Source organism: Gordonia hydrophobica NBRC 16057 (assembly GCF_001592365.1).
Lineage (GTDB): Bacteria > Actinomycetota > Actinomycetes > Mycobacteriales > Mycobacteriaceae > Gordonia > Gordonia hydrophobica.
Genome location: NZ_BCWU01000004.1, coordinates 284,221 through 340,880, shown reverse-complemented (window position 1 = coordinate 340,880; position 56,660 = coordinate 284,221). Strand labels below are relative to the sequence as shown.

Genomic DNA, 56,660 nt, shown 5'->3' with positions numbered 1-56,660 from the left:
GGTTCTTCGGCCACCCCGAGGTCTACGTCATCGCCATCCCGTTCTTCGGCATCGTGTCCGAGGTCTTCCCGGTCTTCTCGCGGAAGCCCACATTCGGTTACTCGGGCCTGGTGTACGCCACCCTCGCCATCGCCGCTCTGTCGGTGGCCGTGTGGGCGCACCACATGTACGTCACCGGTTCGGTCCTGCTGCCGTTCTTCTCGTTCATGACGTTCCTCATCGCCGTTCCGACCGGCGTGAAGTTCTTCAACTGGATCGGCACCATGTGGAAGGGCCGAATAACGTTCGAGACCCCGATGCTGTTCGCCATCGGCTTCATCGTGACCTTCCTGTTCGGTGGTCTGACCGGTGTTCTGCTCGCCAGCCCGCCGCTCGACTTCCACGTGTCGGACACCTACTTCGTCGTGGCACACTTCCACTACGTCCTGTTCGGCACCATCGTGTTCGCGACCTTCTCGGGCATCTACTTCTGGTTCCCGAAGATGACCGGCCGCATGCTCGACGAGACCCTCGGCAAGTGGCACTTCTGGCTCACGTTCATCGGTTTCCACTTGACCTTCCTGGTTCAGCACTGGCTGGGTAACGAGGGCATGCCGCGTCGCTACGCCGACTACCTCCCGTCGGACGGCTTCACGGAACTGAACGTGATCTCGACCATCGGCGCCTTCACCCTCGGCCTCTCGCTCCTGCCGTTCACCTGGAACGTCTTCAAGAGCTACCGCTACGGCGAGGTGGTGACCGTGGACGATCCGTGGGGCTTCGGCAACGCACTCGAGTGGGCCACCAGTTGCCCGCCGCCGCGCCACAACTTCACCGAGCTGCCGCGCATCCGCTCGGAGCGCCCGGCGTTCGAGTTGCACTACCCGCACATGGTGGAACGCATGCGTTCGGAAGCCCATGTCGGCTGGGGCAGCGAAAAGCACCACGAGACTGCCGACGTGTAGTCGTCCCCCTCTGTTGATCAGGCCCGCCCGAGGTTCTTCCTCGGGCGGGCCTGATCTTTCGTACTGCCAGATGGGGCCGCAGCCCGACCGGGCGGCGGGATTCGACGTAGACCATAATTCAGGTGTGGAGAAACGCACCATTCTGATCACGGTCAGCGGCTCGGACCGGCCCGGCGTCACCTCGTCGCTGATGGGCGCACTCGCGGCCGCCGACGTCGATCTGCTCGACGTCGAACAAGTCGTCATTCACAACCACCTCACGCTGGGTGTCCTGGTCTCGACGACCGGTTCGGCTGCCGCGGTCCTCGACGCCGTCGATATGCCGATGCGGTCGCGCGGGATGGCGGTGGAACTGGTCGTCGACGCGGTCGGCAACGGTCGCACGCTGTCGACTCACGCGATCGTGATCCTGGGGTCGCCGGTGTCGGCGGCGTCGTTCCAGGCCGTCGCAGCGGAGGTCGCGGGCTGCGGCGGCAACATCGACACCATTCGCGGTGTGGCGGACTACCCGCTCACCGGGCTGGAACTGATGGTGACCGTCGACGACACCGAGGCCGCCGACAACGCCTTGCGGGCCGGCCTGGTCACCGTGGCCTCCCGATTCCCGATCGACATCGCCGTGGAACGCGGCGGACTGGGCCGTCGTGCCAAGCGCGTCATCGTCTTCGACGTCGACTCCACCCTCATCCAGGGGGAAGTGATCGAGATGCTCGCCGCCGAGGCCGGTCGCGAAGCCGAGGTGGCGGCGGTGACCGAGGCGGCCATGCGCGGCGAACTGGACTTCGCCGAGTCGCTGCACGAGCGGGTGAAAGCGCTCGCAGGCCTCGAGTCATCGGTGATCGACCGCGTCGCGCAGACGATCCAACTGACGCCGGGCGCACGCACCACCATTCGGACGTTGAACCGGCTCGGCTACCACTGCGGTCTGGTGTCCGGCGGCTTCCTTCAGGTCATCGAGCCGCTGGCGCGTGAACTCGACATCAAGTTCGTCCGCGCCAACACCCTCGAGGTGGTCGACGGCGTGCTCACCGGCAAGGTCATCGACGCCGTGATCGACCGGCCGGGGAAGGCGGAGGCGCTCCGGTCGTTCGCCGCCGAGGTCGGGGTCCCGATGGAGCACACCGTCGCGGTGGGCGACGGCGCCAACGACATCGACATGCTGGCCGCCGCGGGGATGGGGATCGCGTTCAACGCCAAGCCCGCGCTCCGCGAGGTGGCCGACACCACGTTGGATCATCCGTTCCTGGATGCGGTCCTGTTCATGCTCGGCGTGACGCGCGACGAGATCGAGGCGGCGGACATCGAGGACGGCAGCCTGCGTCGCGTGCCGCTGGACTCCTGACGTGTTCGACGACGTGTACCGACGACTCGTCGGTTACGTCGGCGGCGGCGAGGATCCCGTCGACCGTGACGATGTTCTCGCCATGCAGATGGTGCTGCGCATCGAAAAGGCCGATCCGCCGGATCGTCGCGCACTGCTGATCGCGGCCGCGCAGGCGGCCGTCTTGGTCTGCTTGGACGAGCGCGCCGAGAACGACGGCCCGTGGGCGCCTCGCCTCGACGCCTGGTGCGATGCGCGCATTCGGAAGATCGCCCGCCGAGCCCGCGGAAAACAGTGGGACGACGTCCAGGGGCTGTGGGGCGTGACGGTGGATCACGAGGGGGCACAGGCGCGGGCTTTCGTGCCGAGCCGCGTCGGCGACGTGGACCGGCGGATCACCAAACTGCAGATCGGCGGGACCGACGTCGACGGCGAGCCGATCCCCGCGGCGCCTGACGGCCGCGACGGACTGGGCCTGTGGCTCAATCCGACGTTGGACATGTCGCTGGGGAAGACCGCGGCGCAGGTCGGCCATGCGTCGATGCTCGGCGCGGCGCTCTTCTCGCTCGACGAAGCACGTGTCTGGGCGGCGGCGGGCTGCCCGCTCGACGTCGGTCAGGCCGACGTGGAGCGCTGGTCGCAGCTGACCGCCGCGGCCGACGCCGGGACCGCCGCAGCGGTGCGCGACGCCGGCTTCACCGAGATCGCGCCGGGCTCGGTGACGGTCATCGCGACGCGCTTCCCGCGCTGACGTCGGTCGAGTAGTGCCGGGACCGCGGGTCGGGACGACAGCCGCCCGGCCCGCGACTCGCGATCAGCGAACCGGGGCGGGCGCCAGCTTCTCCACCGTCCCGAACCAGACCTCCCGGTCGTTCGCGAGCGGAGCCAGGATGAGTTCGTCGGCGCGGGTGCGCTGGGCGAAGTCGTCGAGCTGCGCGAGCACCTGATCGGGGGCGCCGACGGCGGCGCAGCGCAGCATCTCGTCCACCTGGGCGCCCTGGGGGCCGTCGAGCAGCATCTCCGCCTCCGCGGTGGTGAGGTTGCGGCCGCGGTTGAACAGGAACTTGATCCGCTGGATCTTGGCGACCCGCAGTTGCTCGTAGGCGCGCTCGGCGTCGTCGTCGGCGATCACCGTCGCAGCGACCATCAGATACGGTTCGGACTCGCCGCCGTCCGGGAGCGCTGCGGGGCGGAACTCCCGCAGGTACAGCGAGGTGGCCTGGTCCAGGGCCTGCGGCGCGAAGTGGGAGGCGAACGCATAGGGCAACCCCAGTGCGGCGGCCAACTGCGCGCCGAACAGTGAGGAGCCGAGGATGTACAGCGGCACGTGCGTTCCGGCGCCGGGCACGGCGCGGACACCGTGCACCGTGGTGCCTGCGAAGTAGCGCTGCAGTTCGACGACGTCGGCCGGGAAGTGCTCGGAGGCGGCCGGTGTGCGACGCAGCGCGCTGAAGGTGGCGGGGTCACCGCCCGGAGCTCGGCCCAGACCGAGGTCGATGCGGTCGGGGTACAACTCGGCCAGAGTGCCGTACTGTTCGGCGATCGCCAGCGGCGAGTGATTGGGGAGCATCACGCCGCCGGCGCCGAGGCGGATCCGGGAGGTGTGCGCGGCCATGTGCGCCACCAGGACGGCGGGCGCCGCGGAGGCGATGGTCGGCATGTTGTGGTGTTCGGCGTACCAGATGCGCTCATAGCCGGTGGTGTCGGCGAACTCTGCCATCCGGCGGGAGTGGGTGAGGGCGTCGCGGACGGTTTCGCCCGACCCGACCTGTGCGAGGTCGAGAAGCGAGAAGGGGACGCGCGGAGTGGTCCCGGAATCGGGCACGACGAGATCAGGGGAAGAATCGGTCACGCCTAGTGCAGCGGTGTGCGCCCCGTTTGTATTCCGCACCGGGGTATTCCCCACATTTGCGTTCCCATGCCCGAAAGCGGATCGGCATCCGGCACCATGGAGGCGTGACCGAATTGATTGCTGACCCCGACCTGCTCATCGACTTCCGCGGAGTCTCGCTCATCCGCGACGGCAAGACACTCGTGGGACCGGTGGACTGGCAGGTGGAACTCGACGAGCGGTGGGTGATCATCGGCCCCAACGGGGCGGGCAAGACGTCGTTGCTGCGCATGGCTGCGGCGATGGACTTCCCGAGCCGCGGCGACGCGTTCGTGGTCGGTGAGCAACTGGGTCGCGTCGAGGTCCGCGAGCTCTCCACCCGGATCGGCATGGTCAGTTCGGCGATGGCGGCGCGGGTGCCTGCCGGCGAGCTGGTGTCCGACCTGGTGATCTCCGCCGGCTACTCGGTGCTCGGACGGTGGCGGGAGCAGTACGACGAGATGGATCGCGCGCAGGCTGCGGACATCTTGGAGTCGATGGGCGCCGAGCATCTGGCGGATCGCACGTACGGCACCCTGTCGGAGGGGGAGCGCAAACGCGTGCTGATCGCTCGCGGTCTGATGACCGATCCCGAACTCCTCCTGCTCGACGAGCCCGCCGCCGGACTGGACCTGGGCGGCCGGGAGGAACTCGTCAACCGATTGAGCGTCCTCGCCGCCGATCCGGATTCGCCTGCGATGGTGCTCATCACGCACCACGTGGAGGAGATCCCGCCGGGCTTCACCAACGTCCTGATCCTGTCGGAGGGCGGCGTCGTGGCGCAGGGTTCGCTCGAGGAGACGCTCACCGAGGAGAACCTCACGGCGGCGTTCCGCCAGAACATCGTGTTGTCCGAGGACGACGGCCGATACTTCGCGCGACGCGGTCGTACTGCGGGCGGGCACCGGCGCGCGGAGTGAGGATGTGCGCCCGCTGACGTCGGGAGGCGCTGAGCGCGATTCTCGCGTGTGCGAGTATGAGGAAAGACCGACCGAACGCAAGCTCGGTTGATCTCGATCAGAATGAGGGTGCACATGTTCACAGACGGCAAATCGGCGCCGGTCCCGCTGCGCGACGCGTCCACGGTGGTCCTTGTCCGCGACGCGGACCAGGGGATCGAAGTGTTTCTGCAGCGGCGCGTCAAGCAGATGGCGTTCGCGGGCGGCATGACGGTGTTCCCCGGCGGCGGCGTGGACGACCGCGACCGCGACGCAAAGATCAGCTGGGTCGGCCCCGACGTGGGCTGGTGGGCGCAGCAGTACGGCACCGACGTCGAGACCGCGCGGGCGCTCGTGTGCGCCGCAGTCCGCGAGACGTTCGAGGAGTGCGGAGTGCTGCTCGCTGGTTCCGCCGACGACGTGCACCCGAACCCGTCTGCACTCTCCGGGGAGCGGGAGCGCCTGGTGAACAAGGATATTTCGTTCGCGCAGTTCCTGAATGAGCACGATCTGGTGCTGCGGACCGACCTGTTGGCGCCGCTCTCGCACTGGATCACCCCGAAGAACGAGACTCGCCGCTACGACACCCGGTTCTTCCTCGCCGAGTTGCCCGCCGGGCAGTCGGCCGACGGCGAGACGTCCGAGGCGTCGGAGACCGTGTGGCTCACCGCGACGGGGGCGCTCGCCGCCTGGAACAACGGCAACCACTTTCTGCTTCCGCCGACCTGGTCGCAACTGCGGGTGATCGCCGGATATTCGACTGTCGCCGACCTGATGGCCGCCGACCACCAGATCACGCCGATCGAGCCGTCGATCGCCGATCGGTCTGGGATCGAGGGACTGCGCTTCGCCGACTCCGACGAGTACCTCGCCTCACTCGGCGACGGTCGAATGGATCAACTCAAAAACACGAACGCGTAGTCAGCCCCACGTCGACTCCTCTACCGGTCAACTCTTCTCGTCCCGCTCGGCCCACTCCAGCAGCGCGTCGAGTCCGAACGCCTCGCTGTCGATGTCGGCGTGCAGGTCGCCCAGATCGGCGTAGCGCGTGGGCATCGTGGCGACGGTGAAATCGTCGGGCTCGGCATCGTCGATCTCGTCCCACCGCAGCGGCGCCGACACCGTCGCGCGAGCGTTGGCCCGGATCGAGTAGGCGGCGGCCATCGTGTGGTCGCGCGCATTCTGATTGAAGTCGATGAAGACGGCGGAGGGATCGCGATCCTTACGCCACCAGGTGACCGTCGCGTCGTCGGGGAGGCGCCGCACCACTTCTGTGCCGAATGCGAGTGCGGCGCGCCGCACGTCGCCGAACTCCCACTCGGGTCGAATCCGGACGTAGATGTGCAATCCGTGACCGCCGGAGGTCTTCGGATAACCGACGATTCCCAGCTCGTCGAGGATCTCGTGCACCGCGTGTGCGACGCGCCGCACCCGGGCGAAGTCGGCCTGGGGCATCGGGTCGAGGTCGATACGCCATTCGTCCGGCTGTTCCACGCGGCCGCGGCGGGAGTTCCAGGGGTGGAACTCGACGGTCGCCATCTGCACCGCCCACACGACGGCCGCGGGCTCGGTGACACAGAGTTCCTGCACGGTGCGGGAGTAGCGGGGAAAGAAGATGTCGACGGTCTGAATCCAGTCGGGGGCGCCCGCGGGCAGCTTCTTCTGGTGCACCTTCTTCTCGGCCGTGCCCTTCGGGAAACGGTGCAGCATGCAGGGACGCTCGGCGAGGGCGCGGGTGATGCCTGCGGAGACCGCGAGGTAATAGTGTGCGATGTCGAGCTTGGTCAGACCGGCATCGGCGAAGTAGATGCGATCGGGGCTGCTGATGCGCACGTCGCGCATCGCCCCGTCGGGACCGGGAACATGCAGTACGACGGCGTCGTCAGCCATGCTGTCACCCTACGTGCCACCGGGCGTATGCACGTGTCAGTTGCGTGCTGCCCGGTTGGTTTGCAGACCTGACTTACCGGTAGCCTGCCCTCATGGCTGAGTTTGTCACGCTGGAGACGTCGGAGGAACACCCCGGCGTCGGAACCATTCTGCTCAATCGCCCGCCGATGAACGCATTGAACCGCCAGGTTCAGAACGAGCTCGCGGCGGCTGCCGACGAGGCGAGCCTGCGCGACGACATCAAGGCCGTCGTCGTCTACGGCGGACCCAAGGTGCTCGCCGCAGGCGCCGACATCAAAGAGATGCTCGACATGTCGCATGCCGACATCCGCAAGATCGCCAGCCGTCTGCAGCGGGCGATCGGCGCCATCTCAGAGATCCCGAAGCCGACCGTCGCCGCGATCACCGGGTACGCGCTCGGCGGCGGCCTCGAGGTGGCGCTCGGCGCCGATCGTCGTATCGCGGGCGACAATGCCAAGCTCGGCGTCCCCGAGGTGCTGCTGGGCGTGATCCCCGGTGGCGGCGGAACGCAGCGCCTGGCCCGGTTGATCGGCCCGTCCCGCGCCAAGGATCTGGTCTTCACCGGCCGCTTCGTCGGCGCCGAGGAAGCACTGAGGATCGGCCTCGTCGACCAGGTGGTCGCGCCCGACGACGTCTACAACGAGGCGCTCAAGTGGGCGGGACAGTTCGCGGGTGCGGCCTCGGCGGCACTCGCGGCAGCCAAGACCGCGATCGACTCCGGCCTGGAGGTCGATCTCGCGACCGGCCTGAAGATCGAGGAGCAGGTGTTCGCCGGCCTGTTCGCCACCCAAGACCGAACGATCGGCATGGAGTCGTTCGTCGCCAACGGCCCCGGCAAGGCCGAGTTCACCGGAAAGTAGGACGCGAACACATGACCGCCATCGACGATCAGAACACCCCCGACTCGGGCGCGACCACCAACGATCCGGTCGACCCGGCGCCGAACCCGCATGCCACGCAGGAGCAGGTCGAGGCGGCGCTGAAGGACACCAAGCTCGCGCAGGTGCTCTACCACGACTGGGAGGCCGAGACCTACGACGAGAAGTGGTCGATCTCCTTCGACGAGCGCTGCATCGACTACGCGCGCGGTCGTCTCGACAAGATTCTGCCCGACGCCCCGCTGCCGTACGGTCGCGCCATGGAACTGGGCTGCGGCACCGGCTTCTTCCTGCTCAACCTGATGCAGTCGGGTGTCGCGGAGAAGGGGTCGGTCACCGACCTCTCGCCGGGCATGGTGAAGGTCGCGCTGCGCAATGCGGAGAACCTCGGCCTGGACGTCGACGGTCGCGTCGCCGACGCCGAGTCGATCCCGTACGAGGACAACACGTTCGATCTCGTAGTCGGACACGCTGTGCTGCACCACATTCCGGACGTCGAGAAGTCGTTGCGCGAAGTGCTGCGCGTCTTGAAGCCGGGTGGCCGGTTCGTGTTCGCCGGTGAGCCGTCGACCCACGGCGACTTCTATGCCCGCTGGCTCAGCCGCGCCACCTGGTGGGCCACCACCAACATCACCAAACTGGGCCCGCTGAAGGGCTGGCGCCGTCCGCAGGAAGAACTCGACGAGAGTTCGCGCGCCGCTGCGCTCGAGGCCGTCGTCGACATCCACACCTTCTCGCCGGAGGATCTGGAGCGTCTGGCCACCAGCGCCGGTGCGGTGCAGGTGGAGTCGGCCGCCGAGGAGCTCGCCGCCGCGATGCTGGGCTGGCCGGTCCGCACCTTCGAGGCCGCGGTGCCCGCGGAGAAGCTCGGCTGGGGCTGGGCGGGCTTCGCGTTCGGCGGCTGGAAGCGCATGACCTGGCTCGACGAGAACGTGCTGCGCAAGATCGTGCCGCCGAAGTTCTTCTACAACGTGCTGATCACTGGTGTGAAACCGGAGAAGTAGACGCCGATACCCGGATGAAGTTCCCCGCTCAGCGCAGGCAGTCGTCGTACCGTCGATGCCGCCGCTGAGCGGGGAATTCTATTCGGTCGCGCAGACCCGTCAACGCGAACCCGCGCCGGACCTTCGATAGGGTGAGATCGCGTTCCGTGGGTGGACGTCAGATCAGGAGTCGGCCGCGAGTGGGACAACAGTTCAGTGGGATATGAGTTCAGTGCCGACGACGTCGACTTCCTCCGCTCGCGTTACGGCGCCAAGGCGCTCCAGGTGGTCAGCGACTTCGCGCTGACCCCGGACGCGTTGCTCAAGGAGATGCCAGATCTGCGGGCCCGGTACGGGGACCGCGCCGCAGCGCTCGTCGAGACGGTCCGTACGCGCCGCAAGGCGGTCGGCAAGCTCGCCGACCCGGATCGGCTGCTGGCCAGCGACATGGCACTTCAGCAGGCCACCGCGTCCGTGGTGGCGGCACACCGCGCCGCCGACATCGCAGCTCGCCTGCCGGGTGCCGTCGTGCACGACGTCACCTGCTCCATCGGCTCCGAGCTCATGGCCTTGGCTTCCACGCCGGGAATCGGCGGAGTGATCGGCAGCGACATCGATCCGGTGCGGTTGGCGATGGCCGATCACAACCTGCACTTCACCGACACGGCGGCACCGTGGTTGCTGGCGCGGGCCGACGCGCTCGCTCCGATGTCGACGGCCGACGTGGTGATCGCCGACCCGGCCCGGCGGAATGCGCGCGGTCGTACGTTCAAGCTCGACGAACTGGATCCGCCGCTGCTGGAATTGCTGTCGGTGTACGCGGGCCGCGAGCTGGTGGTGAAGTGCGCGCCCGGACTGGACTACCGTCTGCTGCGCGACCGCTTCGGCTTCGAAGGGCAGGTTCAGGTGGTCTCCCTCGACGGCGGTGTGCGTGAAGCCTGCCTGTGGAGCGAAGTGACGCGGCCGTCGCGCCGTGCGACCGTCCTGCGGTCCGACGGCGACGATTACGAGATCACGAGCGACGATCCCGATGAGATCGACGGGCCCGAGGTCGGGGAGTGGATCGTCGACCCGGACGGTGCGGTGGTGCGTGCCGGGCTGGTGCGGCACTACGCCCACCGGCACTCGCTCCGACAGCTGGATCCGCAGATCGCGTACCTCACCGGTGATCGAGTCCCCGTGGGAAAACGCGGGTTCCGCGTGATCGACCGACTCGGCGTCTCGGAGCGGATTCTCCGCAGTGCACTGGCGGCGCATGACTGCGGCAGCCTCGAGATCCTCGTCCGGGGGCTCGACGTGGATCCCGACCGGCTCCGAAAGCGACTGAAGCTCAAGGGTTCCAGACCGCTGGCCCTGATCATGACGCGGATCGGGCGCACCGGGACCGCGTTCCTCTGCGAGCCCGGCGTGCGTGCATAAAGCTAGCGCTTCGCCGCGTAGTAGTAGACGGTGCCCGCGTAGGTCGCGACGCCGATCTGTCCGCTCGGTGACACGGCGATGCCCGTGACGAAACCCTTCGCGTCGGGCATCGGCAGCGTCCGCTTGGTCGTGCCGGACGCAGTGTCTATCTCAAGCAGTTCCAGATGTTGATCGGTACCGCTGCGCACCACGGTCCACGCGGTGCCCGAGGTGGTCATCGTCGACAGGCCTGCGGTCTGCAGATCGTCGCGGCGGGCGATCTCGGCGACCTTGTCGCCCTCGTCCTTGAGGATGGTCAGCGGAGCGCCCAGTTTGCCCGCCGGGATGATCACGCCGTCGGGGGAGACGCTCATGGTCGCGAAGCCCGCGTCCCCGACGTCGTGGCTCCACCGGGTCTTCCCGGTCGCGGCGTCGAGTGCGTAGAGCTTGTGGTCGCGGGCGAAGGCGTACACGGTCGCGCCGTCGCTCGAGACGACCGGTGGGCCCACCACACCCTGCGGCAGGTCGGCGGTCCACTGCTCGGTGAGCGCGCGGTGCTCGCCGTCGAAGCCGTACGTCAGAGCTTTCAGCTGCGCCGTCTCAGCGCCCTGCGGGAAGAAGTTGAGGATGATGCGCTCGTGGCCCCAGTCAACGGCGGGCGGCGCGGAGATGGCGCACCCGGGACCGCCGGTCACGCACTCGTTCAGGCCCGCGGACGGATCCTCGGCGGTGGTGCGCCACAGGTTCAGCTCCGGCATGGCGAGGTCGCCGTTCTGCGAGTCCAGGATCATCACCCGCCCCTGCGTGGTGGTGACGAGCACCCGGCCGGGACCGGCGAACTTCGCCGACGTGGCGGTGCCGGGGACCTGGTGCCGCCACCGAGTGGCTCCGCCGCCGGTCAGCGCCAGGAACAGCCCCGGCTCGCCGATGTACGGCTGGCTGAACTGGTCCACCAGAGCCGCGTTGCCCCAGAACCCGTCGGTCAGTCGCTGGCAGAAGTTCTTGCGCCCTGCGCGATTGTCGAGGACCGTCATGTTGCAGCCGCGTGCGGTGCGGGAGTTCACGATGACGTCGCCGCCGCCGTTCATCGTGATCGGGGCAGTGATCGGGCCGCCCATCGACCGAGACCACGACAGCGTCAGATCCGCGGACGGCTGCGCGTAGGTGAGATTGGTGTTGGCGCTGTTGCCGCCGTACGACGACCAGCCCGCAGCAGGCACCGACCGCACATCGAGGTGACCGTCGGAACAGGAGGTGACGACCAGGGCAGTGAGCGCTCCGAGGACGGCGGCGCGGAGGAATGCGCGCATGCGGCGTCGTGCTGCCTGGGTCATCGTGCTCCGATCCGGTCGTCGTCCGCGACGGCTGTCGCGTCCGCGCACGACTCTATCTGGTCTGAGTGCCACGGCTTTCGCCTGCTGCAGGCCGACGGCGCCGAGTGGTCGTTTAGTGTTTGTCTTCATGACCACCATGTGGAACGCGTCGTATCGCTCTCGTTGGCGCGCCGGACGACGCCGCGACCCGCAGCAAGTCCGGTTTCTCACCCTGGACTCGCTGCGGTGGGTGAAGCGGAATCGAGCGTGGACACCGTGGTACCTGGTCCGTTACTACCGCCTCGCTCGCTTCCGCCTGGCGAACCCGCACATCGTGCTCCGCGGCATGCTCTTTCTCGGTCGGAACGTGGAGATCCACGCGACCCCGGAGCTGGCGCGGATGGAGATCGGTCGCTGGGTCCACATCGGCGACGGCAACTCGATCCGCTGCCACGAAGGCAGTCTCCGAATCGGAGACAAGGCCGTCTTCGGCGCCAACAACGTCGTGAACGCGTACCTGGACATGGAGATCGGCGGCTCGACGCTGGTCGCGGACTGGTGCTACATCTGCGATTTCGATCACGTCACTGACAGCCTGGAACTGCCGATCAAAGACCAGGGCATCGCGAAGGGACCGGTTCGCATCGGTCCCGACACGTGGGTCGCCGCCAAAGTGACGGTCCTGCGCAACACGACTGTCGGGCGCGGCTGCGTGCTGGGCGCGCATGCGGTGGTCCGCGGTGTCATCCCGGACTACTCGATCGCGGTCGGTGCTCCCGCCCGCGTGGTCAAGGATCGCAAAGCGGCCTGGGAGGCGGGTGCCGAGCAGCGCGCCGAGTACGAGCGCGCTCTCGCCGACATCGAACGCAAAAAGGCTGCGGCGGAGAAGAAGACCGGCGAGACGGGGTAGTACGTCGGGCCCCGCTTGCAGTGGGCCGAGCGCGGACCTGCGTTGTCGGCGGTCTTTCGTCTCGTGCGGGTGGTTCCCGCCCGCGTGGGGAGCGGCGTGAAGGGTTGTGCCCGCGCGGGGAGGGGCGGAGTGGTCACGCCACCTCGGCAGTCCTCGCTCCTCGGCTAGCGCCTCGTCCCTGCGGAGGGCTCGGCGGTCGTGACCACTCCGCCCCTCCCCGCGCTGCTTCCTGCGTCGTACGGCTTCCGCTGTGGTTACGCTGCCGCCGTTGGCGCTGAGGTCATCGTCCTTCTCGCGTTGGAGCGAATCGGTTCGCGGCGGCGGTCCGGGTGTTGCGGGTCGAGAGGCGGGCGGAACCACGGGTGCCGATCGTGGCCGATGAACACTTCCCAGCCGGTTTGATGGATCAGGGTGTGGTGCATGCGGCAGAGCAGGACGCAGTTGTCGATCGCGGTGTCGCCGCCCTCTGACCAGGGGGTGCAGTGGTGGGCGTCAGTCCAGGAGATCGGGCGTCCGCAGCCCGGGAACGCGCAACCTCGGTCGCGGGCTTCCAGCGCCCGCCGGAGGCCCGCGGTCACCAGACGATGCTCGCGGCCGACGTCCAGCGGTGCGGAATTCTGGTCGAGGATCACGCGGCGCATCGCTGCCTCGCAGAGGACCAGTCCGACAGTCGCCGGGGAGACCGGGCCGGTGAAACCGAGCGAGGCGACCTGCGACGAACCCTCGGGCACCGAACCCGGTGCGCTCGTGCCGTCACCGCACTGCGTCGGAACGATCATCGTGACGTGCGGAATAACCCCTCCCGACACGGTCGGCCGCTCCTTCCCGTTCAGGTAGGTGCGGATGACGTGCGCGAGCGCATCAGCGCGACGTTGCTGAGCGTTGCGTGGATCGCGTGAGCCGTCCGGCTGCGGAATCGGCTTACACAATGGATCGAGCGCCTGATTGAGCTCTTCGCCGGTCAGCGCATCCAGATCGAACGTCCCGGTCGTGCGGCCGTCGTCCCCGGTCACCAACGTCATCTCATTGAGATCGGAGTTTTCGGCGATCGGTACCGCATCGGGATCGGTCTCGTCGATCTCGGGTGCCCATTCCAGGGCGAGTTCCCGAGCCCGCTGGGACACATCCGCCGGCGTGACCTGGCAGGAGAGTCGCCGAGCCAGATCCGCGCGCCGATCCTCATCCAGCGGAACCCGCTTGCCGACGAAGGAGATGCCTTTCCCGATGGCATCGAGCTGTTCGATCGGAACGCCGCCGGTTCGTGCGTGAACCATCACGCCCGGCATCGTGTGAGCTGCGTGCCCGGTCCGCGCGTATCGATGGGCGGCTGCCGGCGTGATCCCCAACTGCTTGAGCAGGTCGGTGCTGGTTTTGACTCGTTTCCGAGCCGGCAGTCCGGCCCGTCCGGCGGCGTCGGTCAACCCCGACATCGCCGTCCCAGCGAGATTGACCACCCGAGTCAACTGCACCATCGTCTGCCCGATGACAGCGTCATCGAAACCGACCGTCGAAGGAGACGCACACAAGGATGCGAGTTCTCCCCCGGGTGCAGCGAGAGTGGGTGGGCTGAGCGCTTCGATGAGCGCATCAGCGAATTCAGTGATGACGTCGACAATAGCCACGGCAATCCCCCTTGCCTTCCTTAGCGAACACGACCCGATACGGGCCGCAATCCTGGCTGAGCACGCCCCGATGGGGAACGCACCCTGAAATGTGTAGCGGAGCATCGCCTCCGGCCCGGGATCACCGAGCAGGAGAACAGACGCACCGCAGACGGTGGACAACACGCACGACACCGAACCCGACGCAAGCAGTCACCCCGCCGCCAGACACACCCGAAACCCAGAGGGACCGGGTGGTCTGGCGACGTCGCAGGACAGGCCGCCGGCCCGAAGGCCCGGCACTGGATCACCCGCATCGCCCGGCCCCAACCCAAGGGGCCAACTCGAGACGCGACTCCAACCCAAGGAGCCGATCCGGGACGCGGCCCACTACCCCAGGGGCCGACCCGAGAAGTGACTCCAACCCAAGGGGCCGACTCACGGCGATTCGGCGTCGATCCGCATAACCCCTGCCGGCCGAACACTCGAACCGACGGCGGTCCTGCTTCCGTGCGCACCCACCGACCACCCCTTAAAGCCCCTTGCTACGGAAGCAGTCCGTGTCGCCTGTGCGCGACGGCTATGAAATTCTCAAACAACACGAGACGACCTTCCAGTCATCCCGATGAAGCTGTACCTACTATGATATAGACCACATCTAAAGAAAACAAGTGTTCGATTCACGTGATAGAACACGGTACTGTCAGAGTCGACGGATATCGTCGTTCCTACGATCGCTGGACACATGCCAGCCGTGGCGAGGGAGGCGCCGGTGGTGTTGCTACACGTCCTTCGACGGGTCTCGCTCGGGCATCGGGCGCATCGAGATCGTCGGGCGGCCCAGCGGGCGATCGGGGCGGCGTTGAGCCGCCTGGTACACCTCGGCGGTGCGGGCCGCGATGGCCTGCCAGGTGAATTCCACGCCCAAGCGGGTCCGACCGCACCGGGCGCGGACCTGGGCTGCGGCAGGGTCGTCGAGCGCGGCGCAGACGGCGATGGCGATTCCGGCCGGGTCGAATGGCTCGAACGTCCAACCGGTCTCACCGTCGGCGACCGCTTCGCCGAGCCCACCCGCCGTCGACGTGATGAGTGGGATCCCGGTCGCCGCCGCTTCGAGAGCGACGATGCCGAACGGCTCGTACCGGCTCGGGAGGACGATCGCATCGCACCGATGCATCAGGTCCATCAGCCCCTCGCGGTCCTTCTTGCCGACGAAGTCGACGGCCGCGGTCACCTCGTGCTCGTGCGCCAACTCGTGCAGCCACGCCGTCTGCGTGCCGTCGCCTGCGACGGTCAAGTGGGTGCCGGGGTGAGCACGGCGAATGGCGGGAAGAGCTTCGAGGAGATCCTGCATGCCCTTCTCGTACTCGAGTCGGCCTGCGAACAGCAGGTGCGGCGGTTCGATGCGGACGGCGCGGTCGACGAAGTTCCAAGTCCCGACGTCGATGCCGTTGTGGATGACGGAGATCGGCGGCAGATCGGGGCCGAAGAGCGTCACGACCTCGTCGTGCATCGACGCCGAGCAGGTGATGAGCGCGTCGGAGGCGTTGGCGAGCCACCACTCCACCGAGTGCACCTGCCGGTTGATGTGCCCGGCCACCCAACCGCTGTGTCGACCTGCCTCGGTGGCGTGCAGCGTGGAGACGAGGGGAGCGTCGAAGTACTCGGCCAGGGCGATCGCGGGGTGCGCCACCAACCAGTCGTGCGCGTGCACGACGTCGGGGGCGGGCTCGTCGCGCAGGATGCGGAGCCCGGCGCGGACGAAGCCGTGGCCCATCGCGAGGGTCCACGCCATCATGTCGGCGCCGAAGTCGAATGCGGGCGGATCCTCGGCGACCGCGATGACCCGAACACCGTTGACAACGGTGTCGGTGGTGGGATGGGTCAGTGCGTCGGTGCCGGACGGATGGCGGGTCAGCACGATCACCTCGTGCCCTTCGGCGGCGACGGCCTCGGCCAGATGGTGCACGTGGCGCCCGAGTCCGCCGACCACGACGGGCGGGTACTCCCACGAGACCACCAGCACGCGCATCAGAATCCGCCTTCCCGGCCCGGGAGCCGTCGAGCGTCCAGGGCGCCGAACAGATTGTCGGCGCGTCGCCATCCGGCGGCCAACTGCGCCGTCCGACCGTCTTTCCCCGCATCCGACGCCGCGCAGATCTCGCGTGTGGCGTGGGCGTGTTTGTAGGCACGGTCCTGCGCGTACCCGGCCGCGGTGTCCTTCGAGATCATGAACGGCCAGTCGGACTGCACGGTCATCAGCGTCTCGCGCAGGATCTGGTCGGCCACCGCGTCGCGTCCACTGCTCCCGGCGAGCCGCTTGTCGAGCGAGTCGAGCGCAGTGCCGGTGACCTCGCGATTCAACTGAACCAGGTGCTGCACCTGCGGGCCCTCCCACACTCGCCAGTCCTTGCCGGAACCCCACGACGAGTCCTGCAGCTCGACCGGCTGGCCGACGTAGCCCTCGGCGCGGGCGGTCGCGAGGGATCCGACGGTGATGCCCGCCTCGGGCAGTCGTCGCATCAGTCGTTCCAGCCAGATGGGACCCTCGTACCACCAGTGGCCGTACAACTCGGTGTCGAACGCGGCGACGACGTGCGCGGGCCGACCGATCCGCTCCGACTCGGAGACCAAGCGGTCCCGGATGCACCCGATGAAGTCGTCGACGTGCTTGTCGATGACCGGGTCGACGAGCGACGGGTCGTAGGGCTTCTTATTCTCACTCGGCACGTTTTTGCCGGTGACGCGCACAGGTTTGAAGCCGGTCTGGTGGTCGTAGGTGTGAAAGTCGCGGTAGTTCGCGTGCCCGGGATAGCCGGACTTCGGCGACCACACGCGGTAACTGACGGTCAGGTCGCGACCGAAGGCGACGACGTCGGTGTCGCCGACCGGACGACCCAACGCGGTGTCGCCGTGGAGGGTGGGCCCGTCGACCATGAAGTGGCCGACGCCGGCCTCCTGATACTCGCGTTCCATGCCGGGGGTGTAGGCGCATTCGGGGGCCCAGATGCCGGTGGGCCGGGTGCCCCAGCGCAGCGTCGCGTCGGCGAGCCCCTCACTGAGGGAGAGGCGACGCAGCCGCTCGTCGAGCAGCGGCTGGAAGGGGTGGGCGAGGGGGCCGCCGAGCAGTTCGATGACCCCGGAGGAGATGAGCGGTCGGATCTGCGGGCTGCCGCCGTGCCGCCACTGGGTCTCGAAGTCATGCAGAGCCGTCGCCGCCGACCGGAACTCGCGATGGCCCATGCGGCGTCGATCGGGATCGGTCGACGTCGCCGCCTCCATCGCGCGCAGCTGCCAGTCGGCGAGCCACTCGTACATGGATGTGCCGCAGTGCGGGTCGTCGAGCTGGGCGGACAGGACCGGCGTGATGCCCAGCGAGAGCACATCGGTGAACCCGTCGTCGGCCAGGCGGCGCAGCGCGGCGAACACCGGCTGGTAGCAGTGCGCCCACGACTGGTACAGCCATTCCTCGCCGACCGGCCAGCGACCGTGATTGGCCAGCCACGGCAGGTGGGAATGCAGTACCAGGGTGAACTGGCCGGGAATCTTCTCGACAGCCATCAGCGTCGGACGGCCACCGCGAACAAATCGAGGCTGGCGTCGATGTCGGCGTCGTCGGACGACACGATGTCGAAGTCGGCGGTCGTGACGGCGGCGACGTCGGCGGTCAGGTCGTCGGGCCACGGTTCGCCTGCGAGCGCGCGCTCGATCTGCGCGTCGATGATCGACCCGCCCCACTTCTCGTCCAGGGAACGCAGGGCCGCGCCGTGGAAGACGCCCAGCATCTGAGGGACGTGGAAGCCCGATGATTCGTCCGGCCCGGTCAGCAGCTCGGTCATCTCCCGTGCGTTCAATTCACGTGTATGGAAGGGGTTCAACGGGGTGTCGCGACCGGGGGAGAAGGTGATGCGGTTGGGGGTGCTCATCAGCAGCACGCCGCCGGGACGCAGCACCCGATGGCATTCGGCGACGAAGGCGCTCTGATCCCACAGATGCTCGATCACCTGGAAGTTGACGACGACGTCGACCGATCCATCGGCCAGCGGCAGGTCGATCAGATTGCCCTGGTGGACGATCAGTTCCGGGTAGCGGTGCCGCGTGTGCGCGACGGCCTGCTCGTCGTAGTCGACGCAGGTCACAGACTTCGCGCGCGTTGCGAGCATGGACGCCCCGTAACCCTCGCCGGATCCGGCTTCGAGGACGTCGACGCCCGCGCAGCGGTCGAGGATGTGCTCGTAGGCCACCTCGTGTCGGCGGAACCAGTAGTTCTCGGCGTCGATTCCGGGTACGGTTCGTTCACCGGTCAGCACGAGCTGGTCGGTGTGCGCATCGGATTCCGGTTGCGTCGGCTGGTTATCGGTCATCGTGCTGACTGTAAGGCATACGTCGACGCTCGCTGCCATGCGGCAAGTGATCGGTGCCATGTTCTCGCCGTAGACGCCAGCCGCTAAAGTGGGGAATGACCCATGGCCTTACCGGCCGGTAAGTTGCCGAACCCGATGCAGGAGGTCGACGAAGACCCATGACGAATATTGTCGTTCTGATCAAGCAGGTTCCCGACACGTGGTCCGAGCGCAAGCTCGCCGATGGCGACTTCACGCTCGACCGGGAAGCCGCTGACGCAGTGCTCGATGAGATCAACGAGCGTGCTGTGGAAGAGGCGCTGCAGATCAAGGAAGCCAACGGGGGCGAGGTGACCCTCCTCTGCGTGGGTCCCGAGCGCGCCACCGATGCCATCCGCAAGGCGCTGTCGATGGGCGCCGACAAGGCGATCCACATTAAGGACGACCTGATGCACGGCAGCGACGCGGTTCAGACCGCCTACGTTCTGGCTTCCGCCCTGGGCACCGTCGAGGGCGTTGAAATGGTCATCGCAGGCAATGAGGCCACCGACGGCCGCAGCGGTGCCGTGCCGGCCATGATCGCCGAGTACCTGGAACTGCCGCACCTGACTCACCTGCGCAAGCTGGAGATCGACGGTGAGACCCTGCGCGGTGAGCGTGAGACCGACGAGGGCATCTTCAACATCGAGGCATCGCTGCCCGCGATCGTCTCGGTCAACGAGAAGATCAACGAGCCGCGCTTCCCGTCCTTCAAGGGCATCATGGCCGCAAAGAAGAAGGAAGTCGCTGTGCTGACCCTGGCCGAGATCGGTGTCGACGCCGACACTGTCGGCCTCGCCAACGCGGGCAGCACGGTCACCGGTGTGACCCCGAAGGCGGAGAAGACCGCCGGCGAGCGCGTCACCGACGAGGGCGACGGCGGCACCAAGGTCGCCGAGTACCTGGCCGCAGCGAAGATCATCTGATCGCGCCCACTTCCACTGGCGAACCCAAAGACATTCAGGAGAACAATCATGGCTGAAGTACTCGTGCTCGTTGAGCAGGATGCCGACGGTGGGCTGAAGAAGGTCACCTCCGAGCTCATCACCGCCGCTCGCGCCCTGGGCGCCCCGTCGGCAGTCGTCGTCGGCAAGCCCGGCTCCGCTGCAGGCATCACCGCCGATCTCACCGCGGCCGGCGCCGAGAAGATCTACGTCGCCGAGTCGGACGACGTGGCGAACTACCTCGTCACCCCCACCGTCGACGTGCTGTCGCAGCTGGCTGAGGCGAACGGCGCCGCGGGCGTCCTCGTCGCGGCGACCGCTGACGGCAAGGAGATCGCCGGCCGCCTGGCCGTGCGTCTGGGCTCGGGCCTGCTGACCGACGTCATCGACGTCAAGGAAGGCGGCGCAGGCGTTCACTCGATCTTCGGTGGCGCGTTCACCGTCGACGCTCAGGCCGGCGGCGACACCCCGGTCATCTCGGTCCGTCCGGGTGGCGTCGAGGCCGCTCCGGCCGCCGGTGCGGGCGAGGTCGTCAACGTTGAGGTCCCGGCCCAGGAAGGCGGTGTGAAGATCACCGGCTTCGCGCCGAACGTCGGCGGCGACCGTCCGGAGCTCACCGAGGCTTCGATCGTCGTCTCCGGTGGCCGTGGCGTCGGCTCGGCCGACAGCTTCTCGGTCGTCGAGGCCCTCGCGGACTCGCTCGGTGCCGCTGTCGGCGCATCGCGTGCCGCGGTCGACTCCGGTTACTACCCCGGCCAGTTCCAGGTCGGTCAGACGGGCAAGACCGTCTCGCCGCAGCTGTACATCGCCCTGGGCATCTCGGGCGCCATCCAGCACCGCGCGGGCATGCAGACCTCGAAGACCATCGTGGCCGTCAACAAGGACGAGGAAGCCCCGATCTTCGAGATCAGCGACTTCGGTGTGGTCGGCGACCTCTTCAACGTCGCCCCGCAGCTGACCGAGGAGATCAACAAGCGGAAGTGACGCGGATGGAGCGGAGCGACAGATCGAGCCGACCTCCGAGGCCGAAGGCCGAGGCGTCGGTCGAGATCAGGAGGGGTTCGTAGAAATCTCTCCAACGGCCCCCGCACCACCCACTCCCCAAACGCCCCGCCGCTCCCCGCGGCGGGGCGTTCCCGTATTTGAATCCCCGATACGTCGAGAACACGTCGTTAACGCCCAGTTAGAGCGCCAGAGGGGATTCATTTACGAGGGCACCGGACGGGCGAAGATATTAACCCGGAGTGCCCGGACACGACACGTCGCATTGACGGGGTCGTCGCATGGCCCGCCTTGACTGCGAGTCATGACAGTTATGGATTTCGGCAACGCCAAAGCAACGACCCGCCGAGTGCTCCTGTCCGGCGGCGACTACGAGGTCTCGGTCTCCGAGCACGCCGACCACATCGATGCCGCCCAGCGTCTTCGTTTCAACGTCTTCAACACCGAGCCCGGCTACTCCGACTCCATCGGCGACGCGACGACCGGCCGCGACGCCGACGAGTTCGACGAGTTCTGCGAGCACATGCTGGTGCGTCATCTGCCGACCGGCGACCTCGTCGGCTGTGCCCGCGTGCTTCCGCCGCCCCGCGCCATCGCTGCGGGCGGCTGGTACTCGGCAGACGAGTTCGACCTCACCGACCTCGGCGAGATCCGCGGCGAGACCGTCGAGATGGGTCGCGCCGTCGTCGACGCCGAGCACCGCAGCGGCTCGGTCACCGCGATGCTGTGGGCTGCGATCCTCGGGTACCTGGAGGAGAACAGCTACCGCTACCTGATGGGGTGCGTGTCCGTTCCGCTGGAGTCGCCGATCGGCCGCGGCCGCGATCTCCGCGGCATCCGGGACCTCACCCGCGATCAGCACCGCGCGCAGTGGCGGGCCTACCCGTACCACGAGGTCCTGGTCGACGGACTGACCCTCGACGAGTTGGAGCCGCCCGCGACCAACCGCCTTCCGGCGCTGCTGCGCGGCTACGTCCGACTCGGCGCGCGGGTGTGCGGTGAACCCGCCTTCGACGAGATCTTCGACGTCGGCGACTTCCTCACTGTCCTCGACCGGTACAACGGTGACCAGCGCTACGTCGACCGTCTGCGCGGCGCGATGACCCGACTCGGCACCGGCGAATAGGATCGGACATGGGAGAGGCGAGCGTGAACGCGGGCATCTGGGTTCCGGCGAGCCCGTGCGGCCCGCACTGCGTGCACACCGGGGTGGAGCCGGTGTCGCGGCTGCGGGCGTCGGTCCGGATCGCGGCCCTGGGCACTGTCGGCCTCGGTCTGCTGGCCGTGGGCGTCCTGACGATCCTGCTCCCACGCCCGGCGCGGCACGGGTATTGGCGCGGCAGTGCGAAAGTGGCGCTCCGCACGATGGGCGTCGTCCTCGACATCGACGACCACCGCCCCAGAGACACTCGCCGACTCCGCGGCGCACTCGTGGTCGCCAATCACATCTCCTTCCTCGACATCATCGCGCTCTGCTGCGTCACACCCGCCCGCTTCGTCGCCAAGCGTGAGGTCCTGCAGATGGGTGGCTTCGGCCCCATCGCGAAACTGTTCGGCGTCCTCCCGCACCGGCGGGGCGACCTCCGTCGGCTCCGCCCGATGATCGACCAGGTGAGCGGCATTCTGGATCGCGGACGCCCGGTCGCCGTCTTCCCGGAAGGGACCACGTGGTGCGGCACCGCGTCGGGGCGGTTCAAGCCTGCCTTCTTCCAGGCCGCGATCGACGCGGGCGTGCCGGTGCTTCCGGTGCGGCTGTCGTACACAGACCGCGGACACCGGACGACGATGCCGGGCTTTCTCGGCGAGGACACCATCGGCACCACGCTGTACCGGATCGTCCGCTCCCGAGACCTGACGATCACCGTCACGGTGTTCGAGTTGCAGATGCCCGCGGGCGATCGCGGACACCTCGCTGCGCTCGCCCAAGACCTGATCGCTCCGATCGAGCCGGTGACGGCTCTGCAGGAACTGGCGGTCGACCTGTCCGGGCAGTTCCCGGCGGCGAGCCTCGAGCGCGTCGTCGCCTGATCAGACGCTGCCCGACCGGCTCGAGTGGGAGAAGTTCGGTCGCGTGTCTATCCTGGTTGAGTCATGTCTTCTGTGCCTTCGAACCGGCAGCGCCAGCCGGTCTACCTCGACAACGCCGCTTCCACCGCGCTGGCTCCCGCAGCCGCCGCGGCGATGACCGCAGCATGGACGCAACCGGGCAATCCGTCGTCGTTGCATGGCACCGGCCGTGCGGCGCGCCGCATGCTCGAGGAGGCACGGGAATCCATCGCCCGCGATCTGGGCGCCCGGCCGTCCGAGGTGATCTTCACCGGCGGTGGCACCGAGGCCGACAATCTCGCGATCAAGGGGATCTACCTGGCGCGACGCCGTGAGGACAGTCGCCGTCGCGTCATCGTGACCTCCGCTGTCGAGCATCACGCGGTCCTCGACCCCGCCCAGTGGCTGGCCGACGAGCACGACGCCGAACTGGTGGTGCTCCCGGTCGACGCCGTCGGTTCCGTCGATCCCGAATCGGTGCGCGCCCTGCTCGCCGAGCGCGCCGACGAGGTGGCGTTGATCTCGGTGATGTGGGCCAACAACGAGGTCGGGACGCTGCAGCCCATCACGGAGATCGCCAGGATCGGCGCCGAGTACGGGGTCCCGGTCCATTCGGACGCCGTCGCTGCGGCCGCGCACCTGCCGGTCGACTATGCGGCGAGCGGGCTGTCGGCGATGACGATCGCCGCCCACAAGTTCGGCGGTCCGCAGGGCATGGGCGCGCTGTTCTTGGGCCGCGACGTGACCTGCGTGCCGCTCCTGCACGGCGGCGGACACGAACGCGACACCCGGTCGGGGACCCAGGCCGTGGCATCGGCGGCAGGCATGGCGGCGGCGCTGCACACCGCCGTCGCCGAACTCGACGAGGTGACCGCGCGCGTCGGCGCTTTGCGCGACCGCCTCGCGGGGGTCCTCACCTCGATTCCGGGTGTGAGCCTGAACGGCGCCTACGCGGTGGACCCGGCGCGAGCGCTCGCCGGCGTCGTGCATGTGTCGGTCGACAACTGCGAGGGTGATTCGCTGCTCATGCTGCTCGACGCGAAGGGCGTCGAATGTTCCACCGGATCGGCGTGCAATGCGGGTGTCGCGGCCGCCAGCCACGTTCTACTCGCCATGGGGTTGGACACGGCGACCGCACGCGGATCGCTGCGGTTCTCGCTCGGACCCGACAACACAGCCGATGACGTCGACGTCGTCGCCGGTGTGATCGGCGAGGTCGTCGACCGAGCCCGGGCCGCGGGCCTGCTCTCCGCGGCGCGAGCACGAACGGGAGGAGAGTCCTGATGCGAGTTCTTGCTGCGATGAGCGGCGGCGTCGACTCGGCGGTCGCGGCCGCCCGCGCCGTGGAAGCCGGGCACGACGTCGTCGGAGTGCACCTTGCACTGTCGACGGCTCCGGGAGCGCTGCGCACCGGCTCGCGCGGGTGCTGTTCCCGCGAGGACGCCGATGATGCGCGCCGCGCCGCCGACATGCTGGGGATCCCGTTCTACGTCTGGGACTTCGCCGACCGCTTCAAGGAAGACGTGATCGACGAGTTCGTCGCCGCGTACGCCGCGGGCGAGACGCCGAACCCCTGCCTCTCGTGCAACGAGAAGATCAAGTTCTCCGCGTTGGCCGAGCGCGCCGTCGCACTCGGCTTCGATGCCCTCGCGACCGGCCATTACGCACGCCTGCACGACGGTGAACTGCGCCGTGCGGTGGATGAGGACAAGGACCAGTCGTACGTGCTCGCCGTCCTCGATCACGAACAGCTCTCGCGCGCGATGTTCCCGATCGGTGACACACCCAAACCGCAGATCCGTGAAGAGGCGGAGCGCCGTGGCCTGGCGGTGGCGAACAAGCCCGACTCGCACGACATCTGCTTCATCCCGTCCGGCGATACCCGCGCCTTCCTCGGCGCGCGGATCGGCATCCGGCCCGGCGCCGTCGTGGACGCGACGACTGGTGACACCCTTGCCGAGCACGAAGGCGTTCACGGATTCACCATCGGCCAGCGCAAGGGCCTCGGGATCGAGGCGCCCGCGGCAGACGGGCAGCCTCGGTACGTGACCGGGATCGACGCCGAGTCCGGCACCGTGACCGTGGGGCCGGCCGACGACCTGGACATCCGCAGCATCAGCGCGAACCGGGTGGTGTGGACCTCGGGCGAGACGCCCGACAGCCCCGTCGAATGCGTGGTACAGGTCCGTGCGCACGGCGGACTGGCACAGGCCGTGGCGTCGCCGCTCGCCGACGGCACCATGCGCATCGATCTGCGCGAACCGCTGCGCGGCGTGGCCCGCGGCCAGGCCGCGGTGCTGTATGCGCCTGACGCGGCCAACGGCGACCGGGTGATCGGATGCGGCCGCATCACTGCGTCGCACGCGTGAGCGAGGACTTGCGCCGTCTGCCGACCGGTGTCGGCACGGGCATCGGTTCCATGCCGGGCACCGACCCGCGTGAGGCGGTGCGGATCGCTGCGGGCGAAGTGGACCTCCCGTTCCTCCCCGAACTGCCTGCGCGTGGCGTCGGTGCGGACCTGATCGGCCGCACCGGCACACTGTTGGTGGATCTGCCCGTCGACATGGTGCACCGCACCTACCGGCTGGTGGACCACCCGAACTCGACCACCCGACGCTCGCGTGACTGGTTGCGCTGGGACCTGGACGCCATCGAAGAACACTGGGAGACGAGCGACCGCCGCGGCGGTGTGGTGAAGGTGCAGGCCTGCGGGCCGCTGACCCTCTCCGCACACATCGAACTGCGCGGCGGCCACAAGATCGTCAAAGATCGCGGTGCGGTGCGCGACGTGACGGCCTCGCTCACCGAGGGGCTGCGGGAGCATGTGGCCGACGTGCGGCGTCGGCTCGGCGCCGACGTCGTCGTCCAGCTCGACGAGCCCGACGCCGGCCGGGTGATCGACGGGACGGTCACCCCGCTGACCCGCCTCGATCCGATCCGGCCGATTCCGGCGCCGGAGGCCGCTGAACTGCTGCAGTCGATGATCGATGCGCTCGATGTGCCGGTGCTTCTCCACTCGTGCCACCGACCGCGCTGGGATCTGACGAGTCGGTTGTCCGGCATCGCTCTCTCGTTGGACGTCACCGACCTGCGACCTGCCGTCGACTACGACCCGCTCGGCACGTTCCTGGACGGCGGTGGCGTGGTCGCTGCGGGCCTGGTCCCGTCCTCCGAGCCCGCGGCGCCACTCCACGCGGAACCCGTCGCGCGCGAGCTTGCCGCACTGATCGACCGCATCGGGCTCCCGCGCGCCGCTCTGCGCGACAATCTGCTCGTCACCCCGACCTGCGGGCTCGCCGGAGCGACCCCCGACTGGGCGACGCGCGCGCTTGCCCTGTCGTCGCAGGTCGCGTCGGGTCTGGCCGCGGACCCGGACTTCGCCTCCGCCGTTGATTAGGCCCCGGAGCGGGGCCTGATCAACGGCAGAAGCGTCATTTCTCCTCCAACGCCGCGATCGCACGCTTGGGCGCCACCTGTCGGAAACTCGCGTCGAGGAGTTCGGCCACCTCGTCCCACTCCGAGTCGGCGGCGAGATCGATGCCGAGCCACCCGTAGGCCCCGACGTAGGCGGGGACGAAGAAGCGCTGATCCTGGACGAGCGCTTCCCGCTCGCCCGGGTCGGGGATGAAGAGGAGGGCGGTGTCGCGGCGGACCTTGGAGCCCTTCTCGCCGCCGCCGTACATCGCGAACATCTTGCCGCAACGGAACGTCGGACGCCCGTGCGCGACCTTCTCGGTCGCCTCCGGGAGCGCGAGTGCGATGGTCCGGACCCGGGCGAGGATCGGGTCGTCGTCGGAGAACATGATCGGGTGCGGCATGCCCGTCAAGCGTAGTGGGAGGCGCGCTTTCCGCGTCACGGAACGTCGGATGTCTCCGCTAATCTGAACTGGTGAGTGAGGCTGAGGGACAGAACACGGGGGCGGCCATGGGGGAGCAGAGCACGGATCCAGCGCGCGACTGGGCGGCACTCGCCGAAGAGGTGCGCGGACACCAGTTCCGCTACTACGTGCAAGACGCACCGGTCATCAGCGACGGTGAGTTCGACACGCTGCTCCGTGATCTGCAGGCGCTGGAAGACGCGCACCCCGAACTGGCTGTCGCCGACTCGCCGACCAAACTCGTCGGCGGTGGGTTCTCGACAGACTTCGCCTCGGTCGATCATCTCGAGCGGATGATGTCGCTTGACAACGTCTTCGACCACGACGAGATGCGCTCCTGGGTCTCCCGAACGGTCGAGGAGGTCGGGGCGTCCACGGAGTTCCTGTGCGAACTCAAGATCGACGGCGTCGCGCTGGCCCTGGTGTATGAGAACGGCAAGCTGGTGCGCGGCGTGACGCGCGGCGACGGTCGGACCGGCGAGGACGTCACCCTCAACGCCCGGACCATCACCGACGTTCCGCATGTGCTCGACGACTCAGTGCGGCCCGTTCCGGCGCTGCTCGAAGTTCGCGGTGAGGTCTTCTTCCGCGTCGACGACTTCAAGAACCTCAACGCCTCCCTGGTCGAGGACGGCAAGGCGCCGTTCGCGAACCCGCGCAACTCCGCGGCCGGATCATTGCGACAGAAGAACCCGCAGATCACCGCCCAACGACACCTGCGGATGATCTGCCACGGCATCGGCAAGATCGACGGGTGGAAGCCCGAGTCGTTGCACGACGCATACGTCGCGCTCGGGGAGTGGGGGCTGCCGGTCTCGACGCACACCAAGCGGGTTCAGGGCGCCGACGAGATCCTGACGACGATCGACTACTGGGGCGAGAACCGGCACTCGGTGGAGCATGAGATCGACGGCTTGGTGGTGAAAGTCGACGACGTCACGCTGGAGCGGCGCCTCGGCGCCACCTCGCGTGCACCGCGCTGGGCCATCGCCTACAAGTACCCGCCCGAGGAGGTGACCACGAAGCTGCTCGACATCCTGGTCGGCGTCGGGCGCACCGGCCGGGTGACTCCGTGGGCGCTGATGGAACCGGTCCTCGTCGCCGGCTCGACGGTCGCGCGAGCCACCCTTCACAACGGGTTCGAGGTGAAGCGCAAGGGCGTCCTCATCGGAGACACCATCACCATCCGCAAGGCCGGCGATGTGATCCCCGAGGTCCTCGGCCCCGTCGTCGAACTGCGCGACGGCAGCGAGCGAGAATTCGTGATGCCCACGACCTGCCCCGAATGCGGGACCGAACTCGCGCCAGCGAAAGAGGGCGACAAGGACATCCGCTGCCCCAACCAGCAGTCGTGCCCCGGTCAACTCCGCGAGCGGCTATTCTACCTTGCCGGACGTGGAGCCTTCGACATCGAAGCGCTCGGATACGAAGGCGCACAAGCGCTTCTGACGAGCGGCGTGCTCACCGACGAGGGGGACCTCTTCTCGCTGACTCCCGACGACCTCGTCAAGACCGACCTCTACACCACCAAGGCGGGCGCGCTGTCGGCCAACGGCAAACGCTTCCTGCAGAACCTCGACAAAGCGAAGGACGTCCCGCTGTGGCGGGTGCTGGTCGCCCTCTCGATCCGCCACGTCGGACCCACGCCGGCGCGAGCCCTCGCCACCGCGTTCGGCGACCTCGACACCATTCAGAACGCCTCCGTCGAGGAACTCGCCGACGTCGACGGGCTCGGGCCCACCCGTGCCGCCAGCGTGCACGACTGGTTCTCGGTCGACTGGCACCGCGACATCGTGGCCAAATGGCGTGCCGCGGGGGTCTCGATGTCTGACGAGCGCGACGATTCCATCGAGCGGACCCTCGAAGGCAAGACGGTGGTGGTCACCGGCTCCCTCGTCGACTTCTCTCGGGACGGCGCCAAAGAGGCGATCATCGTGCGCGGCGGCAAAGCGTCGGGCTCGGTCTCGAAGAAGACCGACTACGTCGTCATCGGCGACTCACCCGGCAGCAAGGCCGCCAAGGCGGAGGAGTTGGGCGTGCCGATCCTGGACGAGGACGGATTCAAGGAACTGCTCGCGAACGGCGTGGTCGGCGACGCCGCCGACGACGATGCCGAGTCGGACGACTAGCCGTCGCTGATCGGACGCCCTACGACTTCTTCTTTTTCGTCGTCGTCGTCTTCTTCGCCATCGTCGAGATGATGCCTGCCAGGTACCCCAGGCGGGCGATCTCGGCGGGACGGAAGTCGGGGCCGCCGATGCGGCCGAGGAGCAGCGCCTTGCCGTTGGCCAGCGGTGCGGCGGCGAGCCGGGTGTCCATGTCCTTCCAGGACTGGGGCACCCACGCCGCCTCCGGATCGAGCGACTGTGCCTTCTCCAACGGCAACCAGTCGGCGTCGACCAGCGGTGTCTCCGGCGCGCCGGAACTGGCAAACAGACGCAGGACGTCGCCGCCCGGCTTCGAGATCACCGACGCCCACGACACCCGCAGCACGCGCGGAGCGTTGTCGGCCAGCACCTGCAGCCGATCCTTGCCGCCGGCGGCGACCAGGTCGATGAGCTCCAGCTCCTGATGGGTGTCGAGGACCCCCGCGAACGGACGCAGCGAATCGACGCGGATGCCTGCCACCTTCTCGGCGGCAGTGATCAGGGTGTCCGGGAGCGCACCGCTGGGGAGGTCGACGACGATGTCGTCGACCACCTGGCCCTCGGCGCGTTCGACGACCTCCAGGGAACGGATGTCGGCGCCGATCGCGCCCAGTTGCACGGCGAGCATGCCGAGGCTGCCGGGGCGGTCACTCAGCAGCACCCGCAGAAGGTACGACACCGCGGGTCAGTGCGACTGCGGCTGGAGCGGGCGGACGCCGACGGCCGTGCCGTACGCGCACACCTCGACACCGCCGGTACCCGCGTACTCGTTGGTCTCGAAGCGGAAGGCGACCACGGCGTTGGCTCCCTTACCCTGCGCCTCGGCGGCGAGCCTGCTCAACGCCTCGTTCCGAGCCTCGTGCAGCAGTTCGGTGATCCCGCGCAACTCGCCACCGGCCATCGCCTTGAAGCTGGCCCCGATGTTCGACCCGATGTGACGCGAGCGCACGGTGAGGCCGAAGACCTCGCCGAATGTGTGCTCGATCTGGTAACCGGGCAGCTCGTTGGTGGTGACGATGATCATGCGTCCAAACTACGTCCTCCGCTCTGTCCGGGCCACCGGAGACCGCGGTCCGGTTCGCCGCCCTCCCTGCCCGGACTGTGCCGGGAGCAAGCACATATCCTGTACTCGAACCCAACTGTCGAAGAGAACTCGCGCGGTCCTGCCGCGCCGAGTCCGCGAGCGAGAGGTCGACGATGTCCACCGATTCCCAGCCGGCGATCAGCCGGGACGAGGTCGCGCACCTGGCGCGGCTGTCCCGACTGGCACTCGACGACGCCGAGCTCGACCGTTACGCGTCGCAGCTCGACGCGATCTTGAGCCACGTCGCGCAGATCTCCGAGGTGGCCGCCGACGACGTGCCGCCGACCGCGCACCCCGCCGACCTGCGCGACGTTCTGCGCGAGGACGTCGTCCGGCCGTCGCTGACCGCCGAACAAGCACTGTCCGGCGCGCCGCGCGTGGAGCAGGAGCGGTTCGCCGTTCCGCAGATCCTGGGGGAGGAGTGAGCATGAGCAACACCCGTACCGCCGGTGACATCACCGGACTGTCCGCTGCCGACCTCGCACGCAAGATCGCCGCGCGGGAACTCTCGTCGGTGGAGGTGACGCAGGCCCACCTGGACCGCATCGCCGAGATCGACGGTGAGCTCGGCGCGTTCCTCCACGTCGGGGCCGACGAGTCCCTCGCCGCCGCGACCGCCGCGGACGCCGCCATCGCCGCGGGCGAGGCCCCGTCGGCGCTCACCGGTGTGCCGATCGCGTTGAAGGATGTCTTCACCACCGTCGACGCTCCCACCACGTGCGGCTCCAAGATCCTCGAAGGCTGGATGTCGCCGTACGACGCGACGGTCACCGCCCGACTGCGTGCGGCGGGCATCCCGATCCTCGGGAAGACCAACATGGACGAGTTCGCGATGGGGTCCTCCACTGAGAACTCCGCCTACCAGGTGACCCGCAACCCGTGGGACGTCACCCGCATCCCCGGTGGCTCCGGCGGCGGCAGCGCGGCGGCACTCGCGTCGTATCAGGCTCCGCTCGCGATCGGCACCGACACCGGTGGCTCCATCCGCCAGCCCGCGTCGGTCACCGCGACCGTCGGAGTGAAGCCCACCTACGGCACCGTCTCGCGCTACGGCCTCGTCGCCTGCGCGTCGTCGCTGGATCAGGGTGGTCCGTGCGGTCGTACCGTCCTCGACACGGCACTGCTTCACGAGGTGATCGCCGGGCACGACGCCCGCGACTCCACGTCCATCAACCAGGCGATCCCCGACGTCGTCGGCGCAGCACGCACCGGTGCGAACGGCGATCTGTCCGGCGTCCGCATCGGTGTCGTCAAGCAGTTGCAGGGAGAGGGCTATCAGCCCGGCGTCCTCGCCTCGTTCCAGGCGGCGTGCCGGCAGCTCACCGACCTCGGCGCGACCATCGTCGAGGTGGACTGCCCGCACTTCTCGTACGCGCTCGGCGCCTACTACCTGATCCTGCCATCGGAGGTGTCCAGCAACCTGGCCCGCTTCGACGCCATGCGCTACGGCCTGCGCGTCGGCGACGACGGCACGCACAGCGCCGACGAGGTGATGGCACTCACCCGCGAGGCCGGGTTCGGTCCGGAGGTCAAGCGTCGCATCATGATCGGTACCTACGCACTCAGCTCGGGCGCGTACGACGCGTTCTACGGCCAGGCGCAGAAGGTCCGCACGCTGATCGCACGGGATTTCGCCAAGGCCTACGCCGACGTCGACGTCCTGATCTCGCCGACCACCCCGACCACGCCGTTCAAGCTGGGCGAGAAGGTCGACGACCCGCTGTCGATGTACCTGTTCGACCTGTGCACCCTGCCGGTCAATCTGGCGGGCACCGCCGCGATGTCGGTTCCGTCCGGTCTCTCGTCCGACGACGGTCTTCCGGTCGGGCTGCAACTCATGGCACCGGCGTTCGGCGACGACCGCCTGTACCGGATCGGCGCCGCCTACGAGGCGGCGCGCGGGCCGATCGGCTGACAGCGAGCGGTCAACCAGCGGTGGGACATCCGCCGGGCAGGCGGCCGATCGCCAGCCCCTGCTCCACCCCGTAGCGGTGACCGTGGCCCGTCGGCACGTCCAACGCACCGGGCAGGTCGAGTGCGGTCCCGATCAACGACACGACCGGCAGCCAGGGCGGAGTCCCCGCCCGCTGCCGGTCGTCGTTGGGACGCCACAGCAGGGCGGTGCTGAACGCGGTCACCGGGTCGTCGCGATTGGCGAGAACCACCCGCGGCGCGCAGGCGGGGAGTGGTTCGATGCTGCTCGCCGGCGGACCCGCCAGCACCGTGCCGTCGAGGTGAACGCCGTTCTCTGCGGCCCACCGGCGCGCGGCGTCGGCGCCGACCGCGCCCAGACTCTGTCCGATCAGATACACGTGCGGCCGCTGTTGGGGCGGCACGGCGGCGAGCCGCCGGTCGACAGCGCCCAGGAGCGCACTGGCGCTGTTGCCCGCCGCGTCCGGCGAGGAGACGAACGCCTTCCACGACGCGACGTCGTCGTACTGCAGGCCGAGTACGCGCACCGAGTCCGCGAAGTGACGCTGCACGCCTTCGACGGCGCCCGCATCCACCCAGCCCGACCCCGTCGGGACCGCGATCACGACGGCACGCTGATCCAGCCCGCCGTCGTCGACCCACCGCTGCACGAGCCGGTCGGCGCGAGAGGCCACCGAGCCCGGTTCGGTGAGCGGGCTGTACAGCATGGCGGGGCCGGCGGGGACGTCCGGCGGCGCGGCGGCAGCGGGGCCGGGCACCTGCAGTGCGGTCACCGCGATCACACCGGCGAGCCCGAGCGCCGCCCAGGTCCGCGGGCGGACGATCACCGCGGCGACGGCGGCGAGCAGGGGGACCGCCGTCACGGTCACCACCCAGCCGACACCGATGGGAGCGGCTCCGGTCGCTGCACGAATCTCCACTTCGTGGCGGACCGCGATGCCGAGAGCGACCCCGACCGCCAGCAGGCCTGCGGCGAGCACCGTCCCGGAGACCGGCTGCGCCCGGTGCCGACGCACGCGATCTCGTCGAGAGTCGAGGACGGCGCCGACGAGTGCGCCGACACCCATGCCGACGAGCGTCAGCAACACTCCGGCGGCGGTCGCGACGAGCATCGAGCGCGGCATCGCACCCGGCGCCAACGCGAGCAGTCGGCCGACCAGGGCGCCGATCGCGACGGCGGGACGAATCCGGAAGACGGCTGCGGCGGTCATCGCAGACTCACGGCTTCGAGGGTGCGGGTCAAGTACGTGGTGACGATCCGCGCATCCGACTCCGGTACGGGCGGGCCCGACCGCTGCCGCCACGTGTTCATCGCCAACCCGATTCGCGCGGTCTGAGCGGCCGCGTCGCACGCGGCGTCGTCGCAGGTGGCGTGCATGTCGTCGATCAACTTCGCGTCGAGCGCAGGTCGGGCCCAACTGCCGGCGGGACGGCCGGTGGCGTCCGCGTAGCGCAGGAGGTCGTACCCGAGGTCGTGCGCTCGGCACGCGTCGGTGAACCGGCTCGGGAGCGGGATCGGCGAGGAGCAGTCGCCGCGGGGATTCAGCGGTCGGCCGTCCACGACGGTCGGAACGTAGCCGAGCCGAACGGCGAAGTCGTCGGGGAGCGCGGCGAGGGCGTCGACCGGGTGATCGCTCACCAAGGCCGCGATGGCGAGCTCGGCCGACGTGGCCGGTCGCGCAGGCACTGCGGCGGTCGAGCCGACCGCGAGCGCAGCGCTGATCGGCAGCAGTCCGAGGACCCCGACAGCCAGGGTGAGACCGATGCCGAGACGGATGAACCAACTGGTGAGAGGCGTTTTCGTGGGCATGCAGAGAACGCTAGGAGCGGCGAGTGCCGCTCCGGATCGGCCGAACTGACCGACTGGTACCGGACCTGCGGGACCAGCCGAACGCCGTGGCTCCCTCGCTTGGACGAGGCCGATCTGGTCCCTGTGGGGGAGGCGCAGCCCGGGACCGAGATCCTAGGGTCGACATGTGAAGTTCCGACAACTGGCAAGAGTGCCGTACCGCGCCTGGATCGCTCGGATCCCGGATCCGACGCTGCACCGGTACCTGTCGCACCAGCGCAACTGGTTGGCGGCCGTCGCCGCCATCACGATGATCGCCGTGTGCTGGCCGGTCCTGGGCGACACGACGTCGATCCCCGCGTACCTGCTGCCTGCGTTCGCGCTGCTCGGTTGCGGCGGCATCGCCGTGGTCTTCTTCGGTGAGGGGCCGGTCCGCGCGGGGTGGGGACTGACCGTCATCACCGCGGCCGTCGCCTCCTTGATCCCGAACGACGGTCCGTGGCGGATGCCGATTCCCCTGTTCCTGGCGCTGTTGGCGATGACGGCAGCGGCTTTGCTCACGCAGCCGCTGAACCGGCTGCCGGTGGTGGCGATCGCGACGGCCGGAGCCTTCGTCGTCGGAATCGAGTTCGACGCCCTCATCGGCTGGACGTTCGCCCTGGCCGTGGTGACGATCAGCGTCGCCTTTCTGCGCTACCGTTCCAGCTCGCGCCGTGAGATCGCCGAGCAGACCGAGCAGACCGAGGTGCTCCGGGCGCGGGAGGCCGTGCTCGCCGAACGGTCACGGATCGCCCGCGATCTGCACGACATCGTCGCCCACCGCATGTCGATGATCGTCGTCATGGCGCAGACCGCCCCCTACCGTCTCGCCGCAGCCGACGTCGCAGAGACGGTCGGCCCGGGCGCGAAGAACGAGTTCGACGGCATCGCCGACGCCGCGCGGGAATCGCTCGACGAGGTCCGGCAACTCCTCGGCGTTCTCCGTCCGCACGACGGCGAGCCCGCCCCACTGCGGCCGGTGCAGGGGCTCGCCGACATCGCCGAACTGATCGCGGGCGTCCGCGCCGTCGGCGTGCGGGTGACGCTCGACGACACCGTCGATCACGACGCCGTCGCGCCGACGGTCGGCGCCGTGGCCTACCGCATCGTGCAGGAGTCGGTCACCAATGCCACCCGGCACGCGCCCGGTTCGACGGTGACGGTGCGACTCATGGCGGTCGACGACCCGCCGCAGACCCTGCGACTGTGCATCGACAACGACGCCGCCACCGAGATCGTCGGCGACCACCGCGGTGGCGGTCACGGCATCGTCGGGATGACCGAGCGCGCGAACGCGGTCGGCGGAGCGGTCATCGCCGATCCCCGCGCCGACGGCGGTTTCGCGGTCCGAGCCGAACTGCCCATGACGCTAGGCTGAACTGCGTGTCGACAACTGTGCTGATCGCCGACGACCAAGCCATGGTTCGGGCCGGCTTCGCTGCGCTGCTCGGGGCGGCCGACGGGATCTCGGTTCTCGGCGACGCGGAAGACGGCATCGTCGCCGTGGATCAGTGCAAGCGGCTGCAGCCCGACGTCGTGCTGATGGATGTGCGGATGCCGCGGCGCGACGGGCTGTGGGCCGCCGAGCAGATCATCTCCGCGGGCCTGCCCACCAGGGTGCTGATGCTCACCACGTTCGACATCGACGACTACGTGTACTCCGCGCTGCGGATCGGGGCGTCGGGCTTCTTGCTGAAAGACGCGCCGGCCGACGAGCTGGTCCGGGCGGTGCGCGTGGTCGCCGCCGGTGACGCACTGCTGGCGCCATCGGTGACCAAGCGGCTCATCGAGCAGGTGACGGCGCGGGCGGCACGCCCGGCCACGTCGGCCGCGTCGGTGCTGACTCCCCGCGAGCTGGAGGTGCTCTCCACCGTCGCCGACGGGAAGTCGAACGCGGAGATCGCGAAGGAGTTGTTCGTCTCGGAGCAGACGGTCAAGACGCACGTGAGCAACATGCTGACCAAGCTCGGGCTGCGCGATCGCGCCCAGGCGGTCGTCTTCGCCTACGAGAACGGACTGAAGTAGGCGCTGAGCGGCTGTGCGGGGCCGACCGTCACGGCCGCCCGCAGTGTGAGATGCGTTGGAACGATGCCGATGCGCACGGTTCGTGTTGTGATTGATCGGGTACATGCACACCTGGCGAAAGGTCCGGATCCCTCATGGCGCGTTTCGGCATTCTGACGTCCGGCGGAGACTGTCCGGGACTCAACGCGGTGATCCGCGGGACAGTCCTGCAGGGCACCGGCGTCTACGACCACGAGTACGTCGGCTTCCGCGACGGCTTCCGAGGGCTGGTGTACGGCGATGCGATGGACCTCGATCGCAGTGTGGTGCGCGGCATCTCGCAGCAGGGCGGCACGATCCTCGGCACCAGCCGGTTCGGCCCGTACGTCGAGCCCGACGGCGGCGCTGCCGCCATGCGGGCGTCGCTGGAGCGACTCGGCGTCGACGGCGTCATCGCGATCGGCGGCGACGGGACCATGGCCGCGGCCAACCGACTGCTGGGCGACGGCATCCCGGTCGTCGGCGTCCCGAAGACCATCGACAACGATCTCGAGGCCACCGATTACACCTTCGGTTTCAACACCGCGGTCGAGATCGCGACCGAGGCCGTCGACCGGCTGCGCACCACCGGCAACTCACACAAACGCTGCATGGTTCTGGAGGTGATGGGGCGGCATGCGGGATGGATCGCGATGTACGCCGGCGTCGCGGCGGGCGCCCACGCCATCCTGATCCCCGAACAGCCCGAGTCGCTGGATCAGATCTGCGAGTGGGTCACCAGCGTCCGCGATCGCGGTCGTTCACCGATGGTCGTCGTGGCGGAGGGCTTCCGGTTCCCCGACATGGACCAGGCGCACTCGCACAAGGGGATGGACGGTTTCAACCGTCCGCGACTCGGCGGCATCGCGGAGCTGCTGGCACCGCTCATCGAGGAGCACACCGGCATCGAGACCCGTGCGACGGTGCTCGGCCACATTCAGCGCGGCGGCGTCCCGAGTGCGTGGGACCGGGTCCTCGGCACCCGCTTCGGGCAGGCGGTCAGCGATCTGGTCGCTGACCGGGACTGGGGGCAGATGGTGGCGCTGCGCGGCACCGACATCGTCCGCGTCCCGTTCTCCGCGGCCGTCGGAAACACCAAGACCGTCCCGCTGGAGTACTACCGGGGCTCGCGCGCGATCTTCGGCTGAGCAGTGATGCCCGTCGTGATCGTCCTACCATGACGGGCGTGGCGGGATCGAGGACCGGGGGCGGCGCCCTGAGCGGACCCGACGCGGGGATGTATTGGCGATCGCTGCACGCGCCCAACGACCAGTTCCTGCTGTACGCATTCGCATGCTCGGCCGGACATGCGGGTGATCCGATGACCGAGCTCCGCGCGCGTGCCGCGCACATCGTCGACCTGCACCTCGGCATCGAGCGGACCGTCGGCGACCTCGCGTACCCGCGGTGGATGCACGCCCCGATCGTCGACGACCAATGGCGGCAGCACGACGTCGACCACTGGGACGACGTTCTGGCGACGGTCTCGGAGTTGATGGCGCCGGGGGCTCGCGACCCCGAGTCCCTGTGGCGGGTCCACCTGTTCGGCCCGCTGACCGGGGTGCCCGGCGCCGCGGGCGCGGCGAGGGTCGTGGTGCTGCAGATCTCGCATGCGCTGGGTGACGGCCGCCGGGTCTCGGCCATCGCCCGGAGGCTGCTGGCCGACGGTGCCCCCGATGTGCTGCCGCGGCCGCGGCCGGTCCCGTCGGGCGTCGTGGCAGGACTCGGCGCAGCGCTCACCGTTCCTCGACTGGTTGCGGCGACGGCTGTCGGACTCGCCGCGTGGCGCGTGGAGGAACCGTCGTCCGGTGTGCCCGCCATCGAGCCGACCGCACTCAACCTGCCGGACGACGGACCGGCGACGCTCCGCACCGTCACGGTGGACCGCGACGGTCTGCGTCGTCGCGCGCCGTCGGTCACCGTGGCGGTGCTGGCGGGATTGGCTGATGTGCTCGGCCGGTTCGACGGCGCCACCGCCGACGGGCGGGTGGTCGCAGAAGTGACGGTGGCGCGCGCGCCGACCGCCGGACAGCGCAACAACTTCCACACCGTCGGAGTGGACCTGCGCGCCGATCTCGGTCCCGCCGACCGGGCCCGAGCGATCGCGGACCAACTGGACGCCGCCCGTCGCCGTGACGATCACGCCGCTCGGCGGACGGCCCGTCGTGCCGCAGCGCTCACCCCCGCGGTCCTCGAATCTCTCGCGGTGCGACTGGCGGACCGGGCACCGCTCCCGATACAGGTCGCCGGTGCGACAGTCGTCTCGTCGGTGAGCCGCGGCCCGGCCGACCTGACGCTGGGCGGCGGCGCGGTCCTGTTCACCGCAGGCTTTCCCGCGTTGTCCCCGATCCACGGACTGACCCACGGTGTGCACGGGATCGGCGACCGCGTGACGATCTCCCTGGCGGCTCAAGGACATGCGGCCCGCAGGCTGGACGCCTATGTGGACGCGGTGGCCACCGCGCTCGGGTGACGCAGGCTCCGGCCGAGGTCGGTCGACGCCTGGTCAGCCGATCAGTCCGCGCTCGCGAGCGGCGGCGATCACCTTGGTGCGACTGTTGACACCGAGCTTGTCGAAGATGTGCACCAGGTGCGACTTCACGGTCGCCTCCGAGATCACGAGCCTGCGGGCGATCTCGCGATTGGTGCCCCCGTCCGCGAGCTGCTCGACGATCTCGAGTTCGCGACCGGTGAGCGCGGTGTTCGGGGAGGCCACGCGCGACATCAGCCGGGCGGCGATCGCCGGACCCAGCACCGTCTCGCCGCCGGCGGCGGAGCGGATCGCGGCGATCAGCACGTCGGGTGCCGTGTCTTTCAACAGGTAGCCGACGGCGCCCGCGTCCACCGCGCGCACGATGTCCACGTCCGACTGATAGGTGGTGAGGATGAGGATGTTCGGCGGATCAGCGAGCTCCCGGATCGCCTGCGTCGCGTAGATGCCGTCGGCCGTCGGGTCCGCGCCGTGCAGCCGCAGGTCCATCAGCACTACGTCCAACGCCAGACCGGTCGCGGTGTCGACGGCGTCGGCCGCCGACCCGGCCTCGGCCACGACTTCGATGTCCTCGGCGGTGCCCAACACCGCCCGGAGCCCCGCTCGGACCACCGGGTGGTCGTCGACGATCAAGACCCGGATCATCGGGCGTCCTCCAGGGGAATCCGGGCGTGGACGGTGGTTCCTCCGCCGGGTGTCGAGTCCAGCACCAGTTCGCCGCGGCACTGGTGCAGACGCGCCCGCATGGCGCGCAATCCGAACCCGGCGCCGATCCGTGCGGCGTCGATGCCGACGCCGTCGTCGATGACGTCCAAGTGCACCTCGCCGGGCAGCCGCGTCAACGTCACGGTCGCCGACGACGCCGAGGCATGGCGCTGCACGTTGAGCAGCGCCTCCTGCGCGGTACGCCACAGGGCGAGCTGTACTTCGGCGGACAGGTCCACCCGGTCGCCGTGCTCGGCGAACACCGTCGGCAGTCCGTCCGCGGTGAGAGCGGCCGTCTGCTGGGCGAGCGACTGCGACAGACCGCCCGCGGGCGCCGGAGCGTCGATACCGTCGAGAAACCGGCGCGACTCGGTGAGCGCGGCCTGCGCGGCGTCCAGGGCGGCCGCGGGCTGATCGGCGCGCAGGAGCATGATGATGCTGGTCAGATACTGTCCGACGCCGTCGTGGATCTCGCCGCCGAGGCGGTCCCGTTCGGCGAGGACGCCTGCCTCACGCTGCTGGGCCGCGAGCTCGTCGCGCGTCGAGACCAGTTCGTCGACGAGTCGGTCGCGTTCGGCGACCATTCCGGTGATCCGGTGGAACGCTTCGGTGACGGCGACGGCCGTCGCGATGCCGATCGTCGGACCGATCACGCCGCCGACGGTGAACCCGGAGTCCGCCCACACCCCGACGACCGAGACCACGGTGATCACCACAGCGCACGCCGCGGCCGGAATCCGCGGGAGGAACCGCCAGCACAGAATCGCCAGGACGAAGGCGAGCCAAACGAAGTCGTCGGAGAGCGCCACCAGCCCGATCCAGCCGACCAGGAGAACCACGACCCACCAGCCGGCGCGATCGCGGTGGCCGCGCGCCGACGAGACGGCACCGACGACGTACCACGCGGCGAGCGCTGCGGCACCGACGAGAGTCGGCACCGACGGCGTCTGTACCCATGACTTCGCGACGCCGACCGCGAGCAGGATCGCGAACAAGACATGGCCGCCCCACTCGGCGTAGCGGTCGGTCGTTCGGTCATCGGTCACCCGTCCAGTATCACCGCCACCTCCGGCGCAGGCTGTCGAGTGCACCTTTTGATGGATGCAAAGACGATCCGTGCGGGCGATGCCGACTCGGGGTGTGGAGCGGAACGCTGGAGGTACCTCGAACAAAGGAGACACGGGTGTACATCGGATGGCGCGAGATCCGCGACGCCAAAGGGCGCTTCGCGCTGATCACCGGAGTGGTCGCGCTCCTGACCCTGATGGTCGTGATGCTGTCGGCGCTCGCCGCCGGGCTCGACGCGGAATCGACGTCGGCGGTACGGAGCCTCCCCGGCGATCTGCGGACGCAGGAGTCCGCCGACGGATCGGCGACGTCGTTGACCGACAGTCGCGTGCAACAAGAACCCGGCGTGCCCGCACTCGGTGTGGCGACCACCCGGATCGCGAACGGCGATCATGCCGCGGCGGTGTCGGCATTCGGGCGGTCGGACGTCTCGGCGGTGACCGTCGATCCCGAGACCGCGGCGAGCCTGGGCCTGCACGCGGGCTCGACGGCGACCATCGGGGCGGCGACCGTGCGCATCGACGCCGTCGCCGACGTCGGCAAGTATGCGCACACGTCGGTGGTGCAGATGCCGCTGACGGTGTGGCAGCAGGCCACCGGCCGCGACGGAGCATCCGCTCTGCTCACCGATCGCGCAGTACCGGGGACGGTCATGACCGCGCACGCGGACCTGCCGTCCCTGGTTCCGGGCTACCAGTCCGAGCACTCCTCATTCCTGCTGATCCAAGCGTTGCTCGTCGTGATCTCCGCGGTCGTCGTCGGCGGCTTTTTCGCGGTCTGGACCGGGCAGCGCGTGCGTGCGCTCGCCGTGGTCCGGGCCATGGGCGCGAGCCGCCGCTACCTGCTGCGCGACGGTCTCGGTCAGGCACTGCTCGTCCTCGCGACCGGACTCGTCGTGGGCCTTGCTGTCGGCGGGGTCGCCGCGTGGGCCGCGTCGTCGGTCGTCCCCATCGCGGTGGACCCCGCCGCGACGGCGACCCTGCTCGCCGGGATCGGGGTGCTGGGACTGGTCGGCGCCGCACTGGCTCTGCGACCACTCGTCCGCGTCGATCCGCTCATCGCTCTCAACCGTTAGGAAACACCATGTCGTTGACACTGACCGATGTCGTTCTCACCTATCCGGACGGCGACGGCGCCCGCATCACGGCCGTCGGCGGCGTCTCGTTCACCGTGCCGCGCGGCGTGATCGTCGGGTTGACGGGCCCGTCCGGATGCGGCAAGTCGAGCGTGCTGTCGGTCGCCGGGACGCTCATCGCACCGGACAGCGGGCAGGTGGTGGTGGACGGGATCGCTGTCTCCGCACTCTCGGAGGAGCAGCGTGCGACGATCCGGCGGACTCGGATCGGGTTCGTGTTCCAGCACGACAACCTGCTGCCGAGCCTCACCGCGCTGGAACAGGTGCTGCTGCCGGTGCATCTCGCGGGCGGCCGACCGCGAGACGCGGTCGGCCGGGCCCGCGACCTGCTCGCCGACGTGGGCCTGGGACGCGCCATGGACCGTCGACCGCACCAACTGTCGGGCGGCATGCGGCAGCGGGTCAACATCGCCCGCGCGCTCATCAACCAGCCCGCGGTGCTGCTGGCCGACGAGCCGACGTCGGCGCTCGACTCGCACCGTGCTGCCGAGACCATGGACCTGCTCACCGGACTCGTCCGCGAGCGAGACATCGCGGCGCTCCTTGTTACGCACGACGCCCGTGCGCTGGCCGAGGCGGACGAGGCGCTGTCCATGCTCGACGGCATGCTGGCCGAGCCCAGTGTGGTCGGCTGAGAGCGCTCGGCGCGACCGACACGTCTGCGCCGCCGCTACTCCTTGCCTGGATACCGGCTGGCGGCGTCGGTCGATTCGCCGGGCAGCTGCGGGCGGGGCGCCGTGGCGGCAGCACCGTAGCCGTTCCCGGCGCGCGTGAGCCGTTTCGGCAGGCGGTCGGCCAGTCCGCCGATCGGGGCCACCGATGCGTTGAGCAGTTCGACGACCTCGTTGAGGTGATCGACGGTCTCCTGCATCGCGGCGAGATTCGGGGGCAGGGAGGCGAGGGTCTCCGACAGCTCGGTGAACTTGTCGAGGGGGCCGCCGTCGGCGATCAGCTTCTCGAGCGCCCCGTCCGCGCCGAGCAGCTGGTCGAGGAGCCCGTCGTCGCTTGCTGCGCGATCGAGGACGCCGCCGGGCTGCGACAGCTTCTCCAACACACCGTCGGGCGCGGTGAGCTTGTCGACGATGCCGCCCTCGGAGGTGATGCGCTCCAGGATCCCCTCGTTCTCCGTGAACTGATCGACGACGCCTCCCTCGCGCGTGAGCCGATCGAGCGGGCCGTCTTTGGCGGCGAGCCGCATCAGAATGCCCTTCTCATCGGTCATCTGGTCGAGGAGACCGCCCCGCTCGGTGAGCTTCTCGAGCAGTCCGTCCGGGGCGGTGAGACGGTCGATGACACCGCCCGGCTGGATCAGTCGGTCGAGGGGTCCGTTGCTGGCCAGGATGCGACCGAACGGCCGGTCCGGACTCAGGAGATCTGCCACCTGGCTGAGGATGGTGAGCGGAGCTCGGACGGCGGCGACTTCGCTGCCGTCGCGGATGCCGAGCATCGAATTGACTTCGCTCTCGACACTCTCGGTGGTCAGCCGGGCCACGTTGATGACCGACTCGACGGTTGTCAGCGCGATGCCGGCTGCCGCGAAGCCGATCCGCAGCGGAAGCTTGACCGCTGTCCGCACTTCGTTCACGCCATTATTCATGGGTGCAGATTATAGCGGCATCTACTTCTTGGCCGCCGCCTTCGCGGCCTTCTTGAAGTCGCGAACGCGCTGGAGAGAGTCGGGATCGGTGACGTCGGCCACCGATCGGTACCCTTTGCGTCCGTAGTCTCCGGTCACCTTGGTCCAGCCGCGCGGTTTCACATCGAGCTGCTTGGCGAGCAGGGCGACGAAGATCTTCGCCTTCTGCTCGCCGAAACCGGGGAGCGCGCGGACTCGGGTGAACAGTTCCTCGCCGGTCCGAGCCGTGGTCCAGATGCGTTCGGTGTCGCCGTCGTACTCGTCGACGACCATCCGGGCGAGTTGCTGGATGCGTCCGGCCATCGACCTGCCGTACCGGTGCACAGCCGGCGGGGTGGCGCAGAGGTCGGCGAAGGACTCGGGATCGGCGTCCGCGATGGCCGCCGGATCGAGGGTGCCGAAGCGTTCGAGGATCTTCGCGGGACCGGCGAACGCACGTTCCATCGGAAACTGTTGGTCGAGCAGCATTCCAGCAGTGAGGGCGAAGGCGTCGGTGGACAGGAGGTCGTCGGCGACTGGGTCCTGGGCTATCTGGAGTTTTCCCATGAATCCCATGGTAGTGCTGGCACACTCGGTGCCATGGAAAGTCCGAAGATGCCAGCGGGGTCAGGAGAGCGGGCGCGGGGGCGGGCGCGACGGCGTGTTGTCGGGGGACTGATTGCGGCGGCCGCCGCCCTCACCGGCGGTGTCGTGACGGCGGCGCCGGCGAGCGCGGCGCCGTACGGGGCGGAATACGTCACGACGCTGCGGTGCGACAGCCCCAATCCGTGGCCGGGCGCGCCGCTGCGCATCCGCGTCGACGTGTACACCGGGGCGCCGTTCCCCTCCGACGGATTGGTTGGCCCGGCCATCTCGCTGAGTGCCATGAATCGCGGCGGCACCGGCCCGATCCTGGAAGTCACGACGCTCACCACCGTCCGCTGGACCAATCGCACCAGCGGGCGATCGGGCGTGGTCCGTGTTCCGACCCGGGCGCATAGCGCGAGCTGGGACGCGGTGCTGCATCCCGGGCGCGGGAGGGTTGCCTTCACCATCCACCAGAAGATCGGTGCGCTCGCGTTTGTCCCCATGGTGAATCCGCAGTACTCGTCCTGCCGCGGTTCGGTGACGCTGTGAGGGACGTCGCCGACCGCTCCGACGTCCCTCTCGTCCGCGTCCTCGGCGTCTCCACCGCGGCGGCCGTCGGCGGCTTCCTGTTCGGCTTCGACAGCTCGGTCGTCAACGGCGCGGTGGATGCGATCCAGGGCGAGTTCATCCTGTCCGACCTGGTCACCGGATTCGCCGTCGCGATCGCGTTGCTCGGCTGCGCGGTGGGTGCCTGGTTCGCGGGACGACTCGCGGACCGGTGGGGCCGGAAACGGGTGATGCTCCTGGGTTCGGTGCTGTTCATCGTGTCCTCGATCGGCGCAGGCCTCACCCAGACCGTCTGGGACCTGATGCTCTGGCGGGTGCTGGGCGGCATCGGCATCGGCATCGCGTCGGTCATCGCGCCCGCCTACATCGCGGAGATCGCGCCCGCGAAGTTCCGCGGTGCCCTCGGCTCCATGCAGCAGTTGGCGATCACTCTCGGCATCTTCGCCGCGCTCCTGTCCGACGCCGTGCTCGCCGACAGTGCGGGATCGGCGTCGAACACGTTGTGGATCGGCATGGAGGCGTGGCGGTGGATGTTCCTCGTCGGCGTGGTGCCCGCCGTCGTCTACGGCGTGCTGGCGCTGACGATCCCGGAGTCGCCGCGCTATCTGGTGGCGCGCGGTCGGGACGCCGAGGCGTCGCACATCCTGGCGCACATCTCCGGCGAGCACGACCCTGACGGCCGCGTCGCGCAGATCCGCGCCACCGTCAATCGGGAGGCCAGAACGTCGTTGCGCGACATCACCGGCCCCAGCTTCGGATTGCATCCGCTGCTCTGGGTCGGCATCTGGCTGGCGGTGTTCCAGCAGTTCGTCGGCATCAACGCGATCTTCTACTACTCGACGACTCTGTGGCAGTCGGTGGGCTTCTCCGAATCGGCGTCGTTCGTGACGTCGGTGATCACCGCGGTCATCAACGTGGTGATGACATTCGTCGCGATCGGGTTCGTCGATCGCATCGGCCGCCGCCTCCTGCTGCTCATCGGCTCGGTCGGCATGTTCGTCGGTCTGCTGTTGGCGGCGATCGCCTTCACCCAGGTCTACGACGCGATCGACGCCGACGGCGAGACCGTCTCGCGGCTGCCGTCGTCGTGGGGTGTGCTCGCACTGATCGGCGCGAACCTCTTCGTCATCGCGTTCGCGGCCAGCTGGGGCCCGGTGATGTGGGTGATGCTCGGCGAGATGTTCCCCAATCGGTTCCGCGCCGTCGCCCTCGGCCTGTGCACCGCCGTCAACTGGATCTCGAACTTCATCATCTCGCTGCTCTTCCCCGCGGCGATGGGGGCGGTGGGACCCGCGGTGGTCTACGGCTTCTTCGCGCTCTGTGCCGCGATCTCGTTCGTCTACGTCCGGAGTCGGGTGCCGGAGACCAAGGGCATGGAGCTGGAGGAGATGGGGTAGCGGACGCTGTCAGGCCCGCATCGCCTGGTCGAACGGCCGCCGGCTCAGTAGAGCCGCTTGAGGAAGGCCTTGACGGCGGCGCGTTCCTGGCGCTCACCGTCGGACTGGTCGACGGTGAGATACGTGCTCATCGTGACCTTGTTGCTGGCCAGTTGTGCTTCTGCGAGATACCGCAGCGAGCTCGGGACCACGACGGATTCGTCGACCAGTCGCTGGCTCATAAGAATCGGGCGATTGAAGCCGATCGTCGGGAGTGCGAGGGATTTGCGCAGTGACGCGGCGAGTTTCGCATTCGACGCCAGGGGTTTGCGGACGAGGTCGGCGAGCTGGGTGCCGCCCACCTGCTTGACGAGGTCCTCGGTGCACAGGGTCTGCGCCTTCTGGACCAGGTCGGAACCGCGCTCGGTCAGGATGGGCTCCAGATCGGTGCTGTCCTGGGAAGCAAGGGTGTACAGGACGTCGGCGACGACGGGCGTCGGCACGGCGGTGGACGACGGACTCAGTCCGGCGACCAGATCGGCGTAGCCCGCGGGGATGCTGGTCGCAGTCGCGCCGCGGAAGTCGAGTCGACCGGCCTGCCAACGGGTCGCGTTGCGGGCCAGGGAGACCGCTGCAGCTGCCCCCTGCGACTGCCCGACGACCGCCCACTTCGGCGAGAGGTCGGTCTGCCCGATGTCCGCGGCCGCACGCACGGCGTCCACGAGGTTGTGGGCGGTCGCATTCACATCGGAGTACTGCGGTGCCCCGGGAGCGCCGACGGCGGCGTAGTCGGGTGCGATCACCGCGTAGCCGTCGCCGAGCAGCCTGCTGATGGCCGTGCGGTCGCCGGAGTCGCGATTCCGCGACGGCGCACACGACGCGCTCCAGCCGTCGGACCCGTGCGCCCACACCACGACGGGCCAACCGGCTGCGGGCCGGGAGCCGCGGGGCTCCAGCAGGGTCGCGGTCGACAGGTGCAGCTGTTCGTCCGATCCCTGCGACCAGTAGCTGTACTGCTGGCCGCTGGCGGCCCCGGAGATCAGCGTCGACGGATCGACGAGGCGGTTGGCGTAGACCGAGCCGGCGGTCTGACCGCCCGGGGCGTCCGGGGACTCGGGGGCGGGCTCGGCGAGTGCCTGAGCGCCGACGACGGTACCGATGGTGACGACCGCCGCAGCCGACGTGGCGACAAGAGTGCGGACGAGCCGCGTCCTGGCGGAGATCATGTATCGGTCCTTTGTGGCGGTCGCCCGAGTGGGCGGCGGGGCGATGCGGGGAAGGGGCGAACGGGCGTCAGTTCTTCACGGTGCCGAGCGCCGGCAGGAAGAAGCAGGTGCGACCGGCCTTGGTCGTGGTGCCGAAGACCGCGGTCAGGATGGTGCCTCGGCCGGTCTTCACCTGCGCCAGGCGCAACCCGTGGAAGAGTTCGGTGTCGGCGAGCAGTTGCTTCAGCGGACCGGACTTCGAGGCCTCCGACAGCGGCTTGAGGTCGGCCATCCCGCCGTCGAGCGTCGACGTGTTGAACCACGCGACGCGGAAGTTGTCGGCACCGGGTTCGCCCGGCGGCACCAGAGCGAACGCCGTTTCGTCCGCAGCGATCGCGGTGAGCAGGTTCTTGTCGTCGGGCAACAGTTCGCTCAATGCGGCGAGCGCGCCCGACTGCTGGGAGGCGACGCGGGGCCACGGACCGGGCACGGCGACGGCGGGCGCAGTCGAGAGCCCGAGCGGGTTGTCGGCGGTCGGATCGGTGCAGAGCGGCGACACCGCGGGGCTCAACAGCGTGGCCCCGGTCGCCTTCTTCAGCACGTCGAGGACGTCCGCCGCCGAGGTGGCGACCGGAGCAGCCGCGGGCGACGGAGTTGCGGCGGACGGGACTGCGGGAGCGTCGGGCGCGGTGGGCGTCGTGCTGCCGGGCTCGTCGGGGGAGAGGATGCCGAGCTTGTCGAGTCCCAGCTGGTCCAGGCCGATGCTGTCCAGGAGTCCAGTGCTGCCGAGGTACTTCGACGGGTCGAGTTGACCATCGGACGAGAGGATCGCCGTGAGCGCCTCGACCGCCTTCTCGGTGCCGCCGGTGCTCTTCAGCGTGCGCAACAGGTCGGCGAGTTCGGCGTCGCCGGGGATCTCGGGCAACGTGGTGCTGGGCGACGCACCGTCGGGCGCAGGGGTGGTGGGCGTGGAAGTGCTCGGTGCGCTGGGCTCGGCGGTGTCGGGAGTCGCTGTGCCGGGCGTGGTGGTGTCCGGTGTGGTGGTATCCGGGGTCGTCGGGTCGGCGGTGGCGACGGCGGGCATCGTCAAGACGGCGGTTGCGGCGACGGCCAATCCGGCGACGCCGACGCGGAGCGAGCGATTCTTGCGGTAGGCCACAGACTTCCTTCCAGAGCGCGCATCAGTCCTCGGCAGCTGTTACAGACGTGACTGGTGTGACAATTGTTTCTCAAGTTAATGATGGGAAGTTCGGCTGCGAAATGACAAGGAGTGAGGCCGAGTCGTTACCGGGCCGCGATCATCGGGAGATGCTTGAACAATGAATGAAGCCCCGAACCTGGCGGTTCGGGGCTTCACAGGCGAAGGTGATCAGATGATCGCGGTGCCGATCGTCGGTGCGATGGTGCACGACACGCGCTTGCCCTTGGTCTTGGTGGTCACGGTGCCGTAGATCGTCGAGACCACGCGGCCGCGGCCGGTGTTCACGACCGCAGTGAAGGTTCCGGGGCCCTTGGTCGCATTGATCTTCGGGTTCGGCTTCAGCGTCTGCTGGCCGGTGCGACCGTTGTCGATGTTGAGCCAGGCGACGGTCAGTTTCCGCGCCGAGTTCAGTGCGGGACCGGTGCCGAGGCTGGTGTAGACGAATCCGGCCTGACCGCGCTTGGGGCCGGGCGCCGGTGCGGGCTGCGGACCCGCGGTGGCCAGTGCCATGCCGACCGAGTTGCCGCCGGGCATGCAGCCCACGCCGATGGTCGGGTACAGGAACTGCTGGATCTTCGGCTTGTTCGGGCCGGTCGGGATGTTGGGGGCGTCGTCCTTCTTGGCGGCGGGCGAGGCCTCCAGTTCGAAGGTCTTGGCCGCTTCCTTTGCGCCCGGCTCACCGATGAAATCGATCAGCGACTTCCAGACCTCTTGCGCTTCGGCGGGCACGGCCGGATTGTCGGCCAGTCTGCGCACCTGCGCCAGAAGGGCGGTGTTGACCTTGCCGTCGGAGTCGCGTGTCGCCACCGAGCCGATGAGGGCGGGGGTGAGCGCGCCGAGGGATTCGAGGACTTCGGGCTGCACGTCGGGAGCGTGGTCCACGTCGGGAATCGGCAGGCCCTGGGCTTCGGAGGTGTCTGCGGTCGGCGCAGGCGTCGCCGGAGCAGCGGCAGCGTTGGAGGGGACGAGCAGGGCTGGGGTGATCACTGCAGCCGCAGCAATGGCGGCGGCGGTGCGGCGAGAGCGAGCGAGTCGCACAGCGGTAGTCCTCTTCAATCTTCTCGGGCAATGATTCACGGCGAGTGTAGCGGCAATTCCGTGATTTTACTGAGACTGAAGTGACAATTGTTACTCAAGTGACAGCGGGTCGGTTCACCGGTCAGTGCCTCGACGTGCGGAGATCCCTGCTCAACTGGTTAGCTGAGCAGGCATCAGGGGCGATCGACCCGTCCACGACAGAATCGGGTCACCGCGATCGAAAGGATCGAGACGACGATGGCATTCTCGGAGGCAGTCTCCACGCTGGCGCGACGTAGTCGCACGGTGATCACCACGGTGGTGGCGGTCAGCTTGCTGGCGACCACGGCGGCCTGCGCGTCGGATTCCGACAGCGCGCAAGAGGTGGTGCTCCTGACGCACAGCTCGTTCCAACTCCCGCAGAAGCTGATCGACTCGTTCCACGACCAGACCGGCATGGAACTCAAGGTCGTCGACTCCGGCGACGCGGGCCAGCTCTCGGCCGTGGTCTCGCTGACGCCGGGCTCGCCGAAGGGCGACGCCGTGTTCGGCATCGACAACACCTTCGCCGCCCGGCCGATCGAGGCGAATGCACTCGCGCCGTACGCGCCGCCCGCAGCGAAAGACGGCGCCGACGAGTATGCGGTCAAGGGCTCGACGGACCTGCTCACCGCCGTCGACCGCGGTGACGTCTGCATCAACATCGACGACGCCTGGTTCGACAAGCAGGAGATTCCCGCGCCGACGAAGTTCGATCAACTCACCGACCCGAAGTATCGGGACCTGACGGTCCTGTTGGATCCGTCGACGTCGTCGCCGGGCATGGGCTTCCTGCTGGCGACGATCGGCAAGTTCGGCGAGCGCGCCGCCGACTACTGGCGCGGCATGGTCGACAATGGCGCGCAGATCGTGTCGGGATGGACCGTTGCCTACGATCAGATCTTCAGCGCGGGCGCCGGACACGGTGACCGACCGATCGTCGTCTCATACGCGTCGAGCCCGGCCGCGACCCCCGGTACCAGTGCGCTGCTCGACAGTTGCTTCGCGCAGGTGGAGTACATCGGTGTGCTGCGCGGTGCGGCCAACCCCGAGGGCGCGAAGAAGCTCGTCGACTTCATGCTGACCCCCGAGGTACAGGCGGCCCTGCCGACGTCGATGTACGTCTACCCGGTGCAGAAGGGCGTTCGACTCCCCGACAGCTGGCGCCAGAGCGCCCCGGTCCCGGCGTGGACGGTGACCATGGACCCCGCCTACATCAAGGCCAATCGTGAACAGTGGCTGAAGGAATGGCGCGACGTCGTCAAGAAGTGACGAAGACATCCGCCGCGCCGACGCCGCCCGCTGACCACGCGGCCGCCCGTTCCGCAATGCCGCGACGTCCGCGCATCTCACCCGCGCTGCGCGTCGCGACGCTGGTGCCTGCGGTGTTCGTCGCGGTGCTGTTCGGCTGGCCGCTGGTGGCACTGGTCCGCCGCGCCGTCGAGTCGCACGACGCCGGGCAGGGGATCGGACAACTCCTCGAGGCCGCCGACGGCTGGCACCTGCTGGCGCTCACGCTGGCACAGGCGGTGGCGTCGTCGCTGCTGTCGTTGCTGGTTGCCGCCCCGATCGTCTGGTTGCTCGCGACGGTGCGACTCCGCGGCGCGGCGATCCTGCGAATCCTGGTCACCGTGCCGTTCGTGCTGCCGACTGTCGTCGTCGGCGTCGCCTTCCGGGCCCTGCTGACCGGACCGTTGGACTTCCTCGGCGTCGACGGCGGGTGGATCGCGATCCTGATGGCGCATGTCTTCCTCAACGTGGCCGTCGTGGTCCGGGTGGTGACGGCGGCCTGGCTGCAGGTGGATCCGCGGACGGTGGAGGCGGCCCGCACACTGGGCGCCACACCGTGGCGGGCCTTCTGGGACGTGGTGGCGCCGCGCATCGCGCCCGCGGTCGCTGCCGCAGCGGCGCTGGTCCTGCTGTTCTGCTCCACCAGTTTCGGCGTGATCGTGATCCTCGGCAACGGCACCGCCCGGACCCTGGAGACCGAGATCTACCAGCAGGCGATCGCCGAGTTCCGGGTCCCCGAGGCGGTCGCCTTGTCGATGCTGCAGATCGCGGTGGTCGCGTGCGCGCTCGTGCTCGCCCGACTGCTGGGCGGTCGCGGCACGGTCAGCGGCGTCTCCGTCGTCGGCCGCGAACACCGTAGCCCGGTCGGCGGCCTCCGGTGGATCCCGGTGATCGGGACGCTGGTGTGGGCAGGACTGTGGTTGGTGCTGCCGGTGGCCTCGCTCGCGGTCCGGTCGGTGCGTCCGGACGGGCGGTCGTGGACGTTCGCGGGCTACCGGGCCCTCGTCGACACGACGTTCGGCGACTCGCCGCTCATGGCACTGCGCTATTCGGTGACGAGCGCGCTCGCCGCCATGGTGCTGGCGGTGATCGTCGGATTCCTGGTCGCCGTCTCGGTGACCCGAGGCGGGGGATGGGCGGCCCAGGTCACCGCGCTGTTCGCGGTGCTCCCGCTCGGTGTCAGCGCCGTCACCCTCGGCTTCGGGTATCTGCTGGTGGTGGCGTCGCTGCCGCGACAGGTGTCGGCGTCGCCGCTCGTCATCCCCGCGGTGCAGGCGCTGCTCGCGGTCCCCGTGGTCGCGGGGATCATGATCCCGGCGCTCAATCAGGTTCCGACCGGGCTGCGCGACGCCGCCCGGGTCCTCGGCGCTCGACCACTGTGGGTGCTGATCTCAGTCGATCTCCGACTGACGGTGCGGTCGTTGTGCGCGGCAGCGGGATTCGCCTTCGTCATGGCGATCGGTGAGTTCGGTGCCACCACCTTTCTCGCTCGGGCGGACACGACCACCCTGCCGGTGATGATCGGTACCCTGATGTCTCGCCCCGGCCTGGACAACGTCGCGACGGCGATGGCGGCGTCGATGGTGCTGATCGTGGTGAGCGCCGCCGTCATCGCCGCGATCGAGATCGTCGGCGTCGGTGGGACGTCGGCGTCGGCCCGGCCGCACGACGACAGGCCGCACGACCAGGAGAGAGTCTAGATGTTGACCCTGCACCGCGTGACCGTTCGCTACGGCCGGTTCGAGGCGCTCCGAGGCGTCGACTGGTCCGTCGGGACCGGTCAGGCCACCGTCACCGCGCTGCTCGGGCCGTCGGGGTGCGGCAAGTCCACGCTGTTGCGCGCGGTCGCCGGACTGGAGCCGGTCGCCGCAGGATCGATCGCCTGGGACGGACAGTCGATCGACGACGTCGCACCGCACCGCCGCGACTTCGGCGTGGTGTTCCAGGACGGCCAACTGTTTCCCGGGCGGACCGTCCGGCAGAACGTCGCGTACGGACTGGCCCGTCGCGGCATCCGCGGTGCGGCCGCACGCGCTCGCGTCGACGAGATGCTGGAGTTGGTACGACTGCACGACTACGGGGGTCGATCGCCCGACGCGTTGTCCGGCGGGCAGGCTCAGCGCGTCGCGCTGGCGCGGGCGTTGGCTCCGCGGCCGCGGCTGCTGCTGCTCGACGAGCCGCTCGCGGCCGTCGACTCACAACTGCGCGAAGCACTCGCCGAGAGCATCGGCGAGATCGTGCGCGCGGCCGGGACGCCCACCGTCCTGGTGACCCACGACCACCGCGAGGCGGCGTTGATGGCCGACACCGTGTCGGTGATGCGTGCGGGGACCATCGTGCAGACCGATGCGGCGTCACGGCTGTGGCACCGACCGGTGGACGAGGACACCGCGGAGTTCCTCGGCGCCCGCAGCATCGTCGACGGAATCGTGGGCGACGGTGTGCTGGACACCGCCGTCGGACAGGTGCGGCTCACCGACGAGTCGAGTTTCGGAACGCCGCCCGACGGTCCGTGCCGCGTGGCCCTGCGCCCGGAGGCGGTGGTCGCGACGCCCGATCCGGAGGGGCCGGCCGTCGTGGAGCACGCCGCTGCACTCGTCGCCTCGTGGCGGGTCCGCCTCCGCATCGCCGACGCCGTCTACGAAGGCGTCAGCTCGAAGCCGGTCCGTCCGGGAGCCCGAGTGCGGCTGCGCCTGGAGGCCGGCGGTGTGGCGGTGATCGGATGACCGAACCGGTGCTGGTGGTGGCGGGCGCGGTGCTCGACGGGCACCGGATGCTGTTGGCGCAGCGGGACTATCCGGAAGCCGTCGCAGGCCTGTGGGAACTGCCGGGCGGGAAGGTGGAATCGGGCGAGTCACCCGATCAGGCCCTCGTCAGGGAATTGTGTGAGGAACTAGACGTTGAGGTCTCGGTTGGCGCCGCGCTGCGTGACGTGGTGAGTCCCACCGATTCGCTCACCCTGGTCGCGATGCGGGCTGAAATCGTGTCGGGGACCCCGCGCGCGGTGGAGCATCGTGCACTGCGATGGGTCGATGGGACCGAGTTGGCGCACCTGGTCCGCGACGGCGCACTGGTGCCGAACGACCTCGGCTGGGCGCACGAGATGATCGCAGAACTGCAGGTCAGGCGGCCCGAGCCTTCTTGAGGGCCTTGTTCGCGTCCTTCTTCGAGAGGTGGTCGCAGTCGACCTTCTTCATCCGATGGATGACGACGGGACACCGCAGGCAGCGCGTCGACTTCTTGCAGCACTTCTTCTTCGGCGTCAGCTGCGCGACCTTGGCCGGACTGGTCTTTCCCATGTCAAAACTTTAGCGCAGCCTAACCGTAGTCATGCAAGTCTCCCGTCGCGCCGAGTGGGACCGTTGCCGTACCCTTAACGGGTTGATCGCCGACCGGCTGCCCGCGCATGCCCGGTCGCGGTTTGGCGGCCGGAACTCTTCCGGCCGTGACGAACATGGAACCGATTCGAAAGAGACCTTAGTGAGCGCTGGTATCAACTTCCGCAACGTCGCGATCGTGGCGCACGTCGACCACGGCAAGACCACACTGGTCGACGCGATGCTGCGTCAGTCCGGCGTGTTCGGCGAGCGCGCCGAACTGGTCGACCGCGTGATGGACTCCGGCGACCTGGAGCGTGAGAAGGGCATCACCATTCTCGCGAAGAACACGGCCGTGCACCGCCGCCAGCCCGACGGCACCGACTACGTCATCAACGTCATCGACACGCCCGGCCACGCCGACTTCGGCGGCGAGGTGGAGCGCGCGCTGTCGATGGTCGACGGCGTCGTCCTCCTGGTCGACTCGTCCGAGGGCCCGCTGCCGCAGACCCGCTTCGTGCTGCGCAAAGCACTGGCCGCATCGCTGCCGGTGATCCTGGTCGTCAACAAGACCGACCGCCCCGACGCCCGCATCGCCGACATCGTGACCGAGTCGCAGGACCTGCTGCTCGACCTCGCGTCCGACCTCGACGACGAAGCGGCGGAGGCCGCCGAGCTGGCGCTCGAGCTCCCCGTCCTGTTCGCGTCGGGCCGTGCAGGCGTCGCGAGCACCGAGCAGCCGGAGAACGGCACCGTTCCTAACGGTGAGAATCTCGACGCGTTGTTCGACGTCCTCATCGACAGCGTTCCGGCGCCGAAGGGCGATGCGGACGCGCCGCTGCAGGCACACGTCACCAACCTCGACGCGTCGCCGTTCCTCGGCCGCCTCGGCCTGGTCCGCATCCACAACGGCAAACTGCGCAAGGGTCAGCAGGTCGCGTGGATGCGTGAGGTGAACGGTGAGCAGGTCGTCGAGCGCGCCAAGATCACCGAACTGCTCGTCACGCTCGGCGTCGACCGCGCACCGGCCGAGGAAGCCGTCGCGGGCGACATCGTCGCCGTCGCAGGCATGTCGGAGATCATGATCGGCGACACCCTCGCCGATCCCGACAACCCCGTCGCGCTGCCTCGCATCCAGGTCGACGAGCCGGCCATCTCCGCGGTGATCGGCACCAACACCTCCCCGCTCGCCGGCCGCGTCAAGGGCCACAAGCTCACCGCGCGCATGGTCAAGGACCGCCTCGACAGCGAGCTGATCGGCAACGTCTCGCTGCGCGTGCAGGACATCGGTCGCCCGGACGCCTGGGAGGTCCAGGGGCGTGGTGAGCTGGCACTGGCCATCCTCGTCGAGCAGATGCGTCGAGAGGGCTTCGAGCTCACCGTCGGCAAGCCGCAGGTGGTGACTCGCCAGGTCAACGGCAAGGTCCACGAGCCCTTCGAGCACCTCACCATCGACGTCCCCGAGGAGTACCTCGGCGCCGTCACCCAGCTCCTCGCCGCCCGCAAGGGGCGCATGGACCAGATGAACAACCACGGCTCCGGCTGGGTCCGCATGGAGTTCGAGGTCCCGTCGCGCGGACTCATCGGCTTCCGCACCGACTTCATGACCGAGACTCGCGGCACCGGCATCGCCAACGCCGTCTTCCACGAGTACGGACCGTGGGCGGGCGAGATCCGCGCCCGCCACACCGGCTCGCTGGTCTCCGACCGCGCCGGATCGGTCACGCCGTTCGCGATGATCCAGCTGGCCGACCGCGGCACGTTCTTCGTCAACCCGGGCGACGACAGCTACGAGGGACACGTCGTGGGCATCAACCCGCGCGCCGAGGACCTCGACATCAACGTAACGCGTGAGAAGAAGCTCACCAACATGCGGCAATCGTCCGCCGACGTGATGGAGACGCTCGCGAAGCCGATGGAGCTCGACCTGGAAGCGGCCATGGAGTTCTGTGCGGGCGACGAGTGCGTCGAGGTGACGCCCGAGGTCTGCCGCGTGCGTAAGGTCAACCTGGACGCGAGCACCCGCGCTCGCGAGCGTTCGCGCGCGAAGAGCCGCGACGCCAACGCCTGACGACACCGAGTGTCCCTCTCGCACACGCGGGAGGGACACTCGTGTGTTTTGGCTACCATGAGCCGGACGCCGCCGTCAGCCCGTCACCGACGGATGACCGGGCGGCGTCGAGACGACCACGATAGGGGAATGCGGATGAGAACCGTCCGGGCACGTATCTCCGCGATCGCAGTGGCCGGACTGATCGGAGTGTCAGCGACTGCGTGCATGGCAGACCCGCCGCCGCCGGTCCGCGAGACGCTGCCGACGCACACGCCGAACGAGTATCCGGACGAGCGCACGGTCAGCATCGCCACCGACACCATCGGTGCGGGGTTCAACCCGCACCTCGGTTCGGATCAGGGAACGGTCACCACGGCCATCGCGGCCATGACCCTCCCCAGCCCGTTCGTCCCGGTCGACACGCCGGACGGCGTGGAGTGGCGGATGAACGACTCCCTGCTGAACTCGGCCGAGGTGGTGTCGTACGAGCCGTTCTCGGTCCGCTACAAGATCGTCGACGACGCCCAGTGGTCCGACGGACTCCCCGTGACCGGAGACGACTTCCACTATCTGTGGGAGCAGATGTCGCGGCAGCCGAACGTCCTCGGCGCCGCGGGGTACCGCGCCGTGTCGGACGTGCAGACCTCCGGCGGCGGCAAGGTCGTCACCGTCACGTTCGCCGACGCCTACCCGGCGTGGCGGCAGCTCTTCAACTACCTGCTGCCCAGTCACACGCTGCGCTCGGACCCCACCGGCTTCCAGACCGGCATGGACAAGGGCAAGCCGATCACCGCGGGGCCCTTCCAGATCTATTCGATCGACCGCTCGCGCGACGAGGTTCGCTTGATCCGCAACGATCGCTACTGGCGTAAGCCCCCGGAGATCGACCAGGTGGTGCTGCGTCGCGCAGGCACCCCGCAGCAGATGGCGCAGACCATCCGCAACGGCGACTCGACCCTCGCCGCGCTGCCCGCGGGGGCGGCGTCGGCCGCCGAGCTGGGCGCCATCCCCGGCGTCGTCGACAGCCGATTGCCGACCACCCGGGCGCTGGCGGTCAACGTGAACGCGCGGTCGGAGACCATGCGTTCACGGAACGTCCGCGCCGCGGTCCTCGGCATGCTCGACGGCCGACTGATCACCGCTGCTGCGGCGGGCGACACCGTCGTGACCCAGTTCGCCAACACCGTGTTCGCACCGTCCGACCCCGGCTACACCCCCGTCGACCGGGCGCGCCCCTCGGGCGCCGACGTCCTCGCGCTCCTGGCCTCGGCCGGGTACGTGCCCGGCACCCCGGCGCAGCGCCCGGCGCCGGTCGATCCGAGTGCCACCTCGTCGGCGCCGTCGTCCGCGACACCCGCCGCACCCGCGCCCGCCGACATTCCGGGACTGCCCTACGGCATCGCTCCGCTCCAGAACGACGGCAAGGACCTCACGGTCCGCATCGGAGCGACGAACACCGACGACGCCACCATGTCGGCGGCGGAGACGATGGCCGACCAACTGCGGTCGCGCGGGGTCCGCGCCAGCGTCGTCGGCATGTCGAACACCGAACTGTACGGTGAAGCACTCACCACCGGCCGCGTCGACCTGGTCGTCGGATGGACCGGCGTCGGCGGCAGCCCTGCCGTGCAGTTCGCCTC

General features: G+C 68.9%; 53 protein-coding genes (2 of these 53 only partly in view). 33 read left to right on the top strand and 20 right to left on the bottom strand.

Annotation, left to right across the window (positions count from 1 at the left end; genetic code table 11):
* The 3 genes from ctaD to GH2_RS09380 form a co-directional block, all read left to right on the top strand.
* Positions 1-944, top strand: the 3' portion of a protein-coding gene (gene ctaD / locus GH2_RS09390) for an aa3-type cytochrome oxidase subunit I (RefSeq protein ID WP_066166344.1). The gene continues 778 nt to the left of window position 1, outside the view; 944 of the gene's 1,722 nt are visible here — the last part of the coding sequence; its start codon lies off the left edge, out of view; it ends in the stop codon at positions 942-944.
* Between the two features lie 70 nt (positions 945-1,014).
* Entirely contained in the window at positions 1,015-2,286 is a 1,272-nt protein-coding gene (gene serB, locus GH2_RS09385) for a phosphoserine phosphatase SerB (protein ID WP_066166340.1), read from the top strand.
* 1 nt (position 2,287) lies between these two features.
* Positions 2,288-3,016, top strand: coding sequence for a peptidyl-tRNA hydrolase (locus tag GH2_RS09380; protein ID WP_066166337.1), 729 nt, complete (start codon positions 2,288-2,290; stop codon positions 3,014-3,016).
* Between the two features lie 63 nt (positions 3,017-3,079).
* On the opposite strand, the gene GH2_RS09375 is transcribed toward GH2_RS09380, so the two are convergent.
* Positions 3,080-4,117 (bottom strand): LLM class flavin-dependent oxidoreductase, encoded by a 1,038-nt coding sequence (locus tag GH2_RS09375; RefSeq protein WP_066166334.1) that lies wholly within the window; start codon positions 4,115-4,117, stop codon positions 3,080-3,082.
* Between the two features lie 104 nt (positions 4,118-4,221).
* Between GH2_RS09375 and GH2_RS09370 the strand changes: the two genes are divergently transcribed.
* Together GH2_RS09370 and GH2_RS09365 are read left to right on the top strand one after the other, a co-directional pair.
* Positions 4,222-5,055, top strand: coding sequence for an ABC transporter ATP-binding protein (locus GH2_RS09370; protein ID WP_066166331.1), 834 nt, complete (start codon positions 4,222-4,224; stop codon positions 5,053-5,055).
* 114 nt (positions 5,056-5,169) lie between these two features.
* Positions 5,170-5,994 (top strand): NUDIX hydrolase, encoded by an 825-nt coding sequence (locus GH2_RS09365; RefSeq protein ID WP_066166328.1) that lies wholly within the window; start codon positions 5,170-5,172, stop codon positions 5,992-5,994.
* A gap of 27 nt (positions 5,995-6,021) precedes the next feature.
* Here GH2_RS09365 and ligD read toward each other — a convergent pair whose 3' ends face one another.
* On the bottom strand, positions 6,022-6,963 hold the full coding sequence (gene ligD / locus GH2_RS09360; RefSeq protein ID WP_066166325.1) for a non-homologous end-joining DNA ligase: 942 nt from the start codon (positions 6,961-6,963) through the stop codon (positions 6,022-6,024).
* A 92-nt stretch (positions 6,964-7,055) separates the two neighbouring features.
* Between ligD and GH2_RS09355 the strand changes: the two genes are divergently transcribed.
* The 3 genes from GH2_RS09355 (at position 7,056) to GH2_RS09345 (ending at position 10,264) form a co-directional block, all read left to right on the top strand.
* Positions 7,056-7,844, top strand: a complete 789-nt coding sequence (locus GH2_RS09355) for an enoyl-CoA hydratase/isomerase family protein (protein ID WP_066166322.1) — start codon at positions 7,056-7,058, stop codon at positions 7,842-7,844.
* Between the two features lie 11 nt (positions 7,845-7,855).
* Complete coding sequence (locus GH2_RS09350) at positions 7,856-8,866, top strand: class I SAM-dependent methyltransferase (RefSeq protein WP_066166319.1); 1,011 nt, start codon at positions 7,856-7,858, stop codon at positions 8,864-8,866.
* A 195-nt stretch (positions 8,867-9,061) separates the two neighbouring features.
* Positions 9,062-10,264: a THUMP-like domain-containing protein gene (locus GH2_RS09345; protein WP_066166619.1), complete on the top strand. Its 1,203-nt coding sequence runs from the start codon at positions 9,062-9,064 to the stop codon at positions 10,262-10,264.
* Positions 10,265-10,266: 2 nt separating this feature from the next.
* Here the strand turns inward: GH2_RS09345 and GH2_RS09340 are convergent, their stop codons facing one another.
* Positions 10,267-11,577 carry an outer membrane protein assembly factor BamB family protein gene (locus GH2_RS09340; protein WP_066166316.1) on the bottom strand — a complete coding sequence of 437 codons (1,311 nt, stop codon included), beginning with the start codon at positions 11,575-11,577 and terminating at the stop codon, positions 10,267-10,269.
* Positions 11,578-11,704: 127 nt separating this feature from the next.
* Between GH2_RS09340 and GH2_RS09335 the strand changes: the two genes are divergently transcribed.
* Positions 11,705-12,466, top strand: a complete 762-nt coding sequence (locus GH2_RS09335; protein ID WP_066166314.1) for an acyltransferase — start codon at positions 11,705-11,707, stop codon at positions 12,464-12,466.
* A 254-nt stretch (positions 12,467-12,720) separates the two neighbouring features.
* On the opposite strand, the gene GH2_RS09330 is transcribed toward GH2_RS09335, so the two are convergent.
* The 4 genes from GH2_RS09330 to GH2_RS09315 form a co-directional block, all read right to left on the bottom strand.
* Entirely contained in the window at positions 12,721-14,088 is a 1,368-nt protein-coding gene (locus GH2_RS09330) for an HNH endonuclease signature motif containing protein (RefSeq protein ID WP_066166310.1), read from the bottom strand.
* 760 nt (positions 14,089-14,848) lie between these two features.
* Positions 14,849-16,099, bottom strand: coding sequence for a glycosyltransferase family 4 protein (locus GH2_RS09325; protein ID WP_066166303.1), 1,251 nt, complete (start codon positions 16,097-16,099; stop codon positions 14,849-14,851).
* Positions 16,099-17,628, bottom strand: coding sequence for a 1,4-alpha-glucan branching protein domain-containing protein (locus GH2_RS09320; protein ID WP_066166297.1), 1,530 nt, complete (start codon positions 17,626-17,628; stop codon positions 16,099-16,101). Before GH2_RS09320 ends, GH2_RS09325 begins: the two co-directional genes overlap by 1 nt.
* Positions 17,628-18,431 carry a class I SAM-dependent methyltransferase gene (locus GH2_RS09315; RefSeq protein ID WP_066166294.1) on the bottom strand — a complete coding sequence of 268 codons (804 nt, stop codon included), beginning with the start codon at positions 18,429-18,431 and terminating at the stop codon, positions 17,628-17,630. Before GH2_RS09315 ends, GH2_RS09320 begins: the two co-directional genes overlap by 1 nt.
* Before the next feature lie 158 nt (positions 18,432-18,589).
* Here GH2_RS09315 and GH2_RS09310 point away from each other — a divergent pair, with 158 nt between their 5' ends.
* The 7 genes from GH2_RS09310 (at position 18,590) to GH2_RS09280 (ending at position 25,838) form a co-directional block, all read left to right on the top strand.
* Entirely contained in the window at positions 18,590-19,375 is a 786-nt protein-coding gene (locus GH2_RS09310; protein WP_066166291.1) for an electron transfer flavoprotein subunit beta/FixA family protein, read from the top strand.
* A 48-nt stretch (positions 19,376-19,423) separates the two neighbouring features.
* Positions 19,424-20,377, top strand: coding sequence for an electron transfer flavoprotein subunit alpha/FixB family protein (locus GH2_RS09305; protein WP_066166285.1), 954 nt, complete (start codon positions 19,424-19,426; stop codon positions 20,375-20,377).
* A 322-nt stretch (positions 20,378-20,699) separates the two neighbouring features.
* Complete coding sequence (locus tag GH2_RS09300) at positions 20,700-21,521, top strand: GNAT family N-acetyltransferase (RefSeq protein WP_066166282.1); 822 nt, start codon at positions 20,700-20,702, stop codon at positions 21,519-21,521.
* A gap of 8 nt (positions 21,522-21,529) precedes the next feature.
* Complete coding sequence (locus GH2_RS09295; RefSeq protein WP_084247403.1) at positions 21,530-22,423, top strand: lysophospholipid acyltransferase family protein; 894 nt, start codon at positions 21,530-21,532, stop codon at positions 22,421-22,423.
* Positions 22,424-22,486: 63 nt separating this feature from the next.
* A complete protein-coding gene (locus GH2_RS09290) occupies positions 22,487-23,725 on the top strand; it encodes a cysteine desulfurase family protein (RefSeq protein ID WP_066166279.1) in 1,239 nt (412 codons plus the stop codon).
* Positions 23,725-24,810: a tRNA 2-thiouridine(34) synthase MnmA gene (gene mnmA, locus GH2_RS09285; RefSeq protein WP_066166276.1), complete on the top strand. Its 1,086-nt coding sequence runs from the start codon at positions 23,725-23,727 to the stop codon at positions 24,808-24,810. Before GH2_RS09290 ends, mnmA begins: the two co-directional genes overlap by 1 nt.
* On the top strand, positions 24,780-25,838 hold the full coding sequence (locus tag GH2_RS09280) for a uroporphyrinogen decarboxylase/cobalamine-independent methonine synthase family protein (RefSeq protein ID WP_066166273.1): 1,059 nt from the start codon (positions 24,780-24,782) through the stop codon (positions 25,836-25,838). Before mnmA ends, GH2_RS09280 begins: the two co-directional genes overlap by 31 nt.
* 34 nt (positions 25,839-25,872) lie before the next feature.
* Here the strand turns inward: GH2_RS09280 and GH2_RS09275 are convergent, their stop codons facing one another.
* Positions 25,873-26,259, bottom strand: a complete 387-nt coding sequence (locus GH2_RS09275) for an MmcQ/YjbR family DNA-binding protein (protein ID WP_066166270.1) — start codon at positions 26,257-26,259, stop codon at positions 25,873-25,875.
* Positions 26,260-26,366: 107 nt separating this feature from the next.
* On the opposite strand from GH2_RS09275, the gene ligA reads away from it, so the two are divergent.
* Positions 26,367-28,448: an NAD-dependent DNA ligase LigA gene (gene ligA / locus GH2_RS09270; RefSeq protein WP_066166266.1), complete on the top strand. Its 2,082-nt coding sequence runs from the start codon at positions 26,367-26,369 to the stop codon at positions 28,446-28,448.
* A gap of 19 nt (positions 28,449-28,467) precedes the next feature.
* On the opposite strand, the gene GH2_RS09265 is transcribed toward ligA, so the two are convergent.
* Both GH2_RS09265 and GH2_RS09260 read right to left on the bottom strand, forming a co-directional pair.
* Complete coding sequence (locus GH2_RS09265; RefSeq protein ID WP_157086052.1) at positions 28,468-29,094, bottom strand: ACT domain-containing protein; 627 nt, start codon at positions 29,092-29,094, stop codon at positions 28,468-28,470.
* A gap of 57 nt (positions 29,095-29,151) precedes the next feature.
* On the bottom strand, positions 29,152-29,490 hold the full coding sequence (locus GH2_RS09260) for a YbjQ family protein (RefSeq protein WP_066166261.1): 339 nt from the start codon (positions 29,488-29,490) through the stop codon (positions 29,152-29,154).
* A gap of 173 nt (positions 29,491-29,663) precedes the next feature.
* Here GH2_RS09260 and gatC point away from each other — a divergent pair, with 173 nt between their 5' ends.
* Together gatC and gatA are read left to right on the top strand one after the other, a co-directional pair.
* Positions 29,664-29,975 carry an Asp-tRNA(Asn)/Glu-tRNA(Gln) amidotransferase subunit GatC gene (gatC, locus tag GH2_RS09255; protein WP_066166259.1) on the top strand — a complete coding sequence of 104 codons (312 nt, stop codon included), beginning with the start codon at positions 29,664-29,666 and terminating at the stop codon, positions 29,973-29,975.
* A 2-nt stretch (positions 29,976-29,977) separates the two neighbouring features.
* On the top strand, positions 29,978-31,465 hold the full coding sequence (gene gatA, locus GH2_RS09250; protein WP_066166257.1) for an Asp-tRNA(Asn)/Glu-tRNA(Gln) amidotransferase subunit GatA: 1,488 nt from the start codon (positions 29,978-29,980) through the stop codon (positions 31,463-31,465).
* Positions 31,466-31,475: 10 nt separating this feature from the next.
* Here the strand turns inward: gatA and GH2_RS09245 are convergent, their stop codons facing one another.
* Complete coding sequence (locus tag GH2_RS09245) at positions 31,476-32,693, bottom strand: alpha/beta-hydrolase family protein (protein ID WP_066166255.1); 1,218 nt, start codon at positions 32,691-32,693, stop codon at positions 31,476-31,478.
* On the bottom strand, positions 32,690-33,292 hold the full coding sequence (locus tag GH2_RS09240) for a hypothetical protein (RefSeq protein ID WP_066166253.1): 603 nt from the start codon (positions 33,290-33,292) through the stop codon (positions 32,690-32,692). The genes GH2_RS09245 and GH2_RS09240 overlap by 4 nt, the downstream gene beginning before the upstream one ends.
* 166 nt (positions 33,293-33,458) lie before the next feature.
* On the opposite strand from GH2_RS09240, the gene GH2_RS09235 reads away from it, so the two are divergent.
* From GH2_RS09235 to GH2_RS09220, 4 genes are all read left to right on the top strand, one after another.
* Positions 33,459-34,688: a sensor histidine kinase gene (locus GH2_RS09235; RefSeq protein ID WP_066166250.1), complete on the top strand. Its 1,230-nt coding sequence runs from the start codon at positions 33,459-33,461 to the stop codon at positions 34,686-34,688.
* Positions 34,689-34,693: 5 nt separating this feature from the next.
* The gene (locus GH2_RS09230; RefSeq protein WP_084247402.1) at positions 34,694-35,335 is read left to right on the top strand and encodes a LuxR C-terminal-related transcriptional regulator; all 642 of its coding nucleotides are present in this window, start codon (positions 34,694-34,696) and stop codon (positions 35,333-35,335) included.
* Positions 35,336-35,469: 134 nt separating this feature from the next.
* Positions 35,470-36,501 carry an ATP-dependent 6-phosphofructokinase gene (locus GH2_RS09225; protein WP_066166247.1) on the top strand — a complete coding sequence of 344 codons (1,032 nt, stop codon included), beginning with the start codon at positions 35,470-35,472 and terminating at the stop codon, positions 36,499-36,501.
* Positions 36,502-36,539: 38 nt separating this feature from the next.
* On the top strand, positions 36,540-37,826 hold the full coding sequence (locus tag GH2_RS09220; protein ID WP_244885349.1) for a WS/DGAT domain-containing protein: 1,287 nt from the start codon (positions 36,540-36,542) through the stop codon (positions 37,824-37,826).
* A gap of 33 nt (positions 37,827-37,859) precedes the next feature.
* Here GH2_RS09220 and GH2_RS09215 read toward each other — a convergent pair whose 3' ends face one another.
* The gene (locus GH2_RS09215; RefSeq protein WP_066166242.1) at positions 37,860-38,489 is read right to left on the bottom strand and encodes a response regulator; all 630 of its coding nucleotides are present in this window, start codon (positions 38,487-38,489) and stop codon (positions 37,860-37,862) included.
* Positions 38,486-39,595 carry a sensor histidine kinase gene (locus GH2_RS09210; protein WP_066166239.1) on the bottom strand — a complete coding sequence of 370 codons (1,110 nt, stop codon included), beginning with the start codon at positions 39,593-39,595 and terminating at the stop codon, positions 38,486-38,488. The genes GH2_RS09215 and GH2_RS09210 overlap by 4 nt, the downstream gene beginning before the upstream one ends.
* Before the next feature lie 137 nt (positions 39,596-39,732).
* Between GH2_RS09210 and GH2_RS09205 the strand changes: the two genes are divergently transcribed.
* Both GH2_RS09205 and GH2_RS09200 read left to right on the top strand, forming a co-directional pair.
* Positions 39,733-40,692, top strand: coding sequence for an FtsX-like permease family protein (locus GH2_RS09205; protein WP_066166236.1), 960 nt, complete (start codon positions 39,733-39,735; stop codon positions 40,690-40,692).
* An 8-nt stretch (positions 40,693-40,700) separates the two neighbouring features.
* Positions 40,701-41,387, top strand: a complete 687-nt coding sequence (locus tag GH2_RS09200; protein ID WP_066166234.1) for an ABC transporter ATP-binding protein — start codon at positions 40,701-40,703, stop codon at positions 41,385-41,387.
* A 35-nt stretch (positions 41,388-41,422) separates the two neighbouring features.
* On the opposite strand, the gene GH2_RS09195 is transcribed toward GH2_RS09200, so the two are convergent.
* Together GH2_RS09195 and GH2_RS09190 are read right to left on the bottom strand one after the other, a co-directional pair.
* Positions 41,423-42,349, bottom strand: coding sequence for a hypothetical protein (locus GH2_RS09195; protein ID WP_066166231.1), 927 nt, complete (start codon positions 42,347-42,349; stop codon positions 41,423-41,425).
* A 21-nt stretch (positions 42,350-42,370) separates the two neighbouring features.
* Entirely contained in the window at positions 42,371-42,934 is a 564-nt protein-coding gene (locus GH2_RS09190; protein WP_066166611.1) for an HhH-GPD-type base excision DNA repair protein, read from the bottom strand.
* A 48-nt stretch (positions 42,935-42,982) separates the two neighbouring features.
* On the opposite strand from GH2_RS09190, the gene GH2_RS09185 reads away from it, so the two are divergent.
* Complete coding sequence (locus GH2_RS09185; protein ID WP_066166229.1) at positions 42,983-43,504, top strand: hypothetical protein; 522 nt, start codon at positions 42,983-42,985, stop codon at positions 43,502-43,504.
* Positions 43,501-44,919, top strand: a complete 1,419-nt coding sequence (locus tag GH2_RS09180) for a sugar porter family MFS transporter (RefSeq protein ID WP_066166224.1) — start codon at positions 43,501-43,503, stop codon at positions 44,917-44,919. The genes GH2_RS09185 and GH2_RS09180 overlap by 4 nt, the downstream gene beginning before the upstream one ends.
* 44 nt (positions 44,920-44,963) lie before the next feature.
* Here the strand turns inward: GH2_RS09180 and GH2_RS09175 are convergent, their stop codons facing one another.
* The 3 genes from GH2_RS09175 to GH2_RS09165 form a co-directional block, all read right to left on the bottom strand.
* On the bottom strand, positions 44,964-46,124 hold the full coding sequence (locus GH2_RS09175) for an alpha/beta hydrolase (RefSeq protein ID WP_066166221.1): 1,161 nt from the start codon (positions 46,122-46,124) through the stop codon (positions 44,964-44,966).
* Positions 46,125-46,191: 67 nt separating this feature from the next.
* Positions 46,192-47,262: a hypothetical protein gene (locus GH2_RS09170; protein WP_066166217.1), complete on the bottom strand. Its 1,071-nt coding sequence runs from the start codon at positions 47,260-47,262 to the stop codon at positions 46,192-46,194.
* A gap of 210 nt (positions 47,263-47,472) precedes the next feature.
* On the bottom strand, positions 47,473-48,342 hold the full coding sequence (locus tag GH2_RS09165) for an Rv1157c family protein (RefSeq protein WP_066166215.1): 870 nt from the start codon (positions 48,340-48,342) through the stop codon (positions 47,473-47,475).
* 237 nt (positions 48,343-48,579) lie between these two features.
* Here GH2_RS09165 and GH2_RS09160 point away from each other — a divergent pair, with 237 nt between their 5' ends.
* Genes GH2_RS09160 through GH2_RS09145 form a run of 4 tightly spaced genes read left to right on the top strand, consistent with a single transcriptional unit; the run spans position 48,580 to position 52,795 of the window.
* The gene (locus tag GH2_RS09160) at positions 48,580-49,632 is read left to right on the top strand and encodes a thiamine ABC transporter substrate-binding protein (RefSeq protein ID WP_066166213.1); all 1,053 of its coding nucleotides are present in this window, start codon (positions 48,580-48,582) and stop codon (positions 49,630-49,632) included.
* A gap of 56 nt (positions 49,633-49,688) precedes the next feature.
* Positions 49,689-51,350 (top strand): ABC transporter permease, encoded by a 1,662-nt coding sequence (locus GH2_RS09155; RefSeq protein WP_066166608.1) that lies wholly within the window; start codon positions 49,689-49,691, stop codon positions 51,348-51,350.
* Positions 51,351-52,376 carry an ABC transporter ATP-binding protein gene (locus GH2_RS09150; protein WP_066166210.1) on the top strand — a complete coding sequence of 342 codons (1,026 nt, stop codon included), beginning with the start codon at positions 51,351-51,353 and terminating at the stop codon, positions 52,374-52,376. It begins immediately after the preceding gene.
* Entirely contained in the window at positions 52,373-52,795 is a 423-nt protein-coding gene (locus GH2_RS09145; RefSeq protein WP_084247400.1) for a (deoxy)nucleoside triphosphate pyrophosphohydrolase, read from the top strand. The genes GH2_RS09150 and GH2_RS09145 overlap by 4 nt, the downstream gene beginning before the upstream one ends.
* Here GH2_RS09145 and GH2_RS21745 read toward each other — a convergent pair.
* Positions 52,773-52,949, bottom strand: coding sequence for a hypothetical protein (locus tag GH2_RS21745; RefSeq protein ID WP_169802432.1), 177 nt, complete (start codon positions 52,947-52,949; stop codon positions 52,773-52,775). The two genes, GH2_RS09145 and GH2_RS21745, sit on opposite strands and share 23 nt — an antisense overlap.
* Positions 52,950-53,130: 181 nt before the next feature.
* Here GH2_RS21745 and typA point away from each other — a divergent pair, with 181 nt between their 5' ends.
* On the top strand, positions 53,131-55,038 hold the full coding sequence (gene typA, locus GH2_RS09140; RefSeq protein WP_066166207.1) for a translational GTPase TypA: 1,908 nt from the start codon (positions 53,131-53,133) through the stop codon (positions 55,036-55,038).
* Positions 55,039-55,173: 135 nt separating this feature from the next.
* Positions 55,174-56,660, top strand: the 5' portion of a protein-coding gene (locus tag GH2_RS09135; RefSeq protein ID WP_157086044.1) for an ABC transporter family substrate-binding protein. Its footprint extends 415 nt past the window's final position; only the first 1,487 of its 1,902 coding nucleotides appear in the window; its start codon is at positions 55,174-55,176; the stop codon falls past the right edge of the window.

Coding starts and splice junctions, on each gene's coding strand:
- GH2_RS09200 (WP_066166234.1), top strand. CDS start 40,701: ATGTCGTTGACACTGACCGATGTCGTTCTCACCTATCCGGACGGCGAC.
- GH2_RS09315 (WP_066166294.1), bottom strand. CDS start 18,431: ATGACCGATAACCAGCCGACGCAACCGGAATCCGATGCGCACACCGAC.
- GH2_RS09195 (WP_066166231.1), bottom strand. CDS start 42,349: ATGAATAATGGCGTGAACGAAGTGCGGACAGCGGTCAAGCTTCCGCTG.
- GH2_RS09350 (WP_066166319.1), top strand. CDS start 7,856: ATGACCGCCATCGACGATCAGAACACCCCCGACTCGGGCGCGACCACC.
- ligD (WP_066166325.1), bottom strand. CDS start 6,963: ATGGCTGACGACGCCGTCGTACTGCATGTTCCCGGTCCCGACGGGGCG.
- GH2_RS09265 (WP_157086052.1), bottom strand. CDS start 29,094: ATGCTCGCCGTGCAACTGGGCGCGATCGGCGCCGACATCCGTTCCCTG.
- GH2_RS09310 (WP_066166291.1), top strand. CDS start 18,590: ATGACGAATATTGTCGTTCTGATCAAGCAGGTTCCCGACACGTGGTCC.
- GH2_RS09275 (WP_066166270.1), bottom strand. CDS start 26,259: ATGCCGCACCCGATCATGTTCTCCGACGACGACCCGATCCTCGCCCGG.
- GH2_RS09175 (WP_066166221.1), bottom strand. CDS start 46,124: ATGATCTCCGCCAGGACGCGGCTCGTCCGCACTCTTGTCGCCACGTCG.
- GH2_RS21745 (WP_169802432.1), bottom strand. CDS start 52,949: ATGGGAAAGACCAGTCCGGCCAAGGTCGCGCAGCTGACGCCGAAGAAG.
- serB (WP_066166340.1), top strand. CDS start 1,015: ATGGGGCCGCAGCCCGACCGGGCGGCGGGATTCGACGTAGACCATAAT.
- GH2_RS09355 (WP_066166322.1), top strand. CDS start 7,056: ATGGCTGAGTTTGTCACGCTGGAGACGTCGGAGGAACACCCCGGCGTC.
- GH2_RS09365 (WP_066166328.1), top strand. CDS start 5,170: ATGTTCACAGACGGCAAATCGGCGCCGGTCCCGCTGCGCGACGCGTCC.
- GH2_RS09320 (WP_066166297.1), bottom strand. CDS start 17,628: ATGGCTGTCGAGAAGATTCCCGGCCAGTTCACCCTGGTACTGCATTCC.
- mnmA (WP_066166276.1), top strand. CDS start 23,725: ATGCGAGTTCTTGCTGCGATGAGCGGCGGCGTCGACTCGGCGGTCGCG.
- GH2_RS09290 (WP_066166279.1), top strand. CDS start 22,487: ATGTCTTCTGTGCCTTCGAACCGGCAGCGCCAGCCGGTCTACCTCGAC.
- GH2_RS09215 (WP_066166242.1), bottom strand. CDS start 38,489: ATGATCCGGGTCTTGATCGTCGACGACCACCCGGTGGTCCGAGCGGGG.
- gatA (WP_066166257.1), top strand. CDS start 29,978: ATGAGCAACACCCGTACCGCCGGTGACATCACCGGACTGTCCGCTGCC.
- GH2_RS09280 (WP_066166273.1), top strand. CDS start 24,780: ATGCGGCCGCATCACTGCGTCGCACGCGTGAGCGAGGACTTGCGCCGT.
- GH2_RS09225 (WP_066166247.1), top strand. CDS start 35,470: ATGGCGCGTTTCGGCATTCTGACGTCCGGCGGAGACTGTCCGGGACTC.
- gatC (WP_066166259.1), top strand. CDS start 29,664: ATGTCCACCGATTCCCAGCCGGCGATCAGCCGGGACGAGGTCGCGCAC.
- GH2_RS09325 (WP_066166303.1), bottom strand. CDS start 16,099: ATGCGCGTGCTGGTGGTCTCGTGGGAGTACCCGCCCGTCGTGGTCGGC.
- GH2_RS09155 (WP_066166608.1), top strand. CDS start 49,689: ATGCCGCGACGTCCGCGCATCTCACCCGCGCTGCGCGTCGCGACGCTG.
- GH2_RS09185 (WP_066166229.1), top strand. CDS start 42,983: ATGCCAGCGGGGTCAGGAGAGCGGGCGCGGGGGCGGGCGCGACGGCGT.
- GH2_RS09145 (WP_084247400.1), top strand. CDS start 52,373: ATGACCGAACCGGTGCTGGTGGTGGCGGGCGCGGTGCTCGACGGGCAC.
- GH2_RS09340 (WP_066166316.1), bottom strand. CDS start 11,577: ATGACCCAGGCAGCACGACGCCGCATGCGCGCATTCCTCCGCGCCGCC.
- GH2_RS09300 (WP_066166282.1), top strand. CDS start 20,700: ATGACAGTTATGGATTTCGGCAACGCCAAAGCAACGACCCGCCGAGTG.
- GH2_RS09335 (WP_066166314.1), top strand. CDS start 11,705: ATGACCACCATGTGGAACGCGTCGTATCGCTCTCGTTGGCGCGCCGGA.
- ligA (WP_066166266.1), top strand. CDS start 26,367: ATGGGGGAGCAGAGCACGGATCCAGCGCGCGACTGGGCGGCACTCGCC.
- GH2_RS09305 (WP_066166285.1), top strand. CDS start 19,424: ATGGCTGAAGTACTCGTGCTCGTTGAGCAGGATGCCGACGGTGGGCTG.
- GH2_RS09245 (WP_066166255.1), bottom strand. CDS start 32,693: ATGACCGCCGCAGCCGTCTTCCGGATTCGTCCCGCCGTCGCGATCGGC.
- GH2_RS09260 (WP_066166261.1), bottom strand. CDS start 29,490: ATGATCATCGTCACCACCAACGAGCTGCCCGGTTACCAGATCGAGCAC.
- GH2_RS09150 (WP_066166210.1), top strand. CDS start 51,351: ATGTTGACCCTGCACCGCGTGACCGTTCGCTACGGCCGGTTCGAGGCG.
- GH2_RS09190 (WP_066166611.1), bottom strand. CDS start 42,934: ATGGGAAAACTCCAGATAGCCCAGGACCCAGTCGCCGACGACCTCCTG.
- GH2_RS09160 (WP_066166213.1), top strand. CDS start 48,580: ATGGCATTCTCGGAGGCAGTCTCCACGCTGGCGCGACGTAGTCGCACG.
- GH2_RS09295 (WP_084247403.1), top strand. CDS start 21,530: ATGGGAGAGGCGAGCGTGAACGCGGGCATCTGGGTTCCGGCGAGCCCG.
- GH2_RS09240 (WP_066166253.1), bottom strand. CDS start 33,292: ATGCCCACGAAAACGCCTCTCACCAGTTGGTTCATCCGTCTCGGCATC.